47 protein-coding genes and 1 pseudogene (1 of these 48 running past the window's edge) are annotated in these 57,671 nt (G+C 71.4%); 18 read left to right on the forward strand and 30 right to left on the reverse strand.

From position 1 onward, the window contains the following. Both AB0B72_RS28740 and AB0B72_RS28745 read left to right on the forward strand, forming a co-directional pair. On the forward strand, positions 1-237 hold a 237-nt coding region (locus AB0B72_RS28740), incomplete at its 5' end, for an HNH endonuclease (protein WP_367742204.1). A 231-nt stretch (positions 238-468) separates the two neighbouring features. Further along, positions 469-801, forward strand: a pseudogene (locus tag AB0B72_RS28745) (transposase); the annotation flags it as partial. A gap of 35 nt (positions 802-836) precedes the next feature. On the opposite strand, the gene AB0B72_RS28750 reads toward AB0B72_RS28745, so the two are convergent. After that, positions 837-1,583, reverse strand: a complete 747-nt coding sequence (locus tag AB0B72_RS28750; RefSeq protein WP_367742205.1) for a phosphotransferase family protein — start codon at positions 1,581-1,583, stop codon at positions 837-839. 187 nt (positions 1,584-1,770) lie between these two features. After that, a complete protein-coding gene (locus AB0B72_RS28755) occupies positions 1,771-5,310 on the reverse strand; it encodes a serine/threonine-protein kinase (RefSeq protein ID WP_367742206.1) in 3,540 nt (1,179 codons plus the stop codon). A 262-nt stretch (positions 5,311-5,572) separates the two neighbouring features. On the opposite strand from AB0B72_RS28755, the gene gap (AB0B72_RS28760) reads away from it, so the two are divergent. Next, complete coding sequence (gene gap / locus AB0B72_RS28760) at positions 5,573-6,583, forward strand: type I glyceraldehyde-3-phosphate dehydrogenase (protein WP_367742207.1); 1,011 nt, start codon at positions 5,573-5,575, stop codon at positions 6,581-6,583. 73 nt (positions 6,584-6,656) lie between these two features. On the opposite strand, the gene ispG is transcribed toward gap (AB0B72_RS28760), so the two are convergent. The 13 genes from ispG to gap (AB0B72_RS28825) all read right to left on the reverse strand — a co-directional run bounded on the left by ispG (position 6,657) and on the right by gap (AB0B72_RS28825) (position 23,453). Then, positions 6,657-7,826 carry a flavodoxin-dependent (E)-4-hydroxy-3-methylbut-2-enyl-diphosphate synthase gene (gene ispG / locus AB0B72_RS28765; protein WP_367742208.1) on the reverse strand — a complete coding sequence of 390 codons (1,170 nt, stop codon included), beginning with the start codon at positions 7,824-7,826 and terminating at the stop codon, positions 6,657-6,659. A 96-nt stretch (positions 7,827-7,922) separates the two neighbouring features. Continuing rightward, entirely contained in the window at positions 7,923-9,710 is a 1,788-nt protein-coding gene (locus tag AB0B72_RS28770; protein WP_367742209.1) for a 1-deoxy-D-xylulose-5-phosphate synthase, read from the reverse strand. A 29-nt stretch (positions 9,711-9,739) separates the two neighbouring features. Then, on the reverse strand, positions 9,740-10,738 hold the full coding sequence (gene ispH, locus AB0B72_RS28775; RefSeq protein WP_367742211.1) for a 4-hydroxy-3-methylbut-2-enyl diphosphate reductase: 999 nt from the start codon (positions 10,736-10,738) through the stop codon (positions 9,740-9,742). Continuing rightward, positions 10,735-12,129 (reverse strand): pentalenene oxygenase, encoded by a 1,395-nt coding sequence (gene ptlI, locus AB0B72_RS28780; protein WP_367742212.1) that lies wholly within the window; start codon positions 12,127-12,129, stop codon positions 10,735-10,737. Before ptlI ends, ispH begins: the two co-directional genes overlap by 4 nt. A gap of 124 nt (positions 12,130-12,253) precedes the next feature. Beyond that, entirely contained in the window at positions 12,254-13,267 is a 1,014-nt protein-coding gene (ptlA, locus tag AB0B72_RS28785) for a pentalenene synthase (RefSeq protein ID WP_367742213.1), read from the reverse strand. Positions 13,268-13,403: 136 nt separating this feature from the next. Further along, complete coding sequence (locus tag AB0B72_RS28790; RefSeq protein WP_367742214.1) at positions 13,404-14,417, reverse strand: polyprenyl synthetase family protein; 1,014 nt, start codon at positions 14,415-14,417, stop codon at positions 13,404-13,406. Then, entirely contained in the window at positions 14,414-15,313 is a 900-nt protein-coding gene (ptlD, locus tag AB0B72_RS28795; RefSeq protein ID WP_367742215.1) for a neopentalenolactone/pentalenolactone F synthase, read from the reverse strand. Before ptlD ends, AB0B72_RS28790 begins: the two co-directional genes overlap by 4 nt. A gap of 35 nt (positions 15,314-15,348) precedes the next feature. Next, positions 15,349-17,163 (reverse strand): neopentalenolactone/pentalenolactone D synthase, encoded by a 1,815-nt coding sequence (gene ptlE, locus AB0B72_RS28800; RefSeq protein ID WP_367742216.1) that lies wholly within the window; start codon positions 17,161-17,163, stop codon positions 15,349-15,351. Then, entirely contained in the window at positions 17,121-17,921 is an 801-nt protein-coding gene (ptlF, locus tag AB0B72_RS28805; RefSeq protein ID WP_367742217.1) for a 1-deoxy-11-beta-hydroxypentalenate dehydrogenase, read from the reverse strand. Before ptlF ends, ptlE begins: the two co-directional genes overlap by 43 nt. Before the next feature lie 127 nt (positions 17,922-18,048). Then, positions 18,049-19,503 carry an MFS transporter gene (locus AB0B72_RS28810; RefSeq protein ID WP_367742218.1) on the reverse strand — a complete coding sequence of 485 codons (1,455 nt, stop codon included), beginning with the start codon at positions 19,501-19,503 and terminating at the stop codon, positions 18,049-18,051. Positions 19,504-19,560: 57 nt separating this feature from the next. Then, positions 19,561-20,412, reverse strand: coding sequence for a 1-deoxypentalenic acid 11-beta-hydroxylase (gene ptlH / locus AB0B72_RS28815; RefSeq protein WP_367742219.1), 852 nt, complete (start codon positions 20,410-20,412; stop codon positions 19,561-19,563). 140 nt (positions 20,413-20,552) lie between these two features. Then, a complete protein-coding gene (gene penM / locus AB0B72_RS28820; RefSeq protein WP_367742220.1) occupies positions 20,553-21,749 on the reverse strand; it encodes a pentalenolactone synthase in 1,197 nt (398 codons plus the stop codon). Between the two features lie 699 nt (positions 21,750-22,448). Then, a complete protein-coding gene (gap, locus tag AB0B72_RS28825; protein ID WP_367742221.1) occupies positions 22,449-23,453 on the reverse strand; it encodes a type I glyceraldehyde-3-phosphate dehydrogenase in 1,005 nt (334 codons plus the stop codon). 110 nt (positions 23,454-23,563) lie between these two features. Between gap (AB0B72_RS28825) and AB0B72_RS28830 the strand changes: the two genes are divergently transcribed. Both AB0B72_RS28830 and AB0B72_RS28835 read left to right on the forward strand, forming a co-directional pair. Then, the gene (locus AB0B72_RS28830; protein ID WP_367742222.1) at positions 23,564-24,034 is read left to right on the forward strand and encodes a MarR family winged helix-turn-helix transcriptional regulator; all 471 of its coding nucleotides are present in this window, start codon (positions 23,564-23,566) and stop codon (positions 24,032-24,034) included. A 70-nt stretch (positions 24,035-24,104) separates the two neighbouring features. Beyond that, positions 24,105-25,562 (forward strand): aldehyde dehydrogenase, encoded by a 1,458-nt coding sequence (locus AB0B72_RS28835; RefSeq protein ID WP_367742223.1) that lies wholly within the window; start codon positions 24,105-24,107, stop codon positions 25,560-25,562. Here the strand turns inward: AB0B72_RS28835 and AB0B72_RS28840 are convergent. The 3 genes from AB0B72_RS28840 to AB0B72_RS28850 form a co-directional block, all read right to left on the reverse strand. Beyond that, complete coding sequence (locus tag AB0B72_RS28840; protein ID WP_367742224.1) at positions 25,559-25,807, reverse strand: response regulator transcription factor; 249 nt, start codon at positions 25,805-25,807, stop codon at positions 25,559-25,561. The genes AB0B72_RS28835 and AB0B72_RS28840 overlap by 4 nt on opposite strands. A gap of 111 nt (positions 25,808-25,918) precedes the next feature. After that, positions 25,919-26,989, reverse strand: coding sequence for an anthranilate phosphoribosyltransferase (gene trpD, locus AB0B72_RS28845; protein WP_367742225.1), 1,071 nt, complete (start codon positions 26,987-26,989; stop codon positions 25,919-25,921). Between the two features lie 117 nt (positions 26,990-27,106). Next, positions 27,107-28,945: a BTAD domain-containing putative transcriptional regulator gene (locus AB0B72_RS28850; RefSeq protein ID WP_367742226.1), complete on the reverse strand. Its 1,839-nt coding sequence runs from the start codon at positions 28,943-28,945 to the stop codon at positions 27,107-27,109. 389 nt (positions 28,946-29,334) lie between these two features. Here AB0B72_RS28850 and AB0B72_RS28855 point away from each other — a divergent pair, with 389 nt between their 5' ends. The 7 genes from AB0B72_RS28855 to AB0B72_RS28885 all read left to right on the forward strand — a co-directional run bounded on the left by AB0B72_RS28855 (position 29,335) and on the right by AB0B72_RS28885 (position 36,794). Further along, positions 29,335-30,276: an ATP-binding cassette domain-containing protein gene (locus tag AB0B72_RS28855; protein ID WP_367742228.1), complete on the forward strand. Its 942-nt coding sequence runs from the start codon at positions 29,335-29,337 to the stop codon at positions 30,274-30,276. Between the two features lie 2 nt (positions 30,277-30,278). Beyond that, positions 30,279-31,091 (forward strand): ABC transporter permease, encoded by an 813-nt coding sequence (locus AB0B72_RS28860; protein ID WP_367742322.1) that lies wholly within the window; start codon positions 30,279-30,281, stop codon positions 31,089-31,091. A gap of 36 nt (positions 31,092-31,127) precedes the next feature. Further along, positions 31,128-32,288, forward strand: a complete 1,161-nt coding sequence (locus AB0B72_RS28865; protein ID WP_367742229.1) for a YcaO-like family protein — start codon at positions 31,128-31,130, stop codon at positions 32,286-32,288. After that, positions 32,288-33,604: a TfuA-like protein gene (locus AB0B72_RS28870; protein WP_367742230.1), complete on the forward strand. Its 1,317-nt coding sequence runs from the start codon at positions 32,288-32,290 to the stop codon at positions 33,602-33,604. Before AB0B72_RS28865 ends, AB0B72_RS28870 begins: the two co-directional genes overlap by 1 nt. A 44-nt stretch (positions 33,605-33,648) precedes the next feature. Further along, entirely contained in the window at positions 33,649-34,905 is a 1,257-nt protein-coding gene (locus tag AB0B72_RS28875; RefSeq protein WP_367742231.1) for a cytochrome P450, read from the forward strand. Beyond that, the gene (locus tag AB0B72_RS28880; protein ID WP_367742232.1) at positions 34,902-35,930 is read left to right on the forward strand and encodes a methyltransferase; all 1,029 of its coding nucleotides are present in this window, start codon (positions 34,902-34,904) and stop codon (positions 35,928-35,930) included. The genes AB0B72_RS28875 and AB0B72_RS28880 overlap by 4 nt, the downstream gene beginning before the upstream one ends. Positions 35,931-36,071: 141 nt before the next feature. Further along, positions 36,072-36,794 carry a LuxR C-terminal-related transcriptional regulator gene (locus AB0B72_RS28885; protein ID WP_367742233.1) on the forward strand — a complete coding sequence of 241 codons (723 nt, stop codon included), beginning with the start codon at positions 36,072-36,074 and terminating at the stop codon, positions 36,792-36,794. On the opposite strand, the gene AB0B72_RS28890 is transcribed toward AB0B72_RS28885, so the two are convergent. The 4 genes from AB0B72_RS28890 to AB0B72_RS28905 form a co-directional block, all read right to left on the reverse strand. After that, a complete protein-coding gene (locus tag AB0B72_RS28890) occupies positions 36,751-38,184 on the reverse strand; it encodes an NAD(P)/FAD-dependent oxidoreductase (protein WP_367742234.1) in 1,434 nt (477 codons plus the stop codon). The genes AB0B72_RS28885 and AB0B72_RS28890 overlap by 44 nt on opposite strands. A gap of 46 nt (positions 38,185-38,230) precedes the next feature. Beyond that, entirely contained in the window at positions 38,231-38,509 is a 279-nt protein-coding gene (locus AB0B72_RS28895; protein ID WP_367742235.1) for a PqqD family protein, read from the reverse strand. Between the two features lie 12 nt (positions 38,510-38,521). Further along, positions 38,522-39,982: a StsB family radical SAM/SPASM domain sactipeptide maturase gene (gene stsB, locus AB0B72_RS28900; protein WP_367742236.1), complete on the reverse strand. Its 1,461-nt coding sequence runs from the start codon at positions 39,980-39,982 to the stop codon at positions 38,522-38,524. Between the two features lie 86 nt (positions 39,983-40,068). Then, the gene (locus AB0B72_RS28905) at positions 40,069-40,341 is read right to left on the reverse strand and encodes a StsA-related sactipeptide RiPP (RefSeq protein ID WP_367742237.1); all 273 of its coding nucleotides are present in this window, start codon (positions 40,339-40,341) and stop codon (positions 40,069-40,071) included. Between the two features lie 305 nt (positions 40,342-40,646). Here AB0B72_RS28905 and AB0B72_RS28910 point away from each other — a divergent pair, with 305 nt between their 5' ends. From AB0B72_RS28910 to AB0B72_RS28930, 5 genes are all read left to right on the forward strand, one after another. Next, a complete protein-coding gene (locus tag AB0B72_RS28910; RefSeq protein ID WP_367742238.1) occupies positions 40,647-40,847 on the forward strand; it encodes an aroma-sacti cluster domain-containing protein in 201 nt (66 codons plus the stop codon). Next, positions 40,844-43,912, forward strand: a complete 3,069-nt coding sequence (locus tag AB0B72_RS28915) for an AAA family ATPase (RefSeq protein WP_367742239.1) — start codon at positions 40,844-40,846, stop codon at positions 43,910-43,912. Before AB0B72_RS28910 ends, AB0B72_RS28915 begins: the two co-directional genes overlap by 4 nt. After that, complete coding sequence (locus AB0B72_RS28920) at positions 43,909-44,850, forward strand: S8 family serine peptidase (protein WP_367742240.1); 942 nt, start codon at positions 43,909-43,911, stop codon at positions 44,848-44,850. The genes AB0B72_RS28915 and AB0B72_RS28920 overlap by 4 nt, the downstream gene beginning before the upstream one ends. Next, entirely contained in the window at positions 44,840-45,442 is a 603-nt protein-coding gene (locus AB0B72_RS28925) for a GAF domain-containing protein (RefSeq protein WP_367742242.1), read from the forward strand. Before AB0B72_RS28920 ends, AB0B72_RS28925 begins: the two co-directional genes overlap by 11 nt. Before the next feature lie 166 nt (positions 45,443-45,608). Next, positions 45,609-48,284, forward strand: a complete 2,676-nt coding sequence (locus AB0B72_RS28930) for a LuxR C-terminal-related transcriptional regulator (protein WP_367742243.1) — start codon at positions 45,609-45,611, stop codon at positions 48,282-48,284. A gap of 76 nt (positions 48,285-48,360) precedes the next feature. Here the strand turns inward: AB0B72_RS28930 and AB0B72_RS28935 are convergent, their stop codons facing one another. The 4 genes from AB0B72_RS28935 to AB0B72_RS28950 form a co-directional block, all read right to left on the reverse strand. Next, positions 48,361-48,999, reverse strand: a complete 639-nt coding sequence (locus AB0B72_RS28935; protein WP_367742245.1) for a GNAT family N-acetyltransferase — start codon at positions 48,997-48,999, stop codon at positions 48,361-48,363. Further along, positions 48,999-50,471 (reverse strand): APC family permease, encoded by a 1,473-nt coding sequence (locus AB0B72_RS28940; RefSeq protein WP_367742247.1) that lies wholly within the window; start codon positions 50,469-50,471, stop codon positions 48,999-49,001. The genes AB0B72_RS28935 and AB0B72_RS28940 overlap by 1 nt, the downstream gene beginning before the upstream one ends. A gap of 36 nt (positions 50,472-50,507) precedes the next feature. Continuing rightward, positions 50,508-51,149, reverse strand: a complete 642-nt coding sequence (locus AB0B72_RS28945; RefSeq protein WP_367742249.1) for a GPP34 family phosphoprotein — start codon at positions 51,147-51,149, stop codon at positions 50,508-50,510. A 697-nt stretch (positions 51,150-51,846) separates the two neighbouring features. Next, positions 51,847-52,770 (reverse strand): zinc-binding dehydrogenase, encoded by a 924-nt coding sequence (locus AB0B72_RS28950; protein WP_367742250.1) that lies wholly within the window; start codon positions 52,768-52,770, stop codon positions 51,847-51,849. 92 nt (positions 52,771-52,862) lie between these two features. Between AB0B72_RS28950 and AB0B72_RS28955 the strand changes: the two genes are divergently transcribed. Next, positions 52,863-53,459 carry a TetR/AcrR family transcriptional regulator gene (locus AB0B72_RS28955; protein ID WP_367742252.1) on the forward strand — a complete coding sequence of 199 codons (597 nt, stop codon included), beginning with the start codon at positions 52,863-52,865 and terminating at the stop codon, positions 53,457-53,459. A 34-nt stretch (positions 53,460-53,493) separates the two neighbouring features. Here the strand turns inward: AB0B72_RS28955 and AB0B72_RS28960 are convergent, their stop codons facing one another. The 4 genes in view from AB0B72_RS28960 to AB0B72_RS28975 are tightly spaced (at most 28 nt apart) and all read right to left on the reverse strand, a layout consistent with a single transcriptional unit that may run on beyond the window. Beyond that, entirely contained in the window at positions 53,494-54,624 is a 1,131-nt protein-coding gene (locus AB0B72_RS28960) for an LLM class flavin-dependent oxidoreductase (RefSeq protein ID WP_367742253.1), read from the reverse strand. Beyond that, positions 54,621-55,676: an LLM class flavin-dependent oxidoreductase gene (locus tag AB0B72_RS28965; RefSeq protein WP_367742254.1), complete on the reverse strand. Its 1,056-nt coding sequence runs from the start codon at positions 55,674-55,676 to the stop codon at positions 54,621-54,623. Before AB0B72_RS28965 ends, AB0B72_RS28960 begins: the two co-directional genes overlap by 4 nt. Positions 55,677-55,704: 28 nt before the next feature. Next, positions 55,705-56,892 (reverse strand): LLM class flavin-dependent oxidoreductase, encoded by a 1,188-nt coding sequence (locus tag AB0B72_RS28970; protein ID WP_367742255.1) that lies wholly within the window; start codon positions 56,890-56,892, stop codon positions 55,705-55,707. After that, positions 56,889-57,671, reverse strand: partial view of an NtaA/DmoA family FMN-dependent monooxygenase gene (locus AB0B72_RS28975; RefSeq protein ID WP_367742256.1) — the 3' portion only. 549 nt of this gene lie beyond the right edge of the window; 783 of the gene's 1,332 nt are visible here — the last part of the coding sequence; its start codon lies beyond the right edge, outside the window — the gene reads right to left on this strand; the stop codon is at positions 56,889-56,891. The genes AB0B72_RS28970 and AB0B72_RS28975 overlap by 4 nt, the downstream gene beginning before the upstream one ends.

Genomic DNA, 57,671 nt, shown 5'->3' on the forward strand with positions numbered 1-57,671 from the left:
ACCTGCTACTGCCAAGGCTGCCCCATCCCCGCCGACATGACCGAAGTCGACCACGTCCACGGCTGGATCGACCACGGCACCACCGACCTCGACCTGCTCGCCCCCGCCTGCACCCACCACAACCGCGACAAATTCCACCACTCCCACCGCTACACCACCCACCGCAACCCCGACGGCACCTGGACCCTCCTCCACCACCCCAAACGCCACCACCACATACCCACACGCCACCGCTAACCCCCGCGACCTTGCCCCCCACGACGCCACCCAACCCCGAACAACAGCGGGCACACCCACACCGCCACGGATCATCGCCGGCCCCAAGGAGCCCGACACCGGCACCGCTGCCGACCCCTGAAGGACTTACAGGCACGCCCACTTAGAAGTCCCAACAAAAATGATCTAGGAATACTGGTGATCATCTACAGGTTGATCACCTGTGTGAGGAAGGGCGAGCAGCCGCCGTGGATCACCCCGGATGAGTTGTGGGCGCGGATCGAACCGTTGTTGCCGGTCTTGCCGCGCCGTACAGATCATCCGGGCCGCAAACGCCTGGACAACCGGAAGGTCCTGTCGGGCATCATGTTCGTGCTCTACACCGGTATTGCCTGGGAGTTCCTGCCGCAAGAGCTGGGTTTCGGCTCGGGGATGACCTGCTGGCGAAGGCTACGGGACTGGCATCAGGCCGGGGTGTGGCAGAAGCTGCACGAACTGCTGCTGGACGAGCTGCATGCCACGGGCAAGCTTGACCGGTCCAAGGCGGTGATCGACAGCTCCCACATCCGGGCGCTGAAGGGCGGCCCAAAAAACAGGGCCGAGTCCGGGCCCGCGCAGCCTCACAACCGGGATCTCAGCACGTCGATCTCACAGCCCGGCGCGAACGGGTCGAAGCCGTGCTCAACCAGCCAGCGAACATTCAACAGGCTTCGCAACGACCACCACGCGCGGATCACGGCGAGGTCGACGTCGGTGCCGTAGCCGGCGACGACGTCACCGAGATGCTCCTCGTGTCCGAGCGTCAAGGTGGCGAGGTCGTACAGGGCATCACCTTGGCCCGCCTCGGACCAGTCGATGATGCCCGTGATCCCGTCGCCGTCGACGAACACGTGATCGATCTGCAGGTCGCCGTGCGTGAAGACCGGTGTCCACGGCCGGAGCGCGGCCTCGGCGATCTGGCGGTTGCGGGTGACCAGGTCGGCGGGCAGGACGCCGTTCGTCACGAGCCACTCGCACTCGCCATCGAGATCCGCCGCCAACTCGTCGAAGCCCCGGCCGGCCTGGCCGGGCCTGGGCGGCAACGGCGCGTCGTGCAACCTCCGGATGGCGGCGCCCGCCGCGGCCCACGCTGCCGGGGACGCGGTCGACGACTCACCGAGACGGCCGAGCGCCGTCCCCGGGACTGCGGCGATCGCGAGCACCGGCGGCTTGTGCCACAGGACCTTCGGGGTCGGGACCGGCGCCAGGGCCATCGTCTCGACCTCGACCTCGATGCGCGCCTGATCGGCGTCCACCTTCAGGAACACGTCGCCGACGCGCAGGGTCGCGCGCTCGGAATGGGCGACGACCATTTTGACCTCATCCATGGGCGACCAGTATCCCGGGTTGATCGTCGACGTCACCGGGTTTATCGCGTGCGATTGCGCGGCTGACCGCGTCCCGCTACCAAGCGGCCTCGTGCGCGACACCGACCGCTGACCAGGTCAAGTCCACCACTTTTGTCAGGAGGCCTTAGCGACCGCCGGTCCGCTGAGCGTCCTCGGAGCACGGAGGTCAGGTGGCGCAGACGTCCCGGTAGGGGGCGTCGCCGAATCGCGCCTGCCACTCCGCGGGTGACAGGGTCCTGCCCGCCCGCCGGCACACGGCGGAGGCGATCCGGCCGGGATCGACCGGAGTCTCCCGCAGCATCCCGGCGTCGTCGATGGACAGCAGGGCGGTCCCGTCGGCCGTGAACACGGCGTCGGCGACGCGCTCATGGTGCACGGCGAGCGGCGCGCCCAGCCGGCGTTCGCTTCGGAGATCGAAGAGATGGATGAGATGATCCTCCCCGGCCACTGCGGCGAGGTCCGCCACGGGGGAAACGGCCAGCCTCTCCACCGTCTCGGCCGGGCCGCGCAGAGTCTGTCCCACCCGCCGCCCTTCCGCGATGTCCCAGCGCGTGAGCCGGGCGGCCTTATCCGCGATCACCATGGTGACCCCGTCCCTCTCGAACGCGATCCGGTCGCCGGCCGGCATGGTCAGCTCGTACGCCTTGCCCAGGGGTCTGCCGGTGACCGCGTCGTGCACTCGGTAGCCGCTGCCGACGGCCACGATCCTCGCTCCGTCAGGCGTGAAGCCGATGGCGGACAGGGACGCGTACGGCACCGCCCACTGCCGACGCCCCGACCGGGGGTCCCATACCTCCAGGCGGGTGGCCTGTTTCCGGTCGTCCGCGACCTTCACCGCGAGGCGGGTGCCGTCCGCGCTGAAGTCGAGCGCGGTCACCCGTGAGCCGGGGACGGCGAAGCGGGCGACCCGCCGCCGCGAGGAGGTGTCCCAGACCGAGACGGTCGCGCTGCCGGGACTGGTGTACGCGGCGAGGAACCGGCCGTCGCCGCTGAGGACCATCCCGGAGACGTGGTCGTCACCGGCCTGCCTCAGATCGAGCTGCGCCCCCACGGGGCGTCCGGTGTGCGGCTCCCGGAGTTGGATCAGGTCCGTCCCACGTTCGTGCGTGGCGAGCCACCGGCCGTCCGGGCTGAAGGCCGCCTGCATTCCCCTCGGCCCGATCGGCGAGGGCGGCGCGGTGAGGGCACTCACGTCAAGCGCCACGACGGTGTCCTCGCTCAGGTACCGGAGCGTGCGCCCGTCGGGGTCGAACGCGGCCGCGGGCGTGACCGATGAGATGGCGCGGGTGGTGAGCAGGGTCCAGTCGTCCGTCCTCCACAGTTGGAGGCCGGCTTCATTGACGCTGGCCAGGAGTCGCCCGTCGAGGCTCGGCACGAGCGCTCCTCCGTTCCAGCGGTCGCCATCCCCGATGATCACCTTTTTCGGGGGGCGGAGGGCGGAGTCGAGACGGTGGAGGTATCCGGAGTATCCCGCGAAGACGGTCTGGCCGTCCGGGCTCAGCGCCACCCGCGGTGGGCATTGGCAGACCCTCTTGGTCGCCCGCAGCTTGCCGTCCGGCAGGCTCCAGCGCTGGAGCCCGTCGAAGCCGAATCCGGTGATCATGAACTTCCCTGTGGGGTCCACGGCGGCGTCGCCCGCCTGGGCCCCGGTCCTCCGTCCCGTCCGCAGGTCCCAGATCGACATCCCCTGCCCCTGGCTGACCAGGACGTAGCGGTCCTGGCCCTCGAAATCCAGCTCGAAGTCATACAGGCCGGACTGGGGGAAGAGCTGGGTCCTGGCCACCCTGCGGCCCGTCGCGAGCTCCCAGACCGTGACGTCCAGGTCCGTGCCGATCGCGAGGAGGCGGCCGCTGGGACTGAGAACGGCGCGGCGGAGCCGGAGCTCGGCCATGCCGAGGTTCGGAATCCGCCGCGTCAGGCTCCGTCCGCGCAGGTCCCACACCCGGATGGCGTCGTCCCCGATGCTCACCAGCGTCCGCCCGTCCCTGCTGAGCGCCCTGAGCGTCTCCGCGGAGTCCGCGGGGTCGGAGAAGGCCGCGATCTCCATCTGGGCGAACGCGTCCGACAGCCCGGCCCGGGTCTCGGGCTGCGGCGCGACCCGCCAGGCCGCCACGTTGAGCAACATGGCCTGAACCGGGTCGGTCGACCTGAGCGAGCCCGCGACCGCCACCATGTCGCGCGCCACCGCCGTGTCACGTTGCTCGGCGATCCTGCGGCTCTGGTAGACCGACAGGCCGCCGCCGGAAAGGGCCAGCACCAGCAGTACGGCCAGGGCGGCGGTGAGCAGGCGGCGTCGTGTGGCCCGGCGGCGTGCCGTGCCCGCCGAGGCGTCGAGGAAGGAGCGCTCCAGCGGGCTCAGCACCAGATGGCGGCGCTCGGCCGCGGCCCAGCGCATCGCCGCCTCCAGGCGGGTGCCGTGGAGTACGTCGCCGTCACGACGGCCGTCCCCGTCCCACTGGCGCGCCGCCATCTGGACCACCCGGTATTCCGGGAGCCCGGCGCGGTCGTCCTCCACCCATGCCCGGAGGCGGGGCCAGGCGGTGAGCACTCCGGGCCGGGCCAGCCTGAGAACGCCGTCGTGCGTGGCCAGCACGTAGCCGAAGACCTCCAGGACGCGCCGGAGGTCCGCCTCCTCGCCCGCCGGTCTGCCGTCGAGCAGTTCCCGCAGGGGCATGCCGCACGGCACGAGCTCCCCGTCCTGCCCGGCCGTGACCAGGCGTAGGAAGATCTCCGGTACGAGCATCCGCTGGGCCGGGGTGAGTGCTTCGTAGGCGTCCTCGGCGAGCGCGCCGAGTGAGGCCTCGCCACCGCCGGCGAGCAGGCTCGCCTCGGCCCCCGCCCTGGCGAGCAGCGCCGGGCCGGACGCGGGAAGCGGCTCCGTCCCGGCTCCGGCGTCGCCGGTGCGGCCGGTGACCAGCGCCAGCAGCAGGTCCCGGGCGGACGGCCGGGCGTCGGCCTCCTTGCTCAGGGCGGCGGCGACGAGCGACCTCATGGACGTGGGGACGGCATCGAGGTCGGGGTCGGCCGACAGGACCCGGTGCATGACCCCGCCGAGTGTCTCCGCGCTGAACGGATCCGTTCCGGTCGCGGCGAACAACATGACGCCTCCCCAGGCGAACACGTCGGCCGCCGTCCCCGCGCGCTGCCCGGTGAACACCTCCGGCGCCATGTAGGTGGGTGTCCCCCGGACCAGCCCCGTCGAGGTGAGCGACATCTCCAGGGTCCGCGCCACGCCGAAGTCGATGACACGCGGGCCGTCCGCGCCGAGCAGCACGTTGTCGGGCTTGAGGTCCCGGTGGACGACTCCCGCCTCGTGGATCGCCGTCAGCGCGGCCGCGACCGCCACGCCGAGCCGATACACCTCGTCTTCCGAGAAGGAGCGGCCCTCCCGTACCGCCTCGCGCAGGCTCGGCCCCTCCACGAACTCGCTCACGATGTACGGCCGGGGGGCGTCCAGGTGGGCGTCGAGGACCCTGGCCGTACAGAACGGCGCCACCCTGCGTGCGGCCGCGGCCTCCCGGCCGAACCGGTCGGCCAACTCGGGGTCGTCACCGGCGTCCCCGTGCAGGACCTTGATCGCCACCCGGCGGCCGTCGTCGCCGTAGGCCTCGTAGACCACCCCCTGACCGCCATGGCCCACGCGGCCGGCGAGCCAGTAGCCGCCGAGGCGCTGTGGATCCTCAGGCAGGAGCGGTGTCGCGCTCATAAGGCCCTCTCTGTCCGTCCGGGCGTTCCCGGCTTTAGATGCCGGTCGTGGACGAAAGGTTGCCTGAAGGCGTCAGAGGGTGGCGGAAGCGCAGGGCCGCAGGCCGACGAGCACCGACTCGACGCCCCACTGAGCCGGCGCCTGCCGCCTCCTCCGGCGTAGCCGACGATATCCTCTTGCGTGAGGAGGACATCGCCGCTTACGAAGCACGACACCCCGCGCAGCCAGTGCTGTGAGGCTCCCAACAATCAGGACGGGAATCATGACAATCACTGTGGGAATCAATGGCTTCGGCCGCATTGGCCGTAGTTATTTCCGTGCTCTGCTCACGTCCGGCGCCGACATCCGCGTGGCCGCGGTCAACGACCTGGCCAGCGCGCAGACCCTCGCGAACCTGCTGAAGTACGACAGCGTGTACGGGCCGCTGCCGCAGCAGGTCGTGGTGGAAGGCTCGTCCATCAAGGTCGGGGACACCGTGGTCGAGGTCCTCAGCGAACGCGACCCCGCGCAGTTGCCCTGGCGCCGCCTCGGAGTCGACGTCGTCATCGAGTCGACAGGCGTGTTCAACGACGCCGCCAAGGCCCGGGCGCACATCGACGCCGGGGCCTCGAAGGTGGTCGTCTCAGCCGCGGCGAAGAACGCGGACCTCACTCTTGTCATGGGTGTCAACGACGACCTGTACGACCCCGAGAAGCACACGATCGTCTCCAACGCCTCGTGTACGACGAACTGCCTGGCCCCCATGGCCCGGGTGCTCGATGACGCGCTCGGCATCGAGTGCGGCACCATGACCACGATCCACGCATACACGCAGGACCAGAACCTGCAGGACGGCCCGCACCCCGACCCCCGGCGCGCCCGCGCGGCCAACCTCAGCACCATCCCGACCACCACCAATGCCGCCAGTGCGATCGGCCTCGTGCTCCCGAGCCTGAACGGCAAGCTCGACGGGTACTCGGTGCGGGTTCCCGTCCCCGTCGGCTCGCTGACCGACCTGACCGTCCGGGTGGCCCGCGACACGACGGTGGAGGAGGTCAACTCGCTGTTCCGCAAGGCGGCGGACGGCGAACTGGCGCGGATCCTGCGCTACACCGCGGACCCGGTCGTCTCGGCGGACATCGTCGGGGACCCGGCGTCGTGCATCTTCGACTCCCTCCTCACGCAGGTCCTCGAGGGCCGCCACGTGCACATCTTCGGCTGGTACGACAACGAGTGGGGATTCTCCAACCGCCTCATCGACACGACCCAGTTGGTCGGCGGCGCGACCGCGTGACGTACCGCGTCGCCGGAGTCACCGGCGAGGCGCATCACCACCCTGTCGAGTTGTCCGACGGTGGCCGGTGTGCTCACTCGGCGCTCTCCTGCCCGGCGGAGGGGGCGGCCTCGGAAGAGTCGTCGCCCCCGTCCTGCCGCATCAGTTCGGCGAGTTTGAACGCCTCCTCGATGAGCGTCTCGACGATCTTCGACTCGGGTACGGTCCTGACGACCTCGCCCTTGACGAAGATCTGCCCCTTGCCGTTGCCGGAGGCGACGCCGAGGTCCGCTTCCCTGGCCTCCCCGGGGCCGTTCACCACGCACCCCATGACGGCCACGCGCAGCGGGATGTCCATGCCCTTCAGCCCGGCCGTGACCTCTTCGGCCAGCTTGTAGACGTCGACCTGGGCGCGCCCGCAGGAGGGGCAGGACACGATCTCCAGGCCGCGCCGCTTGAGGTTCAAGGACTCCAGGATCTGGAGGCCGACCTTGACCTCCTCGGCGGGCGGCGCGCTCAAGGAGACGCGGATGGTGTCGCCGATGCCCTGGGACAGCAGCGCGCCGAACGCGACAGCCGACTTGACGGTCCCCTGGAAGGCGGGGCCCGCCTCCGTCACACCGAGGTGCAGCGGATAGTCGCACTGCGCCGCGAGCTGCCTGTACGCCTCGATCATGACGACGGGGTCGTTGTGCTTGACGGAGATCTTGATGTCCCGGAAGTCGTGCTCCTCGAACAGCGACGCCTCCCACAGCGCGCTCTCGACCAGCGCCTCCGGGGTAGCCTTGCCGTGCTTCTTCAGCAGACGGCGGTCGAGCGAGCCCGCGTTGACCCCGATGCGGATCGGAGTGCCGTGATCCTTGGCGGCCCGCGCGATCTCGCGGACCTTGTCGTCGAACTGCTTGATGTTGCCCGGGTTGACGCGCACGGCCGCGCAGCCGGCCTCGATGGCGGCGAACACGTACTTCGGCTGGAAGTGGATGTCCGCGATCACCGGGATCTGCGACTTGCGCGCGATCGTCGGCAGGGCGTCGGCGTCGTCCTGGGTGGGGCAGGCGACGCGGACGATCTGGCAGCCGGACGCGGTGAGCTCGGCGATCTGCTGGAGGGTCGCGCCGATGTCGGACGTGCGGGTCGTGGTCATGGACTGGACCGAGATCGGGGCGTCGCCGCCCACGGGTACGGTCCCTACGTGGATCTGGCGGCTGGTACGTCGTCGGGCCAGCCTCGGCGGCACCGTCGGTACTCCGAGAGCGACAGGCATGACAGTCCCCAAGATGGTCGGCCGGTCCGGGCGGACCGGGTTGTGGCTGATGGCTGCGTGCCGTTGAGAGCTGTGAAAGTGCTGGGATGCCCGGTGTCAGCCGACGGCGAGGGAGGCGGTGGCTCCCTGCCGGGCCTGCCATCCGGAGGGCAGGGCCTCCAGCAGCGCGTGGGTGAGATGGCGGGGGGTGAGGCCGCTGGCCTCCAGGACGTCGGCCCGTGAGCCGTGGTCGAGGAAGCGCTGCGGGATGCCGAAGACGTGCACCGGCAGGCCCGGCTTGGCGTCGTTCAGCGCCTGGGCGACGCGCGCGCCGGCGCCGCCGACCCGGCCGCTGTCCTCGACCGTGGCGACCAGCAGGTGATCGAGGGCGAGCCCGGTCAGCTCGGGCGGCACCGGCTTGATCCAGCGGGGGTCCACGACGGTGACGCCGACGCCCCGCCCCGCCAGCCGTTCGGCGACGTCGAGGCAGGTGGCGGCCATGGCGCCGACGGAGACCAGGAGGATGTCGGGACGCTCGCCGCGGTGCAGGACGTCCAGCTCGGCGTGGACGTCCACGGCCGGGATGTCGGCTCCGCTGGAGCCCTTGGGGAAGCGCAGGGCGGTGGGGCCGTCGTCGCAGGCCACGGCCTCCCGCAGGGCGCGGCGCAGGGTGGCGGCGTCGCGTGGAGCGGCCAGCCGCAGGCCGGGAACCAGGTTCAGCAGCGACAGATCCCACATGCCGTTGTGCGAGGGGCCGTCGTCGCCGGTCACGCCGGCCCGGTCCAGGACGAACGTGACCGGGGCGAGGTGCAGGGCCACGTCCATCAGGAGCTGGTCGAAGGCCCGGTTGAGGAAGGTGGCGTACAGCGCGACGACCGGGTGCACCCCGCCGAGGGCCAGCCCCGCGGCGGCGGTCACGGCGTGCTGTTCGGCGATGCCGACGTCGATCACGCGCTCGGGGTGGCGGCGGGCGAACTCGCCGAGCCCGGTCGGGTCGAGCATGGCCGCGGTGATGGCGACCACGTCCGGCCGGTCGGAGGCGAGGTCGGCCAGCTCCCTGCCGAACACGGACGTCCAGCTGGGTGCGTCCCCCGCTTTCCGGGCGGAGGCGGCGCGCACGGCGTGGAAGCGGTCCGTGTCGTCCTGCTCGGCGGGAAGGTGGCCGCGGCCCTTCTCGGTGACGCAGTGCACCACCACGGGCCTGCGCAGGGCGACGGCCTCGCGCAGCGCCGTCTCCACGGCCTCGATGTCATGGCCGTCCACCGGGCCGACGTAGGCGAGCCCCAGGCTCTCGAACAGGGCTTGCGGGGCGTCGCCCGCGCGCAGGTCGGCGAGGTGCCCGGCGACGGCGCCGGCGGTGGGGGCGTAGGAGCGGCCGTTGTCGTTGAGGACCACGACGACGGGGCGTTCGGGGGCCGCCGCGATGTTGTTGAGGGCTTCCCAGGCCATGCCCCCGGTGAGCGCTCCGTCGCCGAGCACGGCGACCACGGCGCGGTCGTTCCGCCCGAGCAGGGCGTTGGCGCGGGCGAGGCCGTCGGCCCAGGACAGGGAGGTCGAGGCGTGCGAGTTCTCGATGACGTCGTGCTCGGACTCGGCGCGGCACGGGTAGCCCGACATGCCGCCGGTGCGGCGGAGCGTGGCGAGGGCTTCGGTGCGGCCGGTGAGGATCTTGTGGACGTAGGCCTGGTGGCCGGTGTCCCACAGGATCTTGTCGCGGGGGGAGTCGAAGACGCGGTGCAGGGCGATGGACAGTTCGACGACCCCGAGGTTGGGGCCGAGGTGGCCGCCGTTGGCGGTGCAGGTGTCCACCAGCAGCCGCCGGATCTGCGGCGCCAGTTCGCGGGCCGCGCTCGGGGACAGGGCGCGCAGGTCCTCCGGCCCCCGGATCTCCTCCAGGCGTGGCATGGCGCACCCCTCTTTCTCCAGCGGTGGATTCATCGCACCCCACCGGGTACGGGAGAGATCTCGCCGGCCAGCGGTGTCTGCGGGACGCGGCCGGTGACCGGGTCGGCCAGCCGGCCGGGCATGGAGAACACGACGTCCTCGGCGATGCCCCGCTGGAGCTCCACCTGGTCGAAGCCGAGCTCGGCGAGCCGGGCGACGAGCCCGTCGACGAGGATCTCCGGGGCACTGGCCCCGGCGCTGATGCCGACCGACGACACGTCCTTCAGCCAGGCCGCATCGAGGTGCCGTTCGTCGGGCACCAGATGGGCGGCGGCGCCGTGGTCGCGGGCCACCTCGACCATGCGCAGCGAGTTGCTGGAGTTGTGCGAGCCGACGATCAGGACCAGGTCGTTGTCGCGTGCGAGGTCCTTGACGGCGTTCTGCCGGTTCTGGCTGGCGTAGCAGATGTCGTCGCCGGGGGTGACCAGGTCGGTGAAGCGGGCGCGCAGGGCCTCGACGACGCGCTCGGTCTCGTCGAACGACAGGGTGGTCTGGGTGAGGACGGCGACCGGGGTGTCGCCGGGCAGGCCGAGGCGCCGTACGTCGTCCTCGGTCTCGATGACGACGATCCGGTCGGGGGCCTCGCCGAGGACGCCCTCGATCTCCTCGTGGCCCTCGTGCCCGACGAGGAGGATGGTGCGGCCGTCGCGGGCGAAGCGCACCGCTTCCTGGTGGACCTTGGAGACCAGCGGGCAGGTGGCGTCGATGACTTCGAGCTGCCGGCCGGCGGCGGCGGAGCGCACACCGGGGGAGACGCCGTGCGCGGAGAAGACACAGACCGCGCCCTGCGGGACCTCCTCCTCGCTGTCGACGAAGATCGCGCCGCGCTTTTGCAGCTCCGAGACGATGTAGTGGTTGTGCACGATCTCCTTGCGCACGTACACCGGTGCCCCGTGCAGGTCCAGCGCCCGCTCGACGATGCCGATGGCGCGCCGTACGCCCGCGCAGAAGCCGCGCGGCTGGGCCAGGACGACGTTCCGCTCGCTCACGCCGCGTCACCCCCGGCCGGTGCTTGGACGGCGGAGGCAATCCGGCGCGGGGTGCGTGCGTTCAGCCTCAGGCGCAGCCGGCGCGGGTGGTAGATGGTGGCCAGCGGGACAGGGCGGATGTCCATGCCGGGCTCGCAGGTGACCCGCCAGCGGCCGAGGATGGTGGCGAGCCCCAGGGTGGCCTCGGTGCGTGCGTAGAGGTCGCCGATGCACTTGCGGGCGCCGGTGCCGAATGGCACGTAGGCGTGGCGGGAGGCCGGCGCGATACGGTCCGGGAGCCAGCGGTCGGGGTCGAACTTCTTGGGGTCGTCGAAGGCGTCCTCGTAGTTGGCGACCGCGGCGGGACTGAAGACGACGGTGGAGCCGGTGGGCAGCCGGCGGCCCGCGAGTTCGGTCGGTGAGGCGGTGAGGCGGGTGAACAGCCAGGCCGGCGGATGCAGTCGCAGCGCCTCGGAGATGATCCGGTCGGCCAGGGAGAGGCTCGGCAGGTCGTCCCACCGCGGGGCGCGGCCGCCGAGGACGGTGTCGATCTCGTCGTAGAGCGCGGCCTCGATCTCCGGATGCTGGGAGAGGAGGTAGAAGACCCAGGTGAGGGTGCCGGCGACGGTCTCGGTGCCGGCCGCCATGACGGTGATGACCTGGTCGTGGATCTCCTTGTCGCCCAGCCGGCCGCCGTCGTCGTCGCGCGAGGCGATCAGGGCGGCGAGCAGGTCGTCGCGCACGATGTCGGAGCTGCGGTAGTCGTCGATGAACCGCTGGGTGGTCTCGTGCAGGAAGTCCAGGTGGCTTCTGTATCGGCGCTGGGACGGCAGGGGCAGCCGGCGGATCGAGGCCGGCAGGAACATCTGCCGGAACAGGCCGTTGAGCACGACGTCGAAGGAGGACTCCACCTTCGCCGCCAGCTCGGGGCTGACGGGTGTGGAGTACAGGGTGCGGCCGACCGTGCGCAGGGCCATGCCGTACATCTCCTGGAAGGCGTCGACGACCATGCCGTCCCGCCAGCGCGACGCCGTGTCCTCGATCTCGGCGTGCATGGCCTCGGCGTACCGCTTGAGCTGGCCGCGGGTGAACGCCGACTGCATCAGCCGGCGCTGGCGGCGGTGGTCGGCGAACGGGCAGGTGACCAGGCCGTTGCCGGCGATGTCACGGGCGCGGTCGTAGAAGACGCCGCCCTTGTCGAAGACGCGGTCGTTGGTCAGGACGTGCCGCAGCAGTTCGGGGTGGGTCGGGACGTAGGCCGTGGTGGGGCCGATCTTGATCTCGACCAGGTCGCCGTGGGCCGACAGCGAGGTCATGAAGTTCACGGGGTGACGCATCATCTGAAGGGCGTGACCCACGACGGGGAGCGCCCCGGGCGCCGCTCCCGCCGAGAAGGTGGTCTGCTCGGTCATTCGATTCTCAACTTCCCGTCTCTACTGATCTGTTGACAGCTGTTCCGGTCTGTTGACAGCTGCGCCGCCGCGACGGCCGGGCGCGGGTGCGTGTCGCTGGTTCGTGTCGCCGGCGCGGGGGCCGCTAGTGGGTGGTGCTGCCGAGCTCCTCCAGGTAACCCTGGGCACCGGCGGCCAGGGCGAACTCGGCGTCATAGCGGCCCGAGGAGCGGTGCCAGTCGTAGGAACCGCGGATCACGGTGCGCACGGCGTCGTTGCGGTAGCGCTCCAGGGCCTCGCGCTCGGCCTCGTCGAGCCGGTAGATGTCGCCGACCCGCGGCAGGCAGGACTCCAGCAGGAGGTACTGCTCCAGGCAGGCGCGCACCTCGCTCTGGATGTGGGCGACGCTGCGGGCCTTGGACCAGCCGTGCTCCCGGCGCAGGATCATGACCATGTTGTTCTGCTCGCCGCGGGCCTCTTCCTTCTCCAGCGAGGCGATGTCGTTGAGCAGCAGATTGACGTCGGCGGCGATCTGGAGCATCGCGGAGAGCACGGCGCTGTCGAAGACCCGTTGCGGCACCTCGAAGCGGCCCGCGCGCTCGGCGAGGTCGATGGTCGGCTGTACCCCGATGGTCTGCCGGCGCACAGCCAGGTACTGGGCCGCGGAGTTGTACGGCGTGTCCCAGAAGCGGCTCTCCGCCTCGTCGACGTAGCCGCCGAGGTAGCTGCGCCAGTGCCGGGCGCTGCGCGCGCACCACGCGGGTGTCATGCACTCGCTGGTGCGCCGCCAGATGTCGGCGAAGCCGTGGGCGATGGGAGGCGCGCCGTCCGGGAGGGGGCCGTCCAGGGCCGCCGCGACCGCGTCGGTGAGCTGTTTGGTCTCCTCCGGGTTCTCGCCGCGCGGCCCGTCGAAGAGGTCGTCGAACAGGAAGAACCATGACATCAGGTCGACGCCCAGGTCCAGGTCGGCGCCGGTGGCGTGCGGGTAGAAGCGGGAGGCGAGGTCGGCGTAGCCGCCGCGCAGATGGCGCGTCGCCGCCGCCTCGGACTTGATCAGCCCGAGCGACCGCGGCCAGGCGAGCTGCTCGGCCTCGGCGCGCGCGTGATCCGGGCTCTGCCGGCCCGGCAGGGGTATGTGGAAGTCGACGTCCTGAGGCATGAGGGAGTCCTTGGGAGTGGGTTGCGGAGGGCGGCGGCATGGTGGTGCCCTGGCGGGGTGCTGCGCTGATCGGAGAGTCAGAGGTCAGAAGTCAGGGGTCAGAAACGGGCATACGAGTACGGGGACCGGCTCGGGCTCAGACCTCCCGGTCGACGACGAACCGCCCGAGCGCGAGGAGCTCGTCCCGCGCGCCGGCGTCCAGCTCCACATCGCGCAGCGCGTCCATGGCCAGCCCCATCCGCCGGGCGGCCTCTGCCAGCGCCCAGTCCCGGCCGCCGGCGCCCTCGATCAGGCCGGCCACGCGCCGCAGCTCCTCCTCGTCGGGTTCGCCAGGGGTGGTGAACCAGGCGGCCAGCTCGCCGCTGAGCGGGCCGTCCTGGTTCAGCGCGTGGCTCACCGGCAGGGACTTCTTGCGGGAGCGCAGATCGGAGTGGACCGGCTTGCCGGTGACGGCCGGGTCGCCCCAGATGCCGAGAACGTCGTCGACGAGCTGGAAGGCGATGCCGACCTGGTCGCCGTAGAGCGCCAGCGCGTCCACCGTCGCCTCCGGCGCCCCGGCGAGGACGGCGCCGATCGCGGCGCTCGCCGACAGCAGCGCGCCGGTCTTGCCGGCGGCCATGTCGACGCACTCCTCGACCGTGACGTGTGAGCGCTCTTCGAAGGACAGGTCCTGGACCTGGCCGCGGATCAGATGCCGGGTGGTGCGCGCCAGCAGCCGGGCGGCGGGCGCCGCCGTCGGCAGCCCGGTGTCCAGCAGCACCTCCTGGGCGAGCGCCAGCATCGCGTCGCCGGTCAGGATGGCGCTGGAGGCACCCCACAGCTTCCACACCGTGCACCGGTGGCGGCGCTCCTCGTCGCCGTCCATCAGATCGTCGTGCACCAGGGAGAAGTTGTGCACGAGCTCCACGGCGACGGCGCCGGGCAGCGCGACCTCCGGCGGTGCGCCGACCGCCTCGGCCGACAGCAGCGCGAGCGCCGGCCGTACGGCCTTGCCGGCGTCGGCGCTGGTGGGCGCGCCGCCGGCGGTGATCCAGCCGAAGTGGTAGGCCGCCTGGTGACGTGAGCGGTGGTCGAGCCTGTCGACGGCGGCGCGCAGCGCCGGGGTGATCGCGACCCGGCTGTGGCTGAGGCAGGCGGGAGCGGTGCTCATAAGGCGGCCTCCGCACGCCAGGGGTCGGACGGGTCGTCGAAGATGCTGACGACCTGGCGCATGATGCGCCGTTCGGCCGGGTCGAAGGGCTGCTTGGCGTGGACGGTGCCGAGCTGGTCCCACATGACGATGTCGCCGGGCTGCCAGGTGTGGGCGTAGGTGTGCTGGGGCTTGCCCGCGTGCGACAGCAGTTCGTCGAGCAGCTTGCGGCTCTCGTCGGGGGCGAGGTCCACGATCCGCTTGGTGTTCAGGGTGCTGATGTAGACCGACCGGCGGCCGGTGCGCGGATTGCGGGCGATCATCGGGTGGACGGTGGAGGTGCCGTCCTCGGGCTGGATCCGTTCGGTGTTCTCGCCGAGGGACACCTCGCCCTGGAGCTCCTCCTCGATGGTCTCCTCGTATCCGGTGCGCAGGGCGTGGCGGACCCGGTAGGAGTGCAGGCGCCGGCGCTCTTCGGGTGGCAGCGACTCGTACAGGGCGTACATGTCGGTGAAGAGGGTCTCCCCGCCGCCGGAGGACGGCACTTCCAAGGCCTCCAGGAAGCCGACCTGGGAGACGCGGGGGCGGAAGGAGTAGTCGGTGTGCCAGCCCATCCACCCGGCGTCGCCGACGCCGATCTTGCGGCCGTTCTCCACCAGGTTGGAGACGATCAGGATCTCGTTGTGGTCGGGGTGGGCGCCGCTGGTCAGACCGGTCTTCGGGATGTACCCGAAGCGGCGGCCGAAGGCCAGGAACTCCTCGTAGGAGGGGGTCTCGTGGCCGCGGAAGACGAGTACGAGATGCACGTCGAGCGCCGCCCAGATCTCCTCGCACAGAGTCTTGTCCATGTCGCCGGTGACATGGACGCCGTGCACGACGGCGCCGAGAGGGGCGCCGGGGATCGGCGTTACGTCCATGGGCGTTGCCGCCTTTCACAGAAGGGTCGGGGTGGTCAGCGCAGGTCGAGGCCGGCGAGACCGCCCGCCTCGCGCCAGCGCCTGAGGATGTTCACGAACTCCACCGAGCCGCCGCCGTAGCTGGAGTTGAGCACGGGCATTCCGCGCGGGTCGCCCTCGTTGTTGTAGAGGCCGGGCGTGCAGTTCTCGAGGAAGTCGAGGTCGTTGGCGGCGAGCCGGAGGATCTCCTCGACCCATTCCTTCTCGCCGACCTCGGAGGCCTCCACGATCCGGTGGCCGCGCTCCTCGACGCACTTGACGATGTGCGCGAGGTGCCGGGTCTGCTCGCCCAGCATGTAGGCGATGTTGACGTGCCGGCCGGCCTGGACCTTGGACAGGATGAAGCAGTTGGGGAAGCCGTGCACCTGGAGCCCGTGCAGGGTGTGCGCCCCGTCCGCCCACTTCTCCGACAGCCTCACGCCGTCGCGGCCGATGATGTCGTAGCCGGCGCGGTCGGTGTACGGGACGGCGAACTCGTGCTCGTAGCCGGTGGCGAAGATCAGGCAGTCGACCGGGTACTCCCGGCCGTTCGCGACCACCCCGGCCGGGGTGAGCCGCTCCACGCCCTGCCCCTGGGTGTCGACCAGGGTCACGTTGGGCCGGTTGAAGGTCTGGAGGTAGCCGTCGTGGAAGCAGGGCCGCTTGCAGTACACGCGGTAGTAGGGCTTGAGGGCGGCGGCGGTCGCGGGGTCGGTGACGACGCTGTCGATGCGGGCGCGCAGCTCCTCCATCTTGAGGAAGTCCGCACGCTCGGCCGCGAGCGCCCGCTCCTTCGGGTCGCCCCCGGTGTCGCCGGTGGGCAGGATCGCGGCGGCCAGCTTGGCCGTGGTCTGGGTCCAGCGGTCCTGGACCAGGTCCACGTCCTGCGGGATACCGGAGGTCAGCGCGTGGAAGTTCTCCATCCGGCGCTGCTGCCAGCCCGGTTCGAGGCTGTCCGCCCAGTCGGGCGGGGTGGGCCGGTTGCCGCGGACGTCGACCGCGGCCGGGGTGCGCTGGAAGACGATGAGCCGCTCGGCCCACTCGGCGAGGTGCGGGGCGAGCTGGATGGTCGTCGAGCCGGTGCCGATGAGGCCGACCGTCTTGTCTCTCAGCTTGACCAGGCCGCCGGTGCTGTCGCCGCCGGTGTAGTCGAAGTCCCAGCGGCTGGTGTGGAAGGAGTGCCCGGCGAACGTCTCCAGGCCCGGCAGCCCCGGGAGTTTGGGGCGGTGCATCAGGCCGATCGACATGGCCACGTACCGGGCCCGGATCAGATCCCCGCGGTCGGTGCTCACCAGCCACCTCCCGGCGGCCTCGTCCCAGCGCAGCTCGGTCACGGTGGTCTGGAAGAGGGCGTCGCGGTAGAGGTCGTACCTGCGGGCGATCCGCTGGAGGTGGGCGAGGATCTCGGGCCCGGTGGAGTACTTCTCGGTGGGGATCGTGCCGATCTCTTCGAGCAGCGGCATGTAGATGTAGCTCTCGACGTCGCACCGGACGCCGGGGAAGCGGTTCCAGTACCAGGTGCCGCCGACGTCGCCGGCCTCGTCGATCAGCCGGATGCGCTGCAGTCCGGTCTCCATGCGCAGATGGGCGCCGGTCAGCAGGCCGCCGATGCCGGCGCCGACGACGGCGACGTCCACCTCGTCGGTGAGCGGCTCGCGCTCCCGCCGCTCGGTGTAGGGGTCCCGCGCGTAGCGGCTGAAGTCACCGTGCGCGAACTGGTAGGTGCGGCCGACGCTGCGCTTGTCGCGTTCCTGCCGGTATTTCTCCCTCACGGCTTCCAGGTCGATGGTCAGTGCTTCATCGCTACGGTCGTCGCTTTCTGCGCAGGCCACAGCTCCTCCTCGGGAGAAGGGGACGGAAGGGAGACATGACGCCATACCTCGTCGAACTGATCGCGCAGCCGCAGCGGGGCGTCGGAGTTGCTGAAGAGATAGAAGCGGTCGGAGCCGAGGGCCTCCCACACGAGCCCGGCGACGTCCTCGGCGCTCACCGTGGTGTCGCCGCCCGCGCCGCGCGGGGCCGTCAGGCCTTGGACCATGGGGGTGTCGACCCGGCCGGGACACAGCACCGACACCCGGACCGCGGTGCCCCGCAGATCGGCGCGCAGACTGCGGGCGACCGCGAGGTCGGCGTGCTTGGAGGCGGCGTAGGCGGCGCTGCCGGCGCCGACGACGAAGGCGGACATCGACGCGGTGTGGATCAGATGGGAGGGCCGGCCGCGCTCCAGCAGCCGGGGGACGAAGGCGCGGGCCACCAGGACATGCGCCCAGTGGTTCACCTCGAAGACCTGCCGCATCCGCTCCAGTGGCACCTCCCACAGGGGCTGTCCCACGGGGCCGAGGACCCCGGCGTTGTTGCACACCACGTCGATGTCGCCGAGCAGGCCGAACGCCGTGTCCGCGAGCCGTTCGACGGCGTCCGGGTCGGTCAGGTCGGCGGTCACCGCCGTGACCCGAGCGCCCTGCGCGGTGAGTTCGGCGGCCCGGCGGTGCAGCGCGTCGCCTTCGACGTCCGCCATGACCACGACGGCGCCGGCCCGCGCGAAGCGGGCGCTGAGGGCGAGGCCGATGCCGCTGGCCGCGCCGGTCACCACGGCTGTCCTTGTCCGAAACTGCACTTGGCTGCCTCCGCTTCCGCGTGCGGGTACGCCGAAGGACGGCGCGCCGTTGCCAACGAGAAGGTCTGGATCAGATCGCGCCGTTCGAGGGACGCGGGTGTCAGCTGGGGTCGGGGAGCTTCAGGCTGATCACGAGAACGGTCCCCGTGAAACACATCAGCAGGGCGAGCACGAGCACGGCCGCCGGCATCGTCGACAGCCAACCGGCCAGGGAGACGTAGAGGGTTCCGCCGACGGTCGCGCCAAGCGCGGTCGCCATCTGCTGGCTGGTCACCAGCACACCGCTGCCCATGCCGGCCTGCGCGGGGGGCACGTCGGCGAGGATCGTCCGGAACAGCGTCGGGCCGATCAGCGCCGAGCCGACGCCGGTGAAGCCGATGCCGACGAGCACGAGCACCAAGGAGGGACGCGGCCAGCCGAGCCAGATCGTCAGCGCCAGCAGCAGCAGGCCCGTGCCCAGGACGACGGCGCCCAGGGTGACGATCCGGCCGCCCAGGGCCGCCGCGATCCTCGGGGTGAACAGCGCCACAACGAAGAACGCCCCGGCGAACGGCGTCAGCGTCCCGCCGGAGGCGAGCCCGTCGAAGCCGAAGTGACCCTGCGCGACCAGCGCGTAGACGAACAGGAAGCCGCCGAAGCCGGCCGAGAACGGCACCATCGCCGCCAGCCCTCTGCGCATCCCCGGATGGGACAGCACGGTCGGGGACAGCAACGGTGGGCCGCCCCGCGCCTCCAGCCGGCGTTCGGCCCGCACCAGCGCCAGCGCCCCCACCGCGGCGACCGCGAGCAGCGACCACAGCCACAGCGGCCAGCCCAGGTCGGGGCCCGCCACGACCACGGTCAGGACGCAGACCATGGTGACACCGAACAGCGCGGTGCCCACCGGGTCGAAGCCCGGCTTCGCGCCGGCCCTGGTCGCGGGGACGCGCCGGATGGCCAGCAGCGCGGCCACTCCGATCGGCACATTGATCGCGAAGACCGACCGCCAGCCGATCCCGGCCACGTCCAGCGAGACCAGCAGCCCGCCCAGGATCTGCCCGGTGACCATGCCGAGGGCCGCGGTCGCGCCGTACATGCCGATGGCACGGGCGCGCGCCTGGCCCTCGGTGGCCGCCTGGATCGTCGCCAGCACCTGCGGTACGAGCATGGCGGCGGCGGCGCCCTGCAGCAGCCGGGCCGCGACGAGGAACTCGATGGTCGGGGCGAGTCCGCACAGCGCCGAGGTGACGGTGAACGCCGCGAGCCCGTAGGCGTACAGGCGCCGTCTGCCGAAGGCGTCGCCCAGCCGTCCGCCCAGCACCAGGCCGAGCGCGTAGGTGAGGCCGTAGCCGGACACCACCAGCTCCAGCGCGGCGGGGCCGCCGTGGAGGTCCTCGCTGATCGAGGTCAGCGCCACGTTCACGATGGAGGCGTCCACGATGGACAGGGCGTATCCGGTGAGCACCACCACGAGGGCGATGCCACTGAGCCCCGCGGCGGCCGGTTTCGTGCCGGCCGGGGGCTCCGGTGTCGCGTTGGGCCCCTGCAGAGGGGAAAGGCCCTCGCGTGTCGTCATGCGCTGCCTACCCAGGCGTTCGTGGGGGGACGGTTGAGGCATGTGCGGATTACAACGTCACTCTACGGTGGCGGGGGTGCCGGTGATCTTCGACAGTACTCCCTTGGAGGGATCCTTCGCGGACTCCGGCCAGGGGGTCAGGGCGTTGAACCCGCGGTGCGACGAGGCGGGCTGGATGCGGGTGTCCATCGACATCCGCATGCCGGGCGGGTCCACCGAGACGTTCGGGATGGACTTGTGACACGTGAAGGCGTGGAAGATGATCACGTCGCCCGGTTCCATGGGCGAGAACAGCAGCCGCTCGTCCGCGCCGAACTCCTCCGCCGGGATGCCGCGCACGGGGTGGCCGAAGCGGCGGAAGTTCTCGGTGACGACGTGCTCGCGCGGGCCCTTCTTGTGGCTGCCGTCGGCGACGGCGACCCCACCTATCTCGCGGGTCGTCGCGAGCAGCGGTATCCAGGCGGTGCGGAAGTCCTTGTTCGGGCCGATGTAGAAGCCGTCCTGGTGCAGCGGCGTCAGGAAGCTCGGCTCAGCGGAGCCCGCGGCGGAGGGGTAGTAGCGGATCGTCGTCGACTTGAAGACGAAGACGGGCTCGCCGAAGACCTTCTCCCAGACCTTGAGGGTCGAGGGGTGGTTCCACAGGTCGTCGTACCTGACGTAGTCGTGCATCGCCACCTCGTCGACCGCCTCGAAGGACTCGATGGCGAGGGTGTCGAGCGTGGTGCCGGGGGCGGCGTGGCCGAGTGCGATCAGGCCCTCCAGCATCTGCTCGGCGGCGGTCCGCACGAGTTCACGGTCAAGAGCGCCGCGCAGATAGAGGTAGCCGTGCTCGTCGTAGAACCGGTCGAGGGCCTCACGGTCGTCGAGAAGAGGTGCGCAGTCGACGTACTCGCTGAAAGTTTCCGTCATGGTTCCTTGTCCTCGTGACGTCTGTGCGTGGGGGAGGGAGCGTCATACCTCTGGGCGGGCCGGCGGCTTCGATCGTGCGGCAGGTGCCACCCATGACCATGAACGGTGGACGGCTGTGTCTTCCGCTCGGGTGATCCCACTCACCAGGTGACGGGGATTTCGTCGAACCCGCCGGTGATCCGGTGCTCCTGCCAGCGCAGCGACTCCTCGGGCACCGCGAGCCGCAGGTCGGGCAGTCTGCGGAACAGCCGCTCGAACGCCGCGGTCAGCTCGATCCGGGCCAGCGTGCGGCCGATGCAGTGCCGGATGCCGTGCCCGAACGCCAGGTGCGACTTGGGCCTGTCCCGGGTCAGGTCGAGCACGTCGCTGTCGGGGAACGCCCGGCCGTCGACGTTGGCCGCGCCGATGGCCAGCATCACCGCGTCACCGGTCCGGATCACCGTCTCGCCGACGGTGATGTCGCTGTGCGCGTAGCGGGGTATCAGCGCGTTGGATCCCTTGCCCCCGACGGCCAGGCGCAGGATCTCCTCGACCGCGGCCGGCGCGAGCTCGGGCTTGTCGGCGAGCAGGGCACGCTGGGCCGGATTGCGCAGCAGCAGCAGGGTGCCCAGGTCGAGGCGCACGATGGTGGTCTCGTAGCCGAACAACAGCACGGCGCACCCCAGCTGGGCGATGTACGCGTCGGACAGCGCGCCGTCCTTCTCGGCGATGAGCTCGGACAGGATGTCGTCGCCCGGCTCGGTTCGCTTGCGCGCCACCAGTTCCGTTATGTAGTCGACGACCAGCTGGAAGGTGTTCGCCGAGTGCTGGTCGTCGCTCTGGTCGAACGTGCCTCTGGCCCACTGCCCGAACCGCTCCCGGTCCTCCAGCGGCACGCCGAGCAGATCGCAGACCACCATGGTCGGCAACGGAAACGACAGCGCCCGGTGCAGGTCGGCCGGCGGAGTGCTGGCGGCCAACTGGTCGAGCAACTCGTCCACGTGGCGTTCGATCCGGGTCTTCATCAGGCGCATCCGGCGCGTGGAGAACCGGGGCACGAGCAGCGCGCGCATCTGCGCGTGCTTGGTGGCCTCGGTGTCGTAGTCGTCCCCGAACATCAGCGCGGTCATGATGGCCCTGGCTGTGTTCTTGGCCGAATGCCCCGGTCTGGGATTGCTGAGACCGAGCCGGCGGTCGGCGAGGAGTGTCTTCACCTCGTCGTAGCGGGTGACCAGCCAGGCGTCTTCACCCGGCGTCCCCACCCTGACGATCGGCCCCTCCCGCTGCAATTCGCGCATCTGGGGCGCGACGCCGAGTATGGCCGGGTTATCGAACGGTAACCGCGGAAGTTCCTTCATGGTGTCATGTTCACATGGCCGGACTTTTTGTGTCAATAAGTCCGAGTCAAGGATTTTACCGGTCGAGTCAATGCAGGTCAACTGTCAACGAACCAATGGTCGCCGGGTGGAACACGAAAAGCGGCTCGCTGGATATCCGTTCAAGACCTTTATTGCCCGCGGGCTGTCCCAGGTGCCGACGTTCTCAAGGGTGGAATCCGCATCCGCGGGCCGCCGGTCCCGCCGGCATCCACTCTGCCGTGGCTCTGACCAGGCCATATGATTCTCGATCATGTTATTCGGAAGAGGTGGACCAGGCATGCTCCAGATATCGGCCTGATTGAGTCTCTTGTGCGGCAAGAGATATGGGTATCACGCTCGGCGTTACGATGACAAGTCCTGACTGCCGATGTCAGGATCCGGACCACCCTTAACCCGAGTAATTGAACGGGTCCTTATCGGGATGCGCAGGATGACCGCGCGGAACCGTCTCTGTGAGCGTTTTCCGCCCACGTCGCGAGCACATGTCCGGCGGATCACCGGCACGTTTCCGGAGAATGATGGCGCCTGGCGGCGAAATGAGAACCGCGTGCGGCGGATCATTCAGAGCGCGAGAACCCGGGAGCGGCCCGCGCGGCCTCTCCGGTCCGCCCAGGGGCGATCCGGTGTCCGCCGGGTCGCGGAACGGATGCCTCCCGTCCGCGACCCGGCGGGGGAGCACTAGAGCCTCTCGCCGACCATCAGCGCGAGGTCGACGAGGCGGTTGGAGTATCCCCATTCGTTGTCGTACCAGCCGACCACCTTCACCTGCGGGCCGACGACGCGGGTGAGATCGGCGTCGAAGACGCACGAGGCGGGGTCGCCGACGATGTCGGTGCTGACGATGGGCTCGTCCATGTAGGACAGCAGCCCCTTGTACGTGCCGGCCGCGGCGTGCGCGTACGCGTCCTTGATCTCCTGCACCGACGTGGGGCGGGTGGTCGTGACGGTGAGATCGGTGACCGAGCCGGTCGGGACGGGCACCCGCATCGCGAAGGCGTCGAGGCGGCCCTGGAGTTCGGGCAGGACCAGGCCGATGGCCTTCGCGGCCCCGCTGGAGGTGGGCGTGATGTTGAGCGCGGCGGCGCGGGCGCGGCGCAGGTCGCTGTGCGGACCGTCCTGCAGGTTCTGGTCCTGGGTGTAGGCGTGGACGGTCGTCATCATGCCGTACTCGATGCCCACGGCCTCGTGCAGCACCTTCGCCAGGATGCCGAGGCAGTTGGTGGTGCATGACGCGTTGGAAATGATCGTGTGACGTTCCGGGTCGTACGCGTCCTGGTTCACGCCCAGCACGACCGTCACGTCCTCGCCGCTGGCCGGCGCGGCGATGATGACCTTCTTGGCGCCGCCGTCCACATGGGCGCGGGCCTTGTCGGCCTTGGTGAAGATGCCGGTGGACTCGATGACGACGTCCACCCCCAGGTCCCCCCAGGGAAGCTTGGCGGGGTCCCGCTCGGCCAGGACGGCGAATGACGCCTTCCCCGCCCGGATCGTCCCGGGCTCGGAGGCGACCTCGCCGGGGAAGCGCCCCAGGATGGAGTCGTAGGCCAGCAGGTGGGCCATGGTCCTCACGTCGCCGAGGTCGTTGACCGCGACTATCTCCAGGTCAGCGCCTTGAGCGATCGCTGCGCGGAAGAAGTTGCGGCCGATCCGCCCGAAGCCGTTGATGCCGACGCGAACTGTCATGGTTCCTCTCGTTGCTCCGACGTGAAGCACGTGCTCTCCGCACGCAACCGATCACGGCGAGCCCGCGCATTAGCATAAGCAGCTTACATAATTCTGCTATATAGTGCGGCATGGACACGGACGACCTCGACGTGGGCGCGTTCACCGCGGCGATCGAGAACTTCAACCGCTTCTACATCCGGCTGCCCGCGGTGGAGAAGCTGTCTTTCACCACGCTGTCGGTGCTGCACACCCTCGCGTACGGCGACGGCCCGATGCGGCTGACCGAGCTGGCCAGGAACGAGCAGATCAGTCAGCCCGGCATCACCCAGCTGGTCACCCGGCTGGAGCGCGACGGGCTGCTGGAGCGCCGGCCCGACCCGACCGACGGACGAGCGGTCCTGGTCCATATCACCGAGGCCGGGCGCCGGATCATGCGCGCCCGCCGCGACGACCGGACGCGCCGCATCTCCCCGCTCGTCGCCCGGCTCGCCCCCGATCAGAGACGGGCGCTCGCCGCCGCGCTGCCCGCCCTGAGCCGGCTCGCGGAGCTGGCGGGCAGCGAAGCCCCGTCCGATATGACTGGATATCTTGACCGGTGACAAATGTGCGGTAAAGATAATCGACGGTGAGAGGAGTGATCGCGCGCCCACGAGCCAAGGGGAGTCAGGCGTGAATGGATCCACGGCATGTCCGACCACTTACGATCGGCTCTTCATCGGAGGGCGCTGGGTCGCCGCGGAGACGGACGCCACCGTGCCGGTGGTCAACCCCCACACCGAGCAGCCGATCGGTGTCATCCCGGATGCCTCGGCCGAGGACGTGGACCGCGCCGTCGCCGCGGCGCGGACCAGCTTCGAGCAGGGACACTGGCGGCGGTCGGCCCCGGCGGAACGCGCGCCTTTCTTCACGGCGCTCGCGGAGGCCTTCAAGGAGCACAGCGCGGCGATCGCCGAGATCACGACGCTGGAGATGGGCTGCCCGATCAGTCAGTCGATGATGATCAACGGTGCGCTGCCCCAGATGCAGCTGGACTACTACGCGGCGATGGCCGGGGAGCTCGACCTGGAGGAGCGCCGGGTCGGCCCCCTCGGGACCACCATCGTGCGGCGCGAGCCGGCGGGCGTCGTAGGCGCGATCGTCCCGTGGAATGGTCCCATCTACCTCGCGTTGAACAAGGTGCTCCCCGCCCTGATAGCGGGCTGCTCCGTGGTGCTCAAGCCCGCCCCGGAAGCCTCGCTCGGCCTGCTGCGCCTGGCCGAGATCATCCAGAGCGCCGGTCTGCCGGACGGAGTGCTGAACGTCGTCACCGCCGGCCGGGAGGCGGGAGAGCACCTCGTCACGCACCCGGGCGTCGACCGCGTCAGCTTCACCGGATCGTCGGCGGCGGGGCGTCGCGTCGCCGCGTTGTGCGGGGAGCGGCTCAAGCGAGTGGGCCTGGAGCTGGGCGGCAAGTCGGCTGCCATCGTCCTCGACGACGCCGACCTGTCTTCGACGGTCGAGGGCCTGTTGCCCGCGTGCCTGGCCAACAGCGGCCAGATCTGCGCGGCGCAGACACGCATCCTGGTCTCCGAGCGCCGCCACGACGAGGTCGTCGACGCCCTGGCCGGGGCGGTCGGATCGATGAAGGTGGGAGATCCCGCCGACCCGGCCACGGATGTCGGTCCGCTGGCCAGCTCGCGTCAGAGGGACCGCGTCGAAGGCTACATCGCCCTGGGCCGGGACCACGGCGCCACGACGGTGCTCGGCGGTGGCCGCCCGGCCGGTCTCCCGGCCGGCTGGTACGTCGAGCCGACGATCTTCACGGGTGTCACCAACGACATGCGGATCGCGCGCGAGGAGATATTCGGCCCGGTGCTGGCCGTCATCCGCTACCGCGACGAGGCCGAGGCCGTCGCCATCGCCGACGACAGCGAGTTCGGCCTGGCGGGGTCGGTGTGGACCGCGGACGTCGACCGCGGCCTGGAGGTGGCGCGGTCTGTCCGAGTCGGCAGCTACGGCGTCAACACCTACACCTCCGACGTCAACGTTCCGTTCGGCGGTTCGAAGGCGAGCGGCATCGGCCGTGAGGGCGGTCCTGAGGGCATCGAGGAGTACTTCGAGCCCAAGTCGATCAAGCTGCCCTACTAGCCGGCGTCGGAGGCGCTGGGAGGCCAGATACCGACGTGCAGGAGCCTGTGCGCGTAGGAATACGCCACGAGCTGGCTGCGGTTGCTGCAGGCGAACCGGTCGAGGAGCTTGCTTATCCGCTCCGCCACGGTGTGTCTGCTGAGGTGCATCTCCCGGGCGATTCTCGTTGTCGTGTACCCCCTGGCCAGCATGACGATCAACCAGGTGTCGCGATCGGTTATCAGGCCATCGGAGAAAAGATCCATAAGAAGTCCCAGGTCGGATCGCTTGACTTGGGGTACCCCTGGCGGGAGCGCCTCTGTGGCCACCCTAGAAGGGCGCGCTTAAGCACCGGTATGGCGTGACCATGCGGCCGGTTACGGGCGGGGGCCCTGCCCGCGGCCGGCCAGGGACGACGCGAGCTTCAGCCAGTTCTCAAGGGTGGCCGTGGCGGCGCCGCCGTCGACGGCATGGCGCGCCTCCTCCAGACCGGCCGCGAAGGCGTCATGGAGGCCTCCGCCGAGACCGCGGTGGACGGCGAGTGCCCCGGCCGCGTTGGCGAGGACGGCGTCACGGGCGGCGCCCGGCTCGCCGGCCAGGACCCGGTGGACGACCGACGCGTTGCAGGCGGCGTCACCGCCGCGGAGCGCGTCCGGCGCGCTGCGCGCGAGTCCGAACGCGGCGGCGTCCAGCGTCTCCCGCCTTACGCCGCCGCCGGCGGCCATCCAGACGTCCGTGGGCGCGGCGGTGGTGATCTCGTCGAGGCCGTCCTGCCCGCAGACGACCAGGGCGCGGGTGCCCCGTTCGGCGAGCACACTCGCCAGGACCGGGGCCAGGGCGGAGTTGGAGCAGCCGACAAGGGCTGTGCCGGGACTGGCGGGATTGGTCAGCGGCGCCAGGTAGTTGATCGCGGTGGGGACGCCGAGCGCCTTGCGCACCGGTCCGGCGTGACGCAGCCCGTTGTGGAAAAGCGGGGCGAAGGTGAAGCAGATGCCGGCTTCGCGCAGGCAACGGGCGATGTCGCCGGGTGCGAGGTCGAGTGGCAGGCCCAGGGCTTCGAGGACGTCGGCGGAACCGGCCTTGCTGGACGCCGATCGCCCGCCGTGCTTGACGACGGGGGCGCCGGCGGCGGCGGCGACGATCGCCGCCATGGTGCTCACGTTCACGGTGTGGGCGCCGTCGCCTCCGGTGCCGACGATGTCGACGACGTCCGCGCCGTCGACGGGGAGGGGGACGACCCGTTCCATGAGGGCGTCGAGCATTCCGCGGAGCTCCGCGACGCTCTCACCCTTGGCGCGCAGGGCGACCAGGAACCCGGCGAGCTGGGCGGGCCCGGCCGCGTCGTCCATGACCTGCCGCATGGCCCATCGGGTGTCGCCCGCGTCGAGGTCATGCCCGCGCAGGAGCGCTGCGAGCAGGTGCGGCCAGGAGCGGGCGGGCTCGGTCACTGGAGTCCTCTCGATGCGTCGCGACGGGCCGGGTGGTGTCCCCGAGCCTAGCGACCGGCGCCGGCTCCACGGGCCCGAGACGACCGCCGACGCCGGAACTCGCACCCGGCCGGGGGATCAGCGTGACCGGGGCGAGGACGCGATGCCCGCGTCCGGCTGACGGAACCGCCTGCCCTGCAGGATCTCCTCGTACAGTTTCCTGAGCACGGGGCTGGGGTCGATGCCGAGTTCGGCCGCGAGGTGCCGGCGTACGGTCTCGAACTGCGAGAGCGCCTCGGGGGCGCGCCCGCAACCGGCGAGAGCGGTCATCCTGGCCGCCACGAGCCGCTCGCGCGCCGGGAAGAAGGGCACCAGGTCGTCGAGCCCGTTGAGGACCTCCACGTGCCCGTCCCTGTCGATCTCGAGCTCGGCCCAGTCCTCGTTGATGGTGAGGAACAGCTCGGTGATCCTCCCCACCGCCTCATCGATCAGAGGGACGCCGGAGAACTCCGGGAGCGGCCGGCCGCGCCACAGGCGGATGGCGTCGCCGAGCAAGGTCAGCGCCGCGTCGGCCTCGCCCCTGCGCCGCATGTCGCGGCCGGCGGCGGCCAGATGCCGGAACCTGAGGAGGTCGAGCTCGTCCGGCCCGGCGTCGAGACGGTATCCCCAGCCCTGGTAGCTGATCCGATCACCGATCTTCCTGCGCAACGCCGAGACGTAGACCTGGAGGTTCTTGCGCGCCGTGGGAGGTGGCCGTTCGCCCCACAGGGAATCGATCAGCTGGTCCGTCGGGACCACCTGGTTGGGGCTGGAGAGCAGGATGGCGGCCAGGAGCCGGGCCTTCCTCGCGCTGATCCCCACGGGCGTGCCGTCCACCCGGATCTCCAGCGCTCCCAGCACGCGGGCGTCCATGCTCGGCGTCCTGTCCTGCGCCTGTCCCGTCCCGTCGGTGCCCAGCACGAGGAACCCGGCCAGGTCGATCGTGGACGCCCCCTCCTGGGCCGCCTGGCGGTGAAGCCCTCGCACCATGGAAAGCGCGGCGATGGACACGTCGTCGACTCCGGCCTTCGATTCGAACCACCGCCAGTCGCCGTCGGGGTTGACCTCCAGGAAGACCGGTCCGTCCCCGGTCAGCAGGAAGTCGAAGGCGCCGTAGCGCAGGCCCCAGAGCCCGGCGAGCCTGTGCGCCGCCACGGCCACGCACTCGGGGGCCGCCATCGGGGAGACCGTGACCGAGGCCGCGTCGCGCCAGATCGCCTCCGGCGTGTGCTTGCCGACGCGGAACGCCCGGATCTCGCCGTCCACGAAGTAGACGCGAAGCTCCGCCCAGTGGTCGACGTACTCCTGGACGATCATCGGCACGTCTCGTACGGCCAGGCTCGCGGCGGCGGCGGCGTCCACGATCTCCGGGAAGATTCCCTCCATGGTGCCCGGCTCGGTCTCGACGAAGTGCCGGTTGAGTGCCTTGACGATGATCCGGTCACACCCCAGGGCGGCGCTCGCCGCCCCCGGGTCGGTCGTGACGATCGTCCGTGGGGTGCGGATCCCCGCCCGCGCGGCGCCGTCCAGCTGGACGAGCCGCCCCGGATCGGCGCCGCCGGGCAGCCGTACGGCGGACAGCGCCGACACCTGGTCGACCAGCGCGCACCACGAGTCGGCCCGGAACAGCGACAGCGCCGAGCCGTTCCCCCCGGGGATGGCCCGCGGCGAGAAGTGCCGCACCCAGGTGACGGTGGGCAGGACGCGGCGCCCGTCGACCGTCAGCGTGCCGTCCTCGTGCCGCCTGACGACCCGCAGGTCGGCGATCGATCCGGCGTTGATCCGCAGGCTCGGCACGCCGAGTGTCCGCAGCCCCCGCTGGAGCACGGCGAACTCGCCGAGCCCGGCGCGGTCCGCGAGGACCACGCAGGGCAGGGTGGCCGAGGGGTCCACCTCCTCCGGGAGGTGCCATGTCACGCCGGGCCGGCCGGCCGGCATTCGCAGGGTGTAAGGAGCACTTCCGGGTCGCTGCTTGGAGTTCACTCGGTTCCCACCGCCTCGGGCCTCTCAACGGGACTTGAGCATCGAGGGCGGCGGCTCAGCTTCGATCCACGCGCGCACCGCTCGTCAGGGGCATGGGGGCGTCGATCAGCCGGTCGCGCCGGCCGCTGATGGTGAACTCGTCCATGCGCCGATGGTCAGCGGACCGGCGGGGCCGCACAATCGCCTCTCTGTCGTTCGGCAGATGGATCGCGCCCCGAATCCCCGTACGAGCGGTATCGGTAGCCCACGTTCGTGGGGTTGTGTCACCTCCGTATCCCAGAGCGATACTCGACCTGCGAAGCGGGGGGACGGACGCAGCGGAAGCCTGAGTGAGGGGTGGTGCCGTGTCGGGCGACGTGGTGACGGCCGAGGGGCTGACCAAACGCTACCGGCGTAGCGACAGGCCGGCCGTGGACGACGTCTCGTTCGAGATCGCGCGGGGGGAGACCATCGGGCTGCTGGGCCCCAACGGCGCCGGGAAGACGACTCTGATCAAGATGATCTGCGGAGTCACCACCCCCACCTCCGGCCGGATCCGGGTCTTCGACGCGGACCCGGTGCGCCAGCCGGTCGAGGCCAAGAGCGGTATCGGGGCGATGCACCAGAGCGGCCCGTTCGACATGATGCTGCCGGCGCTCGACAACCTGCGGATCGCCGCCCGCTTCCGCGGCCTGAGATGGCGCGACGTCCAGCCGTGGGCGTTCGAGGTGGCGGAGATCCTCGGCCTGGCCGACGCCATGCAGCGATTGTGCTTCCAGATGTCGGGCGGCCAGCGGCAGCGGCTGCAGCTGGTGCGGGCGCTGCTCACCATCCCGCGGCTGCTCATCCTCGACGAGCCCTCCGCGGGGCTGGACGTGGCGGGGCGGCGCCAGGTCGAGCGCTTCGTGACCTGGCTGCGCGAGGAGCACGCGGTGACCATCCTGTGGACCAGCCACCACATCGACGAGCTCGAACGCAACAGCCAGCGCGTGCTGGTCATCGACCATGGGCGTGTGCTGCGTTTCGCCAAGCCGCGCGAGCTCGTCGAGGAGTTCGGCAGCACCCACATGCTGGTGACCGTCGAGGATGCCGGGGCGAGCCGCGCCGTGGCGGCCTGGGCGGACGCGGCCGGGCTGACGGCCACGGCCACGGACTCCGAGGTGCGCATCCACGGCGCGAAGGCACGGGAGGTGCTGCCCGAGCTGTCGCGGCACTGCCAGGACCACGGAGTCGAGATCACCGGATTCTCGACCGCGGCGGACTCGCTGGAGCAGGTGTTCCTCCGGATGACCGAGAAGCAGGGGTGACGATGGCCGACAAGCTGCGGTTCGCCACCGCTCCTCCCACCGGGACCCCGAAGGCGGCCGACCTGTCCGCGGTGCTCTACCGCGAGTACGCGCTGCTCGCCCGCAACCGGGTGTACCTGATCCTCGGCCTGACGCCGATGGTGGTGTACCTGCTGCTGGTGAACACCTCGCTCAGCAACCTCGTCAGGGTCGTCGACTACAAGGGCGTCCAGGTGCCGTTCGCGGTCTTCCTCCTCCCCATGACGCTGGCGATGTCGGTCGTCAGCGCCGCGGGGACGTCCGGCATGGCGCTGTTCCAGGAGGAGCTGAGCGGGGTCGCCACGCAGCTGTGGTCCTACCCGCTGCGCAGGTCGCGGTTCCTGCTCGGCAAGATGATCGCCGGAGTGTCGCTGGTGCTGGGGCAGAGCCTTCTCGGCCTCATCGCGGCGGTGCTCATCTTCGACCTGCCGTTCGACCTGGAAGGCTGGCTCGGCCTGCTGACGGCGCTCGCGCTGGCCGCCCTCGCCTTCAACGGGCTCTACCTCGCGCTGGCGATCACGATCACCGACTACCAGGCCTTCATGGTGCTGTCGAACGTGTCGATGCCCGTTCTCGTCTTCAGCGCCCCGTCGCTCTACACCGTCGGGAGCATGCCCACGGTCCTGCAGTGGGTGTCGAAGATCAACCCGCTGACGTACGCGATCAACGGGATGCGCGACGCCGCGATCTTCGGGTTCGCCGACGCGTGGGGGAGCATGCTCGTGCTCGTCGTCATGGCGGCCGTCGGCTACACCGTGGGCGGACGCGGCCTGTTCAAGCGCGCTCGCAACATCTGATCCCGTACAAGGGCACCCGTACAAGGGCAAGGGACGATGCGGACTGACAACTGCCTCTCGTGGCTCCTCTCGAAATCCGACCGGTCCAAGGTCCGGCTGCCGGGCACGGACCGGGCCCACGACCCGGCGGCCACGCTGGAGATGGCCGGCCGTGCGGCTCGGAAGGTCGGGATCACCAGGGTCGCCGACATCACCAGGCTCGACACCATCGGAATCCCGACGTTCCAGGCGATCAGGCCGACGTCCAGGACCCTGGCCGTGTCCCAGGGCAAGGGAATCACATCCGAGCTGGCGAAGCTGTCGGCGACGATGGAGTCCGTCGAGCTCTGGCACGCGGAGCAGCCGATGTCGCCGGCCACGACGGCGCCTCCTCGCGAAGTCGCCGGGCATCTCGGCTACGACATACGCGACATCCCCCTGTCCACGCCGACCGTGCTGCATGACGGGCTGCCGCTGGACTGGGTCGCCGCCAGGTCGCTGGCCGACGGCTCGGAGACGCTCGTCCCCAAGGACACGGTGGCGTTCTCGCTCATACGGAGGACGGGCTGGAACCCGCCGGTCTTCTTCGAGTCGACGAACGGCCTGGCCAGCGGCAACACGCTGGTGGAGGGCGTCTTGCACGCGTTGTACGAGGTGATCGAGAGGGATGCCGTGACAGCGGCGATCACTACCGGCGACCGGGGCGTACGTGTCGACCCGGGGACGTCGGGATCGCCGGTCGTCGGCGAGCTGTGCGAGCTGATGGAGCGGGCCCGCGTCCGTCTGGAGGTCAGGTCCCTGAGGTCGCCCACGGAGCTGCCGTGCTTCCTGGCCCGGATCACGTGCGACGACTACCCTCCGCCGTTCATGGGCTACGGCTGCCATCTCAGCGCCGAGATAGCGCTCACCCGCGCCATCACCGAGGCCGCCCAGTCCAGGCTGGCCTACATCTCGGGCGCCAGGGACGACCTGCGGCCGGACGTCCACAAGGACGCGGACGCGAAGCGGCCGACCGTGCCGGCGACGGGGACCGGCGAGACGATCCAGCGGCAGCCGGCTCACGAGAGCCTGGCCGACGACCTGGAGGACGTGGTCAAGCGGGCCGCGGTCGCGTTCTCCCACGCGCCTCTCGTCGTCGATCTGACCCGGGACGACATCGCGGTCCCGGTCGTCAGAGTGGTGGCGCCGGGAAGCCGCGTCCGCGCGGAGGTGTTCTAGTGAGCTCCCAGAAGACGGTCGTCTACGCCGGGCCGACGATCTCCCCCGGCGAGGTCCTCGGCGTGGTCCCGGAGGCGAAGGTGCGGCCGCCGGCGGCCCGCGGCGATCTCCTCAGGGAGAGGTGGAGCCGGGGCGACACCGCCGTCATCATCGACGGCTACTACCGCGAGCGGCTGTCCGTGGGCCACAAGGAGATCCTCTGGCTGCTCGACGAGGGCGTGAACGTCATCGGCGCGGCGAGCATGGGCGCGCTGCGCGCGGCGGAGCTGAGCCCGTACGGCATGAGCGGGGTCGGGTCGGTCTTCCGCATGTACGCGACCGGCGAGGTCGACGGGGACGACGAGGTGGCGGTGCTGCACGGGCCCGCCGACAGGGGATACCCCGCGAGCACGGTGGCGATGGTCAACATCCGCTACGGCTGCCGGGAGGGGGCGAAGACGGATCTCGTCCCGGCGGCGGCCGGTGAGCGGATCGTCGAGGCGGCGAAGGCCAGGCCCTTCACCCACCGGACGTGGGACGAGCTGGAAGGGGAGCTCGGCGAGGACGACCGCGACGCTCTGGGAACGCTCAAGCGGATGATCGGGACCGGGGAGTGGGACCTGAAGCGGCTCGACGCGATGTCGGCGCTCAGGGCCGTCGGCGGCCGCCGGGCCGAGGCGTCCAAGGCGTGGGCGGCCGACGTGGCCCTGACGGGGATCACCCACTACGAGGCGCTGAGATGGCGGTCGGCCCGCGAGTACGCCCCGGGCAGGTGGATGTCGGATCTCGACGTCCTGGACGCGGGCCGGCTCTTCGGAGACGACTATCCCCGGTTGCACGAGGAGGTCCTGACCGGCCTGCTTGAGGAGTTCGCCTCCGCGCAGGGCCTGGGGCTGGACGCGTACGTGTGCGCCAGGCTCGGGGCCGGCCACCGGTCCGCCCTGCCGCCCGCCCTCGCGTCGTGGCTCACCGAGACGGAGCGGGCCACGTCGTCCGTCGCCGGGCAGCTCAGAACGGTCATGGTCAGGGTGTGGCCGGTGTGGCAGTCGGCCGACTGGAGGCCGGCCGTAATCGAGCGGATCAGGGAGTCGAGCCACTGGCACGAGTGGTCGGACATCGTCGCGCGCGCCGGCGAGGCCGCGGAACGGGCCCGCGGCCGGGTGATCGTCCCTCCGCCGGAGATACGCGGAAGGCTCTTCCTGCGCCATTGGCGGGGAGCCTCGGCGGAGGTCGAGATGGCCAGGCGGGGGTTCTTCGGCACGGAGGATCTGGGCGGCGCCGTCACGAGGTTCTTCGCACTGGACGTCGAGAACTCCCGCGCTTCCCGGAGGCCCTGAGATCGTGTGCGGCCGGCCGGCAGGGCTCTCATGAGGAGGTGGTGATGAGCGCGACCACGCTCAGCCAGTCGTTCGACCCCACCGACCCGCGGCATCGCCGCGACCCGCATCCGCTCTTCCACCGGATGCGCGAGCGGGCGCCGGTCCACCGCCACGTGGACCCGGGGACCGGCCGCGCGTTCTGGTACCTGACCCGGTACGCGGACGTGCACCGGGCGCTTCTCGACCCGGACATCGGACGGCAACTCGACCGGCTGCCCGTCGAGCTCGCCGCGCTCCACCGCCGCTGGGACCGCGACCCGCTGGCGATGGTGAGGCGGAACATGTTCAACCTCGACCCCCCCGACCACACCCGGCTGCGGCTGCTGATGGCGCCCGCGTTCGGCGTCAAGGCGGTGGCGGCGCTCGAGCGGCGCATCGACCAGGTCGCCGGCGAGCTGGTCGACGACATGGCGGCCGCCGGAGGCGAGGCCGACCTGATCGAGGCACTGGCGCTGCCGCTCCCTATCCTGATCGTCGCCGAGCTGGTCGGCTTCCCGGCCGGTGACCGGGCCCGGCTCCGCCGGTGGAGCGACGACATGCTGCGCAGCCGGGACGCGGTCCGGGTGCGCCGCGCCGGGATGGAGTTCGTCGCGTACGTCGAGGAGAAGATCGATGAGCGGCGGGCCCGCCCGGGGAAGGACCTGCTGTCGCGGCTCGTCCAGGCGGAGGAGACCGGCGAGGCGATCAGCCACGCCGAGCTGATATCCAGCGTGTTCCAGCTGCTGCTCGCGGGAGACGAGACGACGGTCAACCTCATCGGCAACGGAGTGCTGGAGCTGCTCCGCCACCCCGGCGAGCTGGAGCGGCTGCGCGCGCGGCCGCAGATGATCGGCTCGATGGTCGAGGAGGCGCTGCGGTACAACGGCCCGGTCGGGCACTCCCGGATGCTGTACGCGATGACCGATGTGGAGATCGGGGGGTCGGTGATCCCCAGGGGCGACATCGTCGTGCCCGTGCTGCTGGCGGCCAACCGCGACCCGGCGGTGTTCCCCATGCCGGACGTCTTCGACATCGGCCGCAGCCCGAACCGGCACCTGGGCTTCGGCCACGGCATCCACTTCTGTCTCGGCGCGGCGCTGGCACGGCTGCAGGCCAGGGCCGCCATCGGCGCGCTGGTGCGCCGCTTTCCCGGCATGGCCCTGGCGGTCGATCCGGCGGACCTGCGGTGGACGCCGGACCTGTTCCTGCACGGTGTACGCAGCCTGCCTCTGCTGGTGGGGCCGTGCACCCCGGCGACGTCGAGAGGTTCCCGTACATGACCGATCATTCGACAAGCCGGTACGCGGACCTGTCCCGGATGGCGTTCGGCTTCGCCGGCTCACAGATCCTGTACGCCGCCGTCCGCCTGGGGGTGCCGGACGCCCTGGCCGCAGGCGCGATGCCGGTCGAGAAGCTGGCGCATTCGCTCGGGTGCGACCCCGGGGGGCTGAGCCGGCTGCTGCGGGCACTGGTCGTGCTGGGCGTGGCCGAGGAGGCGTCGCCCGGGCACGTCGCGCTGGCCGCGCTGGGCGAGCCGCTTCTCGCGGGCCATCCACGGTCGATGCGCTCCAGCGTGCTGCTGCTCGGCGACCCCGCGACGTGGCAGGCGTGGGGGGCGCTGACCCACGGAGCGCGGACCGGCGAGGCGGCGTTCGACCACGTGCACGGCCGGCCGCTCTTCGACCACCTCGCCTGCCATCCGGAGCTGTCCGGGATCTTCAACACGGCGATGCGCGAGGGCACCGGGTGGATCGCACCCGAGGTCCCCAAGGCGTACGACTTCACCGGCGCCCGCACCGTGGCCGACATCGGCGGCGGGAACGGCGCGCTGCTGGCCGCGATACTGGCGGCCGCGCCGGGCGTCCGCGGAATCCTGTTCGACACCGCCGAGGGAGTGGCGGGCGCCTCCGAGGTGCTCCGGCGGGCAGGGGTGTCGGATCGCTGTTCGATCGAACGCGGCGACTTCTTCGAGAGGGTGCCGGCCGCCGACCTGATGCTGGTGAAGGGCGTCCTGCATGACTGGGACGACCAGCGGTGCGCCGCCCTCTTGCGCAGATGCCGCGAATCGATCGCGGCCCACGGTCGTCTGCTGGTGCTGGAACCGGTCCTGCCCTCCAGGCTCGGCACGGCGGAGGCGGCCGGAGTCGTCATGAGCGACATCGCCATGCTCGTCTACACCGGCGGCAGGGAACGCGGCAGGGACGAGTTCCGGAGGCTGCTCGCGGCCGGCGGGTTCGGCCTGGCCGACGTCACGCCGCCGCTGGCGGGCTCGCCCATCCGGATCCTCGTCGCCGATCCGGTCTGAACGCGGCGCCGATACGTGGCGGGCGAATAAGTACCTCGCCATGTGACCGGGTGGCTTGAGTAAGGCGTGTGCTCTGGTGGTCCGGCGGGCGGACGCGCATAGTGTGCCGGTGGCGCAAACCTGCTCAATTCGGATGCACAGGTGACACAACGGGGCGAATTGTGCTCTACGGGTGAGCTGACGCCCGCCCTGCGAGTCGTCGTCGGCGAGCCGGACCGGGTGACGCGCGCCAAGCTCAGGGGCGTGCTGCACATGGGCAACGGCGTCTACGTGGTGGGGGAGGCCGGAGCCACGCAGCGGCTGGGCGATCTGGCCGTCCGGCATCGGCCGAGGGTGGCGGTGGTGAACGCGGCGCTGCGAGAGGCGGCGGGGGCCGAGTTCGCCCCCTTCGTCGCGGCGCTGACGAGGAACAGGACGCAGGTGCTGCTGGTCTCGGAGGCGCTGGACGAGGAGCTGCTGGGACGCGCCCTGCGCGAGGGGGTCGGCGGCTTCGTCCACCGGGAGTCGCTGTTCGAGGAGATCGTGCCCGCGATACGGCTGGTCGCCGCGGGGCACACGTTCATCTCCAGTTCGATGATCACGCGGCTCCGCGATCGCATAGCCGCCGTGATCCCCGCCGTCGACCATCAGCTCGCCGCGCTCACCCGGCGCGAGGCCGAGGTGCTGGCTCTGGTCGCGACCGGCCTGTCGAACGCCGGCATCGGTGAGAAGCTCGGCATCGGCACCGGGACGGTCCGTTCCCACCTGGCCCGCATCCTCACCAAGCTGCAGGCCGCGAACCGGGCGCACGCGGTCGGCATCGCGTACGAATCCGGCTACATCACGGGTGGATCTCACCGCCCGCGGGCACACGGGGAGGCCTGACCGGCGGGAGCGACCTGGAAAGCCGCCACCTGTGCAGCTCCGGGTGCTGCCCGACCGCCTCCTCCGCTGTGAGCAGGGGATCGGGCTTCCCCGACATCGCCAGGAACAGCGCCGATCTGTCCTTCCCGGCATCGGAGGAGACCAGCGTCTGGGCGCGGAACAGCTCGGCCGCGATCTCCGGGCTGCTCAGCGCCGCCCGGGCCAGCCGCGTCTGGATCAGGCGCTCCATCGCGGTCGCCTCCCGCCGCGGGCCCGCCTCAGGGCGGGCATGCCCGCCGTCCTGCTGGATCGCCATCCGCCATGACCGGTCCGCCTCCGCCGCCATGGCGGCCTGCAGCTCCGGGGTGGCGGACGGCTCGAACCCGCGCCGCGTCAGCTCCTCGTCCAGCCGTAGCGCGCCCAGCGCGGCGACCGACATCCCGTGGGAGTGGACGGGATTGACCGCGACGACCGCGTCACCGATCGCGAGGAAGCCCTCGGGCAGGCGCGCCCGTTCGAAGAACCGCCTCCTGTTCGACGTGTCCCGATACGGCCGGATGCCGCCGACGGGCGTGGCCGCCGCCATGAGGTCCGCCACGATGGGGTCGCGCAGGGAGCGCGCGAAGCACGTGAAGCCCCGCTCGTCGACCGGAGGCTCCCCGCCCCGGGTGCCGGTCAGCGTGACGACCCAGCGGCCGTCCTCGATCGGGAACAGTGTCGCCCCTTGACCCGGCTCCCCCTTCGCCGGACGCGGATGAAGCATGATCGCCGGAATCCCGGCGGCGAGGTCCTGAGGCGCCCGGTAGATCCGCGTGGCGTAGGCCAGCCCTGAGGCGACGGTCGTCTCCTCGACCTCCGGCGCTCCGATCCCGGCCAGCCATCGGGGCGCCTTCGACCTGCGTCCCGTCGCGTCGACGACCAGATCCGCCCGGATCGTCTCCGCCGGGCCGTCCTCGCGCGCGGCCAGGACTCCGGTGACCCGGGTCGCGTCCCCCGTCAGCCCCAGCGCCCGGGCGCCCTCCCACACCGAGACGGCGCCGCCGCCGAGCGCCCGCCGCCTCACCACCTGGTCCAGGAGTCCCCTGCTGCACGCGACGAGGTAGGCACCGGTGTCGAGGCGCCGGAACCACCCCTCCGAGGCGAGGATCAGCGCGTCCGCGGGCAGGCCCCGCCGATGCGCGCCTCGCGCGTAGAGCGCCTCCAGGATTCCGGGAAGCAGCGCCTGCAGCGCCCTCGCGCCGCCCGTCACGAGCGTGTGGTTGTGGTGCGACTGCGGCAGCCCCCGCCGGGGGCCGGGGCCGGACGGGTAGCGATCGCCCTCGATCAGGACGACGTCGTCCACGTGCTTGGCGAGCACGGCGGCGGCCAGCACCCCCGCGAAGCCCCCGCCCAGGACGACCGCCCTGGTCATGGACGGCCGGCCGGGTGGACCGGGCGTCCAGGGGACCGCGGCCGGCTCATGCCGGATGCTCTTCGATCAGGTCGCTTTCGATCATGGTGCCGATGAACGTCCGCACGTCCGCCTGGATGCGCCTGCTCACCGCGGCGTTGCTCCCGGCGAACTCACGCGACAGCTTCGCGACGATCGGCTCGCGTTCCCCGTCGCTCGCGACGAGCATCCAGATCCTGGAGCCCGTCGCGTTCAAGGTACGGAAGTCCCCGGTCTCCGTGTGGTACAGCGAGACGCCCTCCGCGGTCTCCTGCCATATCACGGCGTCGTTGATCCGCAGTGACACACTCCACCTCCGCTATACCGGCGTTATGGGAAGCAACTCGCCGACCCTGAGGGCGTCGGGCGAGGGGGGAACGTAGGTCTTCCAGTCGTCGAAGACGGGATGGATGCCGCCGTCCCGGACCATGCGAGGCGTCGTCATCTCGTCGTTCTTCATGGCGAGCTCGGCGGGGCTCACTCCGGCCTCCAGCCACAGCTGCGTCGCGATGCCGTGCCGCAGGATCCTGCACTGGTGGCGGCTGTTGCGCCGCAGGTCGCCGGACTCCGACATGTGGGCGGCGCGGCATCCTCCGCCGCAGGACGCCTTGATGTAGCACTTCGCGCAGTCGGCGTGGAAGTCGCCGCCGAACACCGAGCTGTTGCGCATCTCACGCAGGACCGGGCTGGCGAAGGTCTCCGCCAGCGACTGCCGCCGTACGTTGCCCGCGTAGTGGGGCCGTCCGGTGACGAGCTTGCACGGATAGACGTCGCCCAGCGAGTTGATGTAGATCTCGTTGCCGCCCATCCCGCAGTTGGCGCGCACCGAGCACGGCGTCATCGGCTTGGGCCCGTCCGGGCTCAGCTTGCCGGCGGCCGGGGACGTCCAGGCGATCTCCTGGATCCGCATGTGGTCCTCCCAGCCGAAGTCGTACTCGTCGGTCACCCCGCGGCCCAGCTTGTTGTGGTACATCAGGCGGATGCTGTGGACGTCGAGTCCTTCGATGAACGTCGCGAAATCCTCCAGCTCCTCGATGTTTTCCGACGTCACGATGTGGTTGATCTGCGGCACCACGCCGGCCTCGTTGAGCAGCTGCAGGGCGCGGTGGGTCTTGGCGAAGGAGCCGGCGCCCCGGGTGCGGTCGTGCGTCTCGGCCGTGCCGCCGTCGACGCTCACCGTGACGGAGTTGAACAGCTCGGCGAACCGCTGCGCCACCGCGGGCTTCCTGATCATCGTCGCGTTGGTGACGATGTTGCATTTCAGGCCACTGCGCCTGGCATGCTCCACTATTTGGAACAGGTCTTTTCTCAGCATCGGCTCGCCACCGGTGAAAATCAGCAGCCCGGCCCCGAAGTCGGCGATCTGCGAGACCAGATCAAGCGATTCGGCGGTGTTCAGCTCACCTGGCAGGCATTTCTCGGACGAGGCGTAGCAGTAAGGGCAACGCAGATTGCAGCCGTCGGTGATCGCATAGTACACCTGGTGTAGCGGCGGTTCCTTTATCTTGACCGCCGGACGTTTCCCGTTGTAATAGACGATCCAGCTGAGGATGAGTTTGGCGAGTGCCCGCTCGGTCTCATCGCTCTGTTCGAGCGGCGCGGGCTCCCCATTCGCCGGGGGGCGGGCCAGGGCTTCCAGGACGCCGAACTCACGCGAACTGAGGACGCACCTGCCGCCCACCTGTGGATTGACGACCAGGTAGTCGTCGTCGTGCACGAAGTAGGTGAGGTCCTCCGGCACGTCGAACAACGCGCGGTTTCCGGCCAGCTTCCCAGGCATCCGTTTCCCTTCACGCTCTCAGCGGCAGATGCGGCCCCGAGCTCCCGGCGGCCGGCGGCCGGGGCCGCACCTGCGAGCCGTTCGGACTAGTTCGCCTCTTTCCCGGACCCGGATCCGGACCAGGCGCCGCACATGCACGAAGCCGCGGCCTCGAGTTCGTGCGCCTCGACCTCGGGAGTGGCCCACTCCCCGGAGTGCGCCATCACCTCAGGCAGTACGGCGGGAAGCCGGGACTTGAGGGAGACGAGCAGGTCGGTCTCCTCACGGGTCAAGGTGGCGAACGCCTCCTCGACTTCCGGGGCGGTGGAGCTGCTCAGGACTCCGGCTTCACGCAGAGTTTCCCTCGGATCGAAGGCCATGCCTTCACCTCTCTATCTGGTGAGATGCGTTGCAGGTTGAGTATGAGCCGGTGATGAACAGGTGACACAACCCCACAAACGTGGGCTTACCAATGCCGGGAGCGCGATAACCACACGAATGTGGGTGCCTGGGTCTCTTGCGGTCATCGATGGGCCGTTTAAGGCTTATCGCGCAGGCAGATGTCCGTACCTCAAGGATTCGTCCGGCGGCCGATTCACGGCCGCGGCAGGACGTCCGTTTCCCGACGTGCCCCCGTCTCCTCGGAAGTGACCGGCGAGCCGGTCGCCGATGAAAGGAACAGCCGATGAGCAGAACCGGATCGGGCGCGTTCGACGCACTGGCCGGGCTACGTGCGGCCGGGCATCCCATCGACCTGCTCGACGAGAGGCAGCGGCAGGTCTTCGCCGATCTGTCGGAGACCGAGGTCGCGTTGCTGAACTCGATCAAGAAGCGGCTGGACGACGCCGCGGGCGAAGTGGAAGCACAGGAGCTCAAGATCGTATGACCGGCAGGGGCTCGCGACCCGCCCGCCGTCACATCGTGGTCCTCTTCATCGACATCGTCGGGTCGACGGAGCTCGCCGAGCGCCTCGACCCCGAGCTGCTCCTGCACATCCTGGATCGCTACTACGCCGCCTGCAGGGCGGAGATCTTCCAGCACGGCGGCGTGGTGGAGAAGTACATCGGTGACGCGGTCATGGCCGTGTTCGGTGTTCCCGTCAGCCGGGAGGACGACGCGCTCCGGGCGGTCCTCGCCGCGCACGCGGCGATGTCGGCCGTGCACAGGCTGAGCGCCGAGCTGGCCCCGACCCACGGAGTCCGGCTGGACGCCCACTGCGGCATCGCCTTCGGCGAGGTGATGGTCGTCGGCGCGCCGGGCTCGGACGTGCGCGTGATCGGTGACGCGGTCAACACCGCGAGCCGCCTGCAGTCCGCGGCGGGAGGCGGCGAGATCCTCCTGGGCGGCGGCGTCGCCCGTCTGGTGCGGCACCGCGCGGTGCTCGCCGAGGTCCCCCCGCTCACGCTGAAGGGCAAGAAGGATCCAGTGCGCGCGTGGCGGCTCGTCGCCGTCAAGCCGGATCGCGGGGAGCCCGATCGTGGAGAGACGGAGACCGGCGCGATCCCCCTGATCGGCCGTGCCGACGAGCTGCGCCAGCTGACGCAGCTCTACGACCGCGCCGTACGCGACCGGCAGTGCGGCATGGCGACCCTGCTCGGCGTCCCCGGCATCGGCAAGTCCCGGCTGGTCAGGGAGTTCGTGCACAACCTGCCCGCCGACGTGACCGTCCTCACCGGCCGGTGCCCGTCCTACGGCGTCGGCGCCACCTACCGGCCCGTCGCGGAGATGCTCGAGGCGCTCAACGGCGACTGGCCCGCCATCGCGGAGGCCGTGGGCCCGGAGACCGAGCGGGCGTTGCGCGGGCTGGCGGGCTCGGGGGCCGCGGACGACGGGGAGACTCCCGGCATCGCGGAGATCGCGCAGGCCGTGCGGTCGTTCTTCGAGTTCCTCGCCCAGCGTCAGCCGCTGGTCGTCGTCCTGGACAACCTCCAGTGGGCCGAGCCGACCCTGCTCGACCTGGTCGAGGACTGCGCGGCGTGGCTCGCCGACGTGCCCGTGCTGCTCGTCTGCGTCGCCCGGCCCGAGCTCTACGAGATCCGCCCCTCCTGGGGAGGGGGGATGGCCTGCGCCATGTCGTGGGAGCTGGGCCCGTTGAACCGGCAGCACATGGCGCGGCTCGTCGCCGAGCTCTGCGCCGGACGGGCCGACGTCGTCGCCCACGGCGACGACACCATGTACCGGAGGGTGATCTCCGGCTCGGACGGCAACCCGCTCTTCGCCGAGCTGATGCTGGAGACCCTCGCCGAGGGGGCCGCCTCCCTCCCGCCCACCATCCAGGCGCTGCTCGGGGCCCGGCTGGACCGGCTGGGCGAAACGGAGCGCGAGGTGCTCGAAAGGGCCGCGACCATCGGGCAGGCCTTCACGGCGGATCAGGTGGAGGCCCTCCTCTCCACGGAGACACCGGCGACGGCGACGGCGAAGACGACCAAGACGGCGACGGCGGCGCCGCTGAGGCGGCTCCAGCGCGACCGCCTGATCAGGCGTGGCGCGCTCCCGGGGGCGTTCGAGTTCACCCAGACCCTCACCCGGGAGACCGTCTACGCGCTGACGAGCAAGGAGCTGCGGGCCGACTGGCACCGGAGGCTCGCCGACTGGTACGGCGAGCGGGCCGCGGGGGCCTCGGACGACGCCCCGTTCCCGGGGTCGTCCTCGGGAGACGTCAGCCGGCACCTGCTGGCGGCCTGCCGGCTCATCCGGGAGGTGCGCCCGGGCGATCCGCTCCTGCGCGAGCTGACGGACCGCGCGGCGGACTCGCTCATGTGGGACGGCGGTGAGGCGCTGCACCGCAAGGACCTGCCCGCGGCGATCGCGCTGCTGGAGCGGGGCAGGGAGATGCTTCCCCCCGGCAGGGACGAGCACCGCTGGCTGGCCGTCCGCATCAGCGACGCGGAGCTGGCACGGGGAGACGTCACCCGGGCGGTGGCGGCGCTGGACCGCGCGGAGGAGATGCTGCCGCAGGACCCGCGTAATCTGCTCACCTGCGCGATACAGCGGGAGGTCCTCGCACTCCGCTCGGGCAGCCGCGAGCCGGACCTCGGGGGCCTTCGCGAGCGGCTGGCGCCCGACCCCCGCGACGAGCTCAGCTGGTGCCGGTTCCACCAGCTCGAGGCCTGGTGCCACATCGAGGAGGGCCGTTTCGGCGACGCCGACCGGGCGCTGCGCGGCGGGCTCGATCGGGCCAGGGCGATGGGGGACAGGTACGAAGAGGATCGCCTGCTGAGCGCGCTGTGCGAGCTGGTGCAGTGGTCGCCCACTCCGGTGCGGGAGGGGCTGGTGCTCTGCGCCGACCTGCTGGCCAGGTTCGCCGGCGACCGCGCTCTGCTGGTGCCGGTCCTCGCCACCAGGGCCCGCCTCCTGGCCCTGTCCGGCGGCCTCGACGCCGCCCGTGAGGCGCTTGACACGGCCGCCCGCTACGCGGACGAGCTGTATCTCGGCCTGTCGGCGATCGCGGTCGTCCAGGTGCGGGGGCTGGTGGAGTCCATGGACGGCAACCACGCGGCGGCGAAGGGCCTGTTCAAGCGGGCCGCCGCCGCGCTCGGCGCCGCAGGATACGGCGCGCCCGCCACCACCTTGGAGGTCTACGCGGCGCGCGAGACGCTGAGGCAGGGAGACGTACGGCAGGCGGCTCTGGAGCTGGCGCGGAGCGAAGCGGCGCCGCGTCAGTTCCGCGGCAGACTGGCGGCCACCGCGACGAGGGCGGCGATCGCGTCACGCGAGGGCGCGCACCCGGAGGCGCTGAGCGCCGCCGGACGCGCGGCCGAGCTGCTCGAATCGACCGACGACCCCTGTCTTCGGGGAGACACCCTGGCCGAGATCGCCCGCGTCCACCGGGCCGCCGGACGCGACCCGGCCGGCGCCGCCAGGCGGGCGCTCGACGCGTACCTGAGCAAGGGCGCGAGCCTGCCGGCAGGCAGGGTTCGCGACTGGATGGGGGAGGAGCCGTGTCCATGACGCCGGCGAGCACGCCGCCGTGGCGGCGGGAGAGACGGGCTCACTTCCCCGGGGTGCCCGCGTGGGGGCTGGCCACTTCCCGGCAGGCCCCGGAGCGTTTCGACGTCAGCCCGCTGGCGGAGGTGAGCAAGGAGTGGGCGTGGGGCGGCGCCGACGGCGCCGGTGTGCGGGTGTGCGTGGTCGACACGGGCGTGGACGCCGGTCACCCCGGCATCGGCGGCCTCGAACGGTCGTACCAGGTCGTCAGCGTGGACGGGGGCGAGCTGTCGGTCGCCGAATGCGAACCGGCCGATCCCGCCGGGCACGGCACGGCCTGCGCGGGGGTGATCAGGTCGATCGCCCCCGCGGCGGCGCTCACCTCGCTGCGTGTGCTGACCGACGGGAAGACCGGCACCGGCGACGCCCTCATGACCGGGCTCGGCTGGGCCATCGACGCGGGATTCGACCTGGTCAACCTCAGCCTGTCCACCACGAGGTCCGACTTCCGGGGATCCCTGCAGGACCTCGCCGACCGCGCGTACTTCCGGCGCTGCCTCCTGGTCGCCGCGGCGCACAACATGCCCGTCGTCAGCTTCCCGTGGACGTTCTCCTCGGTCGTCTCGGTGGCCAGCCACGACGAGGCCGACCCGATGACCTACTACTACAACCCCGCGCCGCCCGCGGAGTTCCACGCGCGGGGGGTCAAGGTGCCGGTCGCGTGGCCGGGCGGCCGGCAGATCCGCAGCACCGGCAACAGCTTCGCGGCACCGCACATCACCGGCATATGCGCACTCATCCTGAGCAAGCATCCGTGGCTCACGCCGTTCCAGCTGAAGACGGTCCTCTATCTGGCCGCGGACAATACCGTGACGCCCAACACCGTGACGCCCAACACCGTGACGCCCGACAACGTGACGCACAGCACCGTGACGCACAACGGAGAGGCCCATGTCCCCTGACGACATCGACGGCACAGAACGCAGGCTCCTGCAGTCCATCGTCGAGGTGGCCCGCCACATGTTCGGCGCCGCCGCCTCCTCCATCTTCCTGGTGGACCCGGACACCGGTGACCTGGTCTTCGAGGCCGTCTCCGGCGAGGGGGAGGAGCAGCTCGTCGGCAGCCGCTTCCCGGCGGGCACCGGGATCGCCGGGTGGGTGGCGGCGAGCGGGCAGCCGATGGTCGCGGACGACGTCTCTGCCGTGACGATGTTCGCGCAGGACGCCGCGGAGTCCACCGGTTACGTCCCGCGCACCATCATGGCCGCGCCGCTCATCCGGTTCGAGCAGTGCGCGGGGGTCCTGGAGGTTCTGGATCGGACGGCCTCGCGCAGCGAGCTGGACGACATGGACCTCCTTGGGCTGTTCGCCACGCAGGCCGGCTGCGCCCTGGAGCTCATGCTCAGGGTGCGGCGCAGCCATGGACAGGAGCCGGACCGCGACCCGCAGGCGCTGCTGCGGCGGATCGGCGAGCGGCTGCAGGGGAGGGCCGTGCCGCCGGACGCGGCAGCCGTACGCCTGCTCGCCCTCGCCGACGACCTGCTCGCGCTGTGACGAGGCGCTCCGCCGTACCGCCCGGCCCGTGACGAGGGCGGCGGTGAGGTAACCCGCCGCGCCCGGCCTCCGGGATGCGACCGCTACTCGGCGACAGTCGCCGCTTGGCCAAGCCGGCCAGGGGCACTGCGTGGTATTGAGTGTGGCGACATCCGGAGGGGACGACATGGCTGACGGCCGCATGCACGACGCAGGCCCCGGGACCTCATGGCCGCTCGTCGGCCGCGCCGCCGCACTGCGCACCATCACGGAGGCGGCGACGCGGGCGGACGCCGGGGTGGTGATCGTGGGACCACCTGGAGTGGGCAGGACGCGCCTGGCCAGGGAGGCGGTCGCATGGCTCGCGGCGGCGGGCCACCCGACGTCCTGGGCGGCCGGGACCCGTGCCGCCGGGGCGATCCCCCTGGGCGCGCTGCTGCACCTCGCGCCCCCCGGCGATCCGCCGGTCCCCGCCGGGGAGGGCCTGTTCCACCGGATCCTGGAACGTTTCAGCGTCCCTGCGGGGAAGCGGCCCGTTCTCGTCGTGGACGACACCCATCTGCTCGACGACGCCTCGGCCGTGCTCGTCCACCAGCTCGCCGTGCACACGAGGACCTTCGTGCTCGTCACGCTACGGCAGGGGCAGACGGCGCCCGACGTGATGACGGCGTTGTGGAAGGAACGGGTGGCGAGGCGTGTGGAGCTGCAGCCGCTCGGCGACGGCGACGTGGACACGCTGCTGGAGCGCGGCCTGGGCGGTCCGCTGGACGCCGTCACGCGACGCACGTTCCGCCACCTGTCCGCGGGCAACTCGCTGGTGCTGCGCGAGCTCGTGCAGTCGGGGCTGGAGAGCTCCGCGCTGCGACGGGTCGACGGCCTGTGGCATCTGGACGGCCGGCTGCGGATCACCGGGCGGCTCGGTGATCTGGTCGAGGCGCAGATGCAGGCCGACGATCCGGCCGTGCTCGCCGTCCTGGAGGTGCTCGCCTGCAGGGAGCCCCTCGGCCAGCCCGTGCTTGAGGGGATCACCGGGCACTCCGCCGTGGTGCAGGCCGAACGGCGGGGGCTGGTGGTGGTCGAACGCTCGGGAGCCCGGCACCAGGCACGGTTCACGATCCCCGCGTACGGCGAGGTGGTCCGCGCACGGATGCCGCGCGCCCGGGCGCACGCGATCTGGGGAGAACTCGCCGAGTCCCTCGCCGCGTCACCACGCCGTCGCGCGGACGACGCGCTCGACCTGGCCGTGTGGGGGCTCAGGGCCGGCCGCGGCTCGTCGGGGCAGGAGCTGCTGGCCGCCGCCCACCGTGCCGCCGACCGGCTGGAGCTCAAGCTCGCCGAGCGGCTGGCGGCCGCGTCCCGCGACATCGGTGGCGGGGTGGACGCGAGCCTGACCCTCGCCGAGGTGCTCGCGTCGCAGGGGCGCCATGCCGACGCGGCCGGCGTGCTCCCGGCTCCGGGAGACTGTGACGGCGACGAACGCGCCGACCGGCTCGCGGCGCTCAGGGAGAAGATCGAGTATTGGCGGGACGAAGCCCCACCGGCTCAGGGACGTCCGGCCGACGGAAGAGCGGCGGACGCGGTGCGAGCCTGGACGATGCTGCTCGAAGGGCAGGTCGCGCGGTCTCTCGCGGTGGGTACGGCGCTGCTCGCCCGGCCACGCCGGCGGCCGGACCAGACGCCCGAGCGGGCGCCGGTCTGGGCGGCGACGGCCGTGATTTTCGCCGCGGGTCTCGTGGGAGACGCCGACCTCGCCGAACGGGCGGGCGCCATCGGCCTGGAGACGGCGGCGCAACGGAAGGCGTCACCGTGGGCGCAGGCCCAGGTCGGTGTCGCCAGGTGCCTGGCCCTCCTGCTGGGAGGCTCCCTCACCACCGCGGCCGAGACCGTGGCCCGCGCGTATCGAGAGGCCGCGGAATCGCAACCGGCGCCCCTGGTCGGCGTGTGGGCGGCCGTCCGCGGAATCGTGGCCAAGGCTCAGGGGCGGGTGAAGCCGGCGCAGCTGGCGCTGCGCGAGGCGATCGTGTTGCTCGACGGGCACGACCCGTTCCGGTTGAGGCGCGTCTACCTGGCCGAGCTGGCCGGCGCGCACGCGATGGCGGGGGACGCCGTCCAGGCGGACGCGTGGCTGAGCCGGATGGACGGCTGTCCCGCGCCACCCGGCGTGCTCTTCGAGCCCTGGATCGAGCGCAACCGCGCCTGGGCCGCCGCGGCCGCCCTCGATCTGCCCGGCGCCGCGAGCCGCGCCGTCATGGCGGCGAAGGCCGCGCGCGGGGCCGGGGCGCCGATGATCGAGGCCCTGGCACTGTTCGACGCCGCGCGATTCGGCGCGGCGAAGGAGGTATGCGACAGGCTGCACCGGCTTGCCGAGAGCGTCGCCACGCCCGCGACGGCGGCCTTCGCCACGGTCGCCGCCGCGCTCGCCACGGACGACGCCGACCTGCTCGCGGAGGCGGCCGGGACGCTTCACCGCATCGGCCATACGCTGCCCGCCGCCGAGGCGGCCGCGACGGCGTACCGATTACATGTGGCGGCGGGCCGGAGCGCGGCGGCCAAGAACGCGCTCGTGTTCGCGCGTGAGGTGCTGGCCGACTGCGGAGGCGCCCGCACGCCGCTCACGGACCTGACGGGGAGCGAGGCGTCGCTGACCCCCCGGGAGCTGCAGGTGGCGAAACTGACCGCGGCGGGGCTGTCCGGCCGCGCCGTGGCCGGCCGCCTCGGCCTGTCGCTCCGGACGGTCAACAACCACCTGGGCCGGGTCTACGCCAAGCTCGGGGTGTCCGGGCGCCAGGCGCTCGCGCACGTGCTGGGCCATCCGTCCCAGCAGGGGGAGAGGGGCCTGGTGTGCGGCTGCGGCAGCTGCTGACCGGGACCGGCGCCGATGACGCCGCCGGGTGTGGAGGCCCCGGTGGCCGGGGCCTCCACCCGCCTGTCCTGGCCGATCAGCCGGCGGCGCCCCGGCCGTTCTGCTCGGCACGGCCGCCGGCCGGCCGTTCGGCGTCGGAGACCGGCGCCCGCCACATCGGGTACATGACCGGGCCGTCGGGCAGCCGGAGCAGCTCCGGCATGTCCACGTAGCCGTGCCGGAGATAGAGCCGGCGGCTCGCCTCACTGCTGGCCTCCAGGTAGGCCGGCATCCCTTCGGCGTCGAGCCGCCGGTGGTGCTCCTCCAGCAGCATGCTGCCGAGGCCGCGGCCGGTCCGCCCGCGTACCAGGGCGATGAACGCCAGGTAGTGGTGCGGCTCGTGCGGGTGGATCTTGTCCATCTGCTCGCCGAGGATGGCCATGCGCCCGGCGTACTCCCCGGCGAAGGAGGCGATCTGCTCCTCCAGGCCGGGGATCTCGGGGAACGGCGCGACGAACCAGACCGCGACGCCGGCGAGCTCGCCCGCCTCGTGGATCCCGTAGATGAGGCCGTGGTCGAGGGCGTGCTCGGCGTGGATGGTGAAGAAGCGCCGCTGGATCGGCAGGCGATCCTCCACGGGCGGGATGAGCCAGCTGGTGATGGCGTCGGGGCTGAACGTGTCGGCGATGATCTCGCCGGCCGCGGCCGCGTCCGTGATCCGCGTTATCTCGGGCATCACTTGGCTCCTCCGCTGACGGCCTGAGCGCCCAGGCCGATGTTGGCGTACACCTCCGGCTTGATCGACTTCAGCACGCGAGCCCACACGACGCCGAAGACGATCGCGACGATGAAGATGCTGGGCAGGATCCAGCGGATGGCCGCGTCCGGCGCGACCCCGAGGACCGTGTCGAAGTTGAGCAGCGTCAGCGCGATGATCACGCACAGCGCCACGATCGACAGCGCCGGGGCGATGCGCGTCCGCCACGCCGTCTCCCCCGAGGGGTTGCGGGTGAAGAACACGATCACCGCGATGGAGGTGACGGTGAGCAGGATCAGCAGCCCGAGACCGCCGAACCCGCCGAACGTGAAGAACAGCTTCGTGACCGGGTCGGCGCCGGAGATCGCGTAGATGACGATGACGATCAGCCCGAGCACCGTCTGCAGCACCGATCCGGCGATCGGGGCGGCGGTACGGGCCGAGGTGCGGCCGAACACCGAGGGAAGGACGTTCTCGCGGCCCAGCGCGAAGATGTAGCGCGCCGTGGTGTTGTGGAAGGCGATCATGCAGGCGATGCTGCTGGTCACGAACAGCACGGACCCGATCGTCGAGAAGGTGGAGCCGAGGTTGGCGGACGCCTGGTTGAAGATGAGTACGGGCCCTTGCTCGGTCGCCGCCTTGACGATCCCGCCGGGACCGGTCGGCACGGTCTGGGCCCAGGCGGAGATCGCGTACAGAACGGCGATGATCGTGATGCCCAGGTAGGTGGCGATGGGCACGGTCCTGTTGCGGTCCTTGGACTCCTCGGCGAAGACCACCGACGACTCGAAGCCGGCGAATCCGGCCACGACGGTGGCGAGCGCGGCGCCCACGCCGGGCACGAACAGCGAGCCGGGGGTGAAGCCCTCGAAGCTGATGCCGCCCGGGGCGGCGTGGAACAGGTCGCCGATGTCGAACAGCAGGACGACGGCGATCTCGCTGACCAGCAGGACGGACAGGATCCGGCTGTTGATGTCCACCCGCAGCAGGCCGAGGACGCCGACCACCGCCCACGCCACCAGCGCGATCACCCACCACGCGGGCGAAACGCCGAACCAGTCGGCGAGCAGGGGCTCGACCGCCGACCCGATGATGCCGTACAGGCCCAGTTGCAGCGCGTTGTAGGCCAGCACCGCCACCCAGGCGGTCGCCACCCCCTGTGTCCGGCCGAGCCCTTGGGCGGCGTAGGCGTAGAACGCGCCCGCGTTCACGACGTGCCTGGCCATCGTCACGTACCCGACCGCGAACAGCGCGAAGATGGCGCCCAGCAACAGGAAGGCGAACGGCACACCGATGACGCTCGTCACCGCGTACGCCGTCGGGACAGAACCCGCGACGACCATCAGCGGCGCCGCCGCGGAGATGACGAAGAACACGACCGAGGGGATGCCGAGCCGATCCTTGGCCAGCGCGGCGGAGACAGCGCTGGGCCGTTGCTCTGTGAGGGACATGGGGGGACTCCCTGAAATGGGGGGTGGGGAGGGGGGCTACCGACGGCTGATGACGGCTTCGCCGACCGCAACCTCGGTCTGAACGATGAGTCTCTGGAGCGGTGGGGGGAGCATGGCGATCGTGGCGGCCACGAACGCGTGATCATGCTCCCACAGGGCCCGCTGGGCGCCGCGGGTGGCGGCGAAGAGACCGTAGAGGACGCAGTCCCTGAGCGCGGGCGGCTGACGCCGCTGGACTGCGAGGTTGAGACGGGCGAGCGGCCACGCGGCCGTGTTCGGGTCCACGGGAACCGCGGGCTGCTGTTTCAACAGATGCCTCACCGGCGGGTTGAGCAGGTTGGCGGCGATCATCCTGGCCGTGATGTCGGCGTAGATCGTACGGGCGAAGAAGAGCAGCCAGGTGATCACAGGGTGTTGCGGTTCCGCGATGACATGGTCGAGCACGCTCTGCGTGAGCGGATCGCCGGTGGCGTCGTGGACGGTCGCGTAGGTGCGGTCCTGGCCGGAATCGAGGTCGATGGTGACCCGGTCGGCGAGCATCAGCTCACCGAGGACGGCGCCGGCCAGCCCAAGGCTCGCGAGGCGGGGATGTACGCGCGCACGCCCCGTCACGCTGTCGTGCATGACGAAGAACAGATCGTCGGCCAGCGACGGGCTCGAAAGATCGGCTTCAGCCACGAACGGCGATGATATAGGCGGTTTGTTAAATCTGTTAGTGATGGAAGGTGTCGATGCCCCCGAGGGCCCCTTTGATGGGCGAAACGCCACTATGTGGCGCATTTGATAGGTGTGACCCACGGCTACGGACCGCGCGTATGAGTACTTTCGTTCGGCCAAAAGGCGCGGCCTGCCTGTACCTTCCGCGGGCGATGGCCTGGCTGGCCGATGTGTTCGAGCTCATCGCGGCCGGGCAGCTGGTGCGGATCGCGCAGCCCTTCTTCCCGGACGCCACCCGCCGGGAGGTGGGCCCCTTGTTCGCCGGGCCGCTGGAGACCCTGCTGCGGCTGGCCGCGGTCAGGTCCGGCATCGCCGTCTGGCGGCACTCGTGGACCGGGCCCGCCGAGTACCAGAGTGTGCACGGCGCCCCCCTTCCGCTGGAGAGGATCGCGAAGCTCGCGGTCACGCCGGGCGGGTCGGACAAGGCCGAGGAGGTCGAGCACGACCTGTTCGTGCTGACCACCGGGCTCGTCCTGGTGGCGAACCCCGGTAAGTCGGACAAGGGACGGGAGCGGACGCGGGAGCGGTGGAGCGGCGACGAGCTCGACACGGGCAGCCGCGCGCCGACACCCGCCGGGCCGCCTCGCGGACCTAGCCGGCCGAGTGGTGACCCTGTGACACGGGGGCGACGGCGGGAGCAGCCCAGGGGGCCGCGCGCTCATCGCCGGATCGCCACGTCCAGCACGGCTTTGCCGGTCACGCGGCGTTCGGACAGCGCCTGGGCGGCTTCGGCGGCCCGGTCCCAGGGGCCGCGCCAGCCGACTCCGGCGGTGATCTTCCCCTCGGCCAGCAGGCGGACGAGGGTCGCCAGGTCGGCGCCGACGTCGGCGGCGTCGCCGAAGGACCGCAAGGTCCTGGCCGGGCCGAGCGCGAAGGTGGAGTACGGCGGGAAGACCGCGGGTTCGCCGGAGGCCCAGCCGATGCTCTGCAGCTGCCCGCCCGGCGCGAGGAGGCCCCAGGCTTCGACGAGCTGAGGCCCGCCGACGGTGTCCAGGATCAGGTCGACCGGCTCGCCGACGCCGTCAAGGCCGACCACCACCTGGTGGGCGCCCAGCTCGCCCAGTCCCTCACCGCGCGCCTTCGCGCCCACGGAGGCGATGACCCGCGCGCCGCCGAGCGCCGCGAGTTGCACCGCCATCCGGCCGACGCCGCCGGACGCCCCGGTGATCAGCACCCGCCTGTCCAGGAGGAGGCCGCCGGCGCGCAGCGTGCGCAGCGCCGTGAGCCCGGCGAGTGGCAGGGCGGCCACGTCCGCCAGGTCGACCGACGGGGGCGCCTCGGCGAGGGCGCCGGTGTCGACGGCCAGCCGTCCCGCCCAGGCGCCCACGGTGAAGGCCACGACACGGGTGCCCGCGGCGGGCCCCGTCCCGTCGGCCGCCGCCTCGGCCACCACGCCGGAGGCATCGCAGCCGAGCACGGTTCCCGCCGGACGTACGCCGGTCCGCAGATCGCCGTGGTTGACCGACACGTGGTGCACATCGACCAGCGCCTGATGCGGCAGCGGGCGGGGGTCGGGCACCTCGCCCAGCCGCATGCCGCCGGGGGTGTCCGGATCCACGATTACGGCGCGAACGCTCATCATGCTCCCTCAGTAAGTGAACCGGACTGTCAGTCCGGATAGTGAGAGAGTAATATACGGACCGTTGGTCCGATTGTTCAAGAGGGGAGGGTGCGGTGAGCGAGCAGCGCCCGGAGCGTGCCGACGCCCTGCGCAACCGCCACGCGATCCTGGAGGCGGCCGAAGCGCTCGTCGCCGCGCACGGCTTCGATCACGTCTCGATCGACAAGGTCGCGGCCACGGCCGGCGTGGGCAAGGGCACGGTCTTCCGGCGCTTCGGCAACCGCACCGGCCTCATGCGCGCGCTCCTCGAAGAACGCGCGCGCATGCTGAGCGAAGCCATCGTCTCGGGCCCCCCGCCGCTGGGGCCGGGGGCGCCGCCCGAGCAGCGCCTGCCCGCCTTCCTCGACGCGCTGGCCAGCCTGGCCACCCGCAACGTCTCCGTGCTCGCGGCACACGAGCGCGCGTGCCCGCAGGACAAGCTCTCCGACCCCACCTACCTGCGCTGGCACCGCCACATCACCGCGCTCCTCGGCCAGGCCCGCCCCGACCTGGACGCGGAGTTCTACGGTCACACCCTGCTGGCCATGTTCGACGCCGACCTCGTCAGGAGCATCACCGCCAACGGCGGCGCCGCCCGTCTCGCCGCGTCCCTGCACGACCTCGCCGACACGATCCTCCGCGCTCCGGCACGATCACGGCCGGTGCGGTAGGCCCTGTGCCCCGGAGCGACACCCTCCCGGGGGATCAGGGTGTGGCCCGCCCGGCGTCGTTCCAGGCGGCGGCGAGCAGCTCGTGGGAGCGGACGCGGTCGCCGTGGTCGTGGGTGATGGTGGTGACCAGCAGCTCGTCGGCTCCGGTGGCCGCGCGCAGCACCTGGAGCCGCTCGACCACCGTCTCCGGCGACCCGGCGAACTGGGTGTCGATCCGGTCGGCGACCAGCGCGCGGTCCTCGGCGCTCCACTCGTGGGCGGCGGCCTCCTCCGGCGAGGGGAAGGGCATCGCCCCGGCGCCGCTGCGGATGCTGCGCACCCACAGTCCGTACGGCTCGGCGATCCTGCGCGCCTCCTCGTCGGTCGGGGCGACCACGACGTCGGCCGACACCATGACGTGCGGCGCGGACAGCGCCGGCGACGGCTTGAAGGCGTCGCGGTACGCCTCCACCGCCTCCAGCACGCTGGAGGGGCTGACGTGGTAGTTGGCGGCGAACGGCAGGCCGCGCTCACCGGCCACCTGGGCGCTCTGGCCGCCGCTGCTGCCGAGGATCCACAGCTCCAGGGCGGCGCCCTCGCCGGGCTGGGCGTGCGCTTCGAAGCCGTCCTGCGACCGGTAGGCGCCCGCGACGAACGCCTGGATGTCGTCGACCTGCTCGGCGAAGTCGGGTGACTCCGCTCCGGGCTGCTGGAGCAGTGAGCCGTACAGCCGGAAGAGGGGCGAGCTCGCGAGCGAGGCGAAGGAGAACGGCGGCGGGATGAGCAGCCCGTCGACCACGCGGGCCTCGGTGACCACCGGCTCAGGGGCGGCGGCCCGCAGTTCCTTGGCGCGCTGCCCGGAGCGGCCGAGGCCGAGGTCGATCCGGCCGGGGTGCAGGGCGTCCAGGGTGCCGAACTGCTCGACCACGGCCAGCGGCGTCTGGTGGCCGAGCTGTACGGCGCCGGACCCGACCCTGATCCGCTCGGTCGCCGCCGCGACGGCGCCGATGAGGACGGCGGGAGCGGAGCTCGCCACGCCGCGGGTGAGGTGGTGCTCGGCCAGCCAGTACCGGTGGTAGCCGAGCCGTTCCGCCTGCCGGGCGAGGTCGACGGTGTTGCGCAGCGCGTCCCGCGCGGTGCCGCCGGAGACGATGGGGGCGAGGTCGAGGATGGACAGCGGCGTCATGAGATTCCTCCCTGGGAGAGCGGCCTGCTGGGGATCTCCTTGCGGAGGACGGGCGCGATGTCGCTCTGGAAGAGCTCCAGCGACGCTCGATGCTGGGCGCCGGTCAGCCCGTCGGCCTCGGCCGGCAGGTGCATCACCTCGTGGCCGAGCCGGTCGTGGTAGCGGTGGACCTTGTCGATGATCTGCTGGGGGCTGCCGACGAGGATGGAGCTGCGTTCGACGGCGTCCTCCAGGCTGTGGAAGACCGGGTCGAGACCGCGTCCGGCGAACAGGCGCAGCCGGGCGTCGAAGATCGGCCGGTAGGTCTCGATCGCGTCCTGCGACTTGGGGGCGCTGTAGTAGCCGGCGCTCCCGGCGCCCACCAGGGCGTCGGCCGGGTCGTGGCCGTGGTGCTCCCACCGTTCCCGGTAGTGGCGGACCAGCTCCGCGTACGGCTCGACGGGGTTGGTCACGTTGGCGGAGAACAGCGGGTCGCCGTACCGGGCGGCGAGCTCGACCGACTCCTTGCTCGTGGCGCTGCCGTGCCAGACCCGGATGGGCCGCTGCAACGGGCGGGGGAGCACCTCGGCGTCGTTCAGCGGCGGCCGGAAGCGTCCCGACCAGGTGACCCTGTCCTCGCGCCACAGGCGGCGGAACAGCTCGTAGCCCTCCCGGTTGCGGTCCCACTGGTCCTGCTCGGTCACGTGGAACAGCTCCGCCTGGGCGGAGCCGTTGCCCTTGCCGATCATCAGGTCGAGCCGGCCGCCGGACAGGTGGTCGAGGGTCGAGTAGTCCTCGAACGCCCGGACGGGGTCGAGCAGGCTGAGCGTCGTCACCGCGGTGAACAGCCGGATCCGCGACGTGCGGGCCGCGATGTGGCTCAGCACGACGGGCGGGGAGGAGGACAGGAAGGGCCGCTCGTGCCGCTCCCCGAAGGCGAAGCCGTCGAACCCCAGCTCCTCGGCCAGGACCGCGCTGTCGACGACCTCCCGGAACCGCTCGCTGACCGGTTTCACCTCGCCGGTCAGCGGGTGCGGGGTGTGGAAGGCGAGGGTCATCGTCAGGAACTTCACGGCCGGCCCACCTCGCCGGACGCGGTGGTCATGACGCCTTCTCGTAGCGGCTGGCCGGGCGGGACAGGCCGAGACGGCCGCGCAGGTCGGCCGTGTCGTATCCGCGGCGGAAGACGCCCCTGGCCTGGAGCGCGGGCACCAGGCCACGGGTGATCGCCGTCAGGTCGTGGGGGAGGACGCCCGGCCGCAGCCGGTATCCGTCCAGGCCCGCCTCCCGCCAGGCGACGAGCAGGCCGGCGAGCCCTTCCGGAGTGCCGTCGAAGACCAGCGCGTCGGAGACGAGCTCGGCCCCGTCGAGCTCGTCCAGGCGCGCCTTGCGGCCGTCGCCGTCGAGGAACACGACGAGGTCGGCGAATATCCGCAGTGGCGGCCCGGCCCGGCCCACCCTCGCCTCCGCGGCCCGCACCTCGCCGACCAGGGCCGCGGCCTCCTCCCTGTCGTGGGGGGTCACGTACACCACGTCCGACGCGCGGGCCGCGAACTCGTACGGCAGCGTGTCGTGAGCGAGCGAGGTGACCAGCGGCTGGCCCTGCGGGGAGCGCGGGGTGATCGACGGGCCCTTCACGCTGAACCACTCGCCGTCGAAGTCGACGTAATGCAGGCGCTCGCGGTCGATGAAGCGTCCGGTCGCCACGTCGCGGATCTCGGCGCCGTCCTCCCAGCTGTCCCACAGCCTGCGCACCACCTCCACGGCGTCGGCGGCCTCGCCGAACAGGTTCCGCACGTGCCGCTCGGTGGCGGGGTCGGGCAGGGCGGACAGGGCGGAGAGCTTGAGCGGCGGGAACTCGCGGCGGCCGAAGTGGGCGGCCTCGTCGGCCCGGGGCGACACGCGGGGCCGCCACCCGGCCCGGCCCCGGCTGACGTGGTCGAGCGAGGCGATGCCGATCGCGACGTGGAACGGCTCGGTGTGGGTCGTGCTCGTGGTCGGCACGAGCCCGATCCTGGACGTCACGGGCGCCACGGCCGAGGCGAGGAGGACCGCGTCCAGCCGGCCGCGCACCTGGTCGAGCCGGCCGTCCGGGGCCTCGAAGCGGGACGACTGGAGGCCCAGCGAGTCTTCGAAGGTGACGAAGTCGAGCAGGCCGCGCTCGGCTTCGAGGGTCAGCTCGGCCCAGTATCCGGCGGTGAACAGCCGGTCGGGCCGGGCTCCTTCGGCCCGCCACGCGGCAGGGTGCCAGCCCGCGCCGTCCAGCGCGACGGCGAGATGCAGCGTCATGACGTCTCCTTGGTGAGGCCGAGGTGATGGCGGAGGGTCGGTCCGGCGTAGTCGGCGCGGAAGACGCCCTTCTCCTGGAGCAGCGGGACGACCTTGTCCACGAGGTCGTCCAGCCCGCCGGGCGTCAGATGCGGGACGAAGATGAACCCGTCCGCGGCGTCGGTCTGCACGAAGGTGTCGATCTCGTCGGCCACCGACGCCGGGGTCCCGACGAAGGTCTGCGGCGCGGCGACCTCGATGACGAGCTCCCGGATGGACAGGCTCTTCTCCTGCGCCAGCGCCCGCCACTTGGCGGCCACCGCTCCCCGGTCGCCCCGGAACTGCGCGCGGCCCTTGGAGACGCCCTCGTCGAGGTCGGGCTCGATGTCCGGCAGCGGCCCGTCGGGGTCGTACCCGGACAGGTCGCGCCCCCAGACGCCCTCGACGAAGGAGATCGCGGTCTGCGGGCTGACCTGCGCCCTGCGGATCTCGGCCGCCCGCTCCTCGGCGTCCTGCGCGGTGTCGCCGAGGACGTACGTCACGGCGGGCAGGATCTTCAGGTCGTCGCGGCCGCGGCCGTACGCCGCGAGGCGGCGCTTGACGTCGCGGTAGAACGCCCGGCCCTCCTCCAGCCTGCTGTGCCGGCTGAAGATGACGTCCGCCGCCGAGGCCGCGAACTCGCGGCCCTCATCCGAGTCTCCCGCCTGGATGATCACCGGGTGGCCCTGCGGTCCGCGCGGGACGTTGAACAGGCCCGAGATGTCGAAGTGCCGCCCCTGATGCCGGAAGGGGCTGATGCC

The sequence above is a fragment of the Microbispora sp. NPDC049125 genome (assembly GCF_040802045.1).
Lineage (GTDB): Bacteria > Actinomycetota > Actinomycetes > Streptosporangiales > Streptosporangiaceae > Microbispora.

Coding starts and splice junctions, on each gene's coding strand:
- AB0B72_RS28790 (WP_367742214.1), bottom strand. CDS start 14,417: ATGAGCACCGCTCCCGCCTGCCTCAGCCACAGCCGGGTCGCGATCACC.
- AB0B72_RS28910 (WP_367742238.1), top strand. CDS start 40,647: ATGAGCAGAACCGGATCGGGCGCGTTCGACGCACTGGCCGGGCTACGT.
- AB0B72_RS28830 (WP_367742222.1), top strand. CDS start 23,564: ATGGACACGGACGACCTCGACGTGGGCGCGTTCACCGCGGCGATCGAG.
- AB0B72_RS28920 (WP_367742240.1), top strand. CDS start 43,909: ATGACGCCGGCGAGCACGCCGCCGTGGCGGCGGGAGAGACGGGCTCAC.
- AB0B72_RS28840 (WP_367742224.1), bottom strand. CDS start 25,807: ATGGATCTTTTCTCCGATGGCCTGATAACCGATCGCGACACCTGGTTG.
- ispG (WP_367742208.1), bottom strand. CDS start 7,826: ATGCCTGTCGCTCTCGGAGTACCGACGGTGCCGCCGAGGCTGGCCCGA.
- penM (WP_367742220.1), bottom strand. CDS start 21,749: ATGAAGGAACTTCCGCGGTTACCGTTCGATAACCCGGCCATACTCGGC.
- AB0B72_RS28960 (WP_367742253.1), bottom strand. CDS start 54,624: ATGACGCCGCTGTCCATCCTCGACCTCGCCCCCATCGTCTCCGGCGGC.
- AB0B72_RS28880 (WP_367742232.1), top strand. CDS start 34,902: ATGACCGATCATTCGACAAGCCGGTACGCGGACCTGTCCCGGATGGCG.
- AB0B72_RS28850 (WP_367742226.1), bottom strand. CDS start 28,945: ATGCCGGCCGGCCGGCCCGGCGTGACATGGCACCTCCCGGAGGAGGTG.
- AB0B72_RS28750 (WP_367742205.1), bottom strand. CDS start 1,583: ATGGATGAGGTCAAAATGGTCGTCGCCCATTCCGAGCGCGCGACCCTG.
- AB0B72_RS28890 (WP_367742234.1), bottom strand. CDS start 38,184: ATGACCAGGGCGGTCGTCCTGGGCGGGGGCTTCGCGGGGGTGCTGGCC.
- AB0B72_RS28810 (WP_367742218.1), bottom strand. CDS start 19,503: ATGACGACACGCGAGGGCCTTTCCCCTCTGCAGGGGCCCAACGCGACA.
- AB0B72_RS28915 (WP_367742239.1), top strand. CDS start 40,844: ATGACCGGCAGGGGCTCGCGACCCGCCCGCCGTCACATCGTGGTCCTC.
- AB0B72_RS28875 (WP_367742231.1), top strand. CDS start 33,649: ATGAGCGCGACCACGCTCAGCCAGTCGTTCGACCCCACCGACCCGCGG.
- stsB (WP_367742236.1), bottom strand. CDS start 39,982: ATGCCTGGGAAGCTGGCCGGAAACCGCGCGTTGTTCGACGTGCCGGAG.
- AB0B72_RS28935 (WP_367742245.1), bottom strand. CDS start 48,999: ATGCCCGAGATAACGCGGATCACGGACGCGGCCGCGGCCGGCGAGATC.
- ptlD (WP_367742215.1), bottom strand. CDS start 15,313: ATGGACGTAACGCCGATCCCCGGCGCCCCTCTCGGCGCCGTCGTGCAC.
- AB0B72_RS28930 (WP_367742243.1), top strand. CDS start 45,609: ATGGCTGACGGCCGCATGCACGACGCAGGCCCCGGGACCTCATGGCCG.
- AB0B72_RS28950 (WP_367742250.1), bottom strand. CDS start 52,770: ATGATGAGCGTTCGCGCCGTAATCGTGGATCCGGACACCCCCGGCGGC.
- gap (WP_367742221.1), bottom strand. CDS start 23,453: ATGACAGTTCGCGTCGGCATCAACGGCTTCGGGCGGATCGGCCGCAAC.
- AB0B72_RS28925 (WP_367742242.1), top strand. CDS start 44,840: ATGTCCCCTGACGACATCGACGGCACAGAACGCAGGCTCCTGCAGTCC.
- AB0B72_RS28865 (WP_367742229.1), top strand. CDS start 31,128: ATGCGGACTGACAACTGCCTCTCGTGGCTCCTCTCGAAATCCGACCGG.
- AB0B72_RS28970 (WP_367742255.1), bottom strand. CDS start 56,892: ATGACGCTGCATCTCGCCGTCGCGCTGGACGGCGCGGGCTGGCACCCT.
- AB0B72_RS28755 (WP_367742206.1), bottom strand. CDS start 5,310: ATGAGCGCGACACCGCTCCTGCCTGAGGATCCACAGCGCCTCGGCGGC.
- ptlA (WP_367742213.1), bottom strand. CDS start 13,267: ATGCCTCAGGACGTCGACTTCCACATACCCCTGCCGGGCCGGCAGAGC.
- AB0B72_RS28860 (WP_367742322.1), top strand. CDS start 30,279: ATGGCCGACAAGCTGCGGTTCGCCACCGCTCCTCCCACCGGGACCCCG.
- AB0B72_RS28770 (WP_367742209.1), bottom strand. CDS start 9,710: ATGCCACGCCTGGAGGAGATCCGGGGGCCGGAGGACCTGCGCGCCCTG.
- gap (WP_367742207.1), top strand. CDS start 5,573: ATGACAATCACTGTGGGAATCAATGGCTTCGGCCGCATTGGCCGTAGT.
- AB0B72_RS28905 (WP_367742237.1), bottom strand. CDS start 40,341: ATGGCCTTCGATCCGAGGGAAACTCTGCGTGAAGCCGGAGTCCTGAGC.
- ptlH (WP_367742219.1), bottom strand. CDS start 20,412: ATGACGGAAACTTTCAGCGAGTACGTCGACTGCGCACCTCTTCTCGAC.
- AB0B72_RS28940 (WP_367742247.1), bottom strand. CDS start 50,471: ATGTCCCTCACAGAGCAACGGCCCAGCGCTGTCTCCGCCGCGCTGGCC.
- ptlI (WP_367742212.1), bottom strand. CDS start 12,129: ATGACCGAGCAGACCACCTTCTCGGCGGGAGCGGCGCCCGGGGCGCTC.